General features: G+C 57.9%; 35 protein-coding genes, 1 tRNA gene and 1 pseudogene (2 of these 37 cut by a window edge). 10 read left to right on the top strand and 27 right to left on the bottom strand.

All coding sequences use genetic code 11. The features are described 5' to 3' along the window. The 15 genes from ACO5Z0_RS00895 to ACO5Z0_RS00825 all read right to left on the bottom strand — a co-directional run. Positions 1–582 carry the 5' portion of a phosphoribosyltransferase domain-containing protein gene (locus ACO5Z0_RS00895; RefSeq protein ID WP_485648821.1) on the bottom strand. 543 nt of this gene lie to the left of the window's left edge, so the window shows 582 of its 1125 coding nt (coding positions 1–582); the start codon lies at positions 580–582; the stop codon falls past the left edge of the window. An 11-nt stretch (positions 583–593) separates the two neighbouring features. Then, the gene (locus ACO5Z0_RS00890; RefSeq protein ID WP_485648820.1) at positions 594–1610 is read right to left on the bottom strand and encodes an ATP-grasp domain-containing protein; all 1017 of its coding nucleotides are present in this window, start codon (positions 1608–1610) and stop codon (positions 594–596) included. Positions 1611–1622: 12 nt separating this feature from the next. Next, positions 1623–2627 carry an HpcH/HpaI aldolase/citrate lyase family protein gene (locus ACO5Z0_RS00885; RefSeq protein WP_485648819.1) on the bottom strand — a complete coding sequence of 335 codons (1005 nt, stop codon included), beginning with the start codon at positions 2625–2627 and terminating at the stop codon, positions 1623–1625. A gap of 50 nt (positions 2628–2677) precedes the next feature. Further along, the gene (locus ACO5Z0_RS00880) at positions 2678–3553 is read right to left on the bottom strand and encodes a TerD family protein (RefSeq protein WP_485648818.1); all 876 of its coding nucleotides are present in this window, start codon (positions 3551–3553) and stop codon (positions 2678–2680) included. Positions 3554–3685: 132 nt separating this feature from the next. After that, positions 3686–4270: a TerD family protein gene (locus ACO5Z0_RS00875; protein WP_442673227.1), complete on the bottom strand. Its 585-nt coding sequence runs from the start codon at positions 4268–4270 to the stop codon at positions 3686–3688. Positions 4271–4273: 3 nt separating this feature from the next. Continuing rightward, on the bottom strand, positions 4274–4963 hold the full coding sequence (locus ACO5Z0_RS00870) for a TIGR00266 family protein (protein WP_442673232.1): 690 nt from the start codon (positions 4961–4963) through the stop codon (positions 4274–4276). A gap of 214 nt (positions 4964–5177) precedes the next feature. Further along, the gene (locus tag ACO5Z0_RS00865; protein ID WP_485648817.1) at positions 5178–5756 is read right to left on the bottom strand and encodes a TerD family protein; all 579 of its coding nucleotides are present in this window, start codon (positions 5754–5756) and stop codon (positions 5178–5180) included. 136 nt (positions 5757–5892) lie between these two features. Beyond that, on the bottom strand, positions 5893–6501 hold the full coding sequence (locus ACO5Z0_RS00860) for a TerD family protein (RefSeq protein ID WP_442673229.1): 609 nt from the start codon (positions 6499–6501) through the stop codon (positions 5893–5895). A 158-nt stretch (positions 6502–6659) separates the two neighbouring features. Beyond that, positions 6660–8093 (bottom strand): TerD family protein, encoded by a 1434-nt coding sequence (locus tag ACO5Z0_RS00855; RefSeq protein WP_485648816.1) that lies wholly within the window; start codon positions 8091–8093, stop codon positions 6660–6662. 143 nt (positions 8094–8236) lie between these two features. Beyond that, positions 8237–10873: a calcium-translocating P-type ATPase, PMCA-type gene (locus tag ACO5Z0_RS00850; protein WP_485648815.1), complete on the bottom strand. Its 2637-nt coding sequence runs from the start codon at positions 10871–10873 to the stop codon at positions 8237–8239. A 334-nt stretch (positions 10874–11207) separates the two neighbouring features. Further along, positions 11208–12674 carry a protein kinase domain-containing protein gene (locus tag ACO5Z0_RS00845; RefSeq protein ID WP_485648814.1) on the bottom strand — a complete coding sequence of 489 codons (1467 nt, stop codon included), beginning with the start codon at positions 12672–12674 and terminating at the stop codon, positions 11208–11210. After that, complete coding sequence (locus ACO5Z0_RS00840) at positions 12667–14067, bottom strand: protein phosphatase 2C domain-containing protein (protein WP_485648813.1); 1401 nt, start codon at positions 14065–14067, stop codon at positions 12667–12669. The genes ACO5Z0_RS00845 and ACO5Z0_RS00840 overlap by 8 nt, the downstream gene beginning before the upstream one ends. Before the next feature lie 40 nt (positions 14068–14107). Next, positions 14108–14755, bottom strand: coding sequence for a vWA domain-containing protein (locus tag ACO5Z0_RS00835; RefSeq protein ID WP_442673974.1), 648 nt, complete (start codon positions 14753–14755; stop codon positions 14108–14110). A gap of 157 nt (positions 14756–14912) precedes the next feature. After that, on the bottom strand, positions 14913–18548 hold the full coding sequence (locus ACO5Z0_RS00830; RefSeq protein ID WP_485648812.1) for a dynamin family protein: 3636 nt from the start codon (positions 18546–18548) through the stop codon (positions 14913–14915). 165 nt (positions 18549–18713) lie between these two features. Continuing rightward, positions 18714–19691 carry a DUF134 domain-containing protein gene (locus ACO5Z0_RS00825; protein ID WP_485648811.1) on the bottom strand — a complete coding sequence of 326 codons (978 nt, stop codon included), beginning with the start codon at positions 19689–19691 and terminating at the stop codon, positions 18714–18716. A 170-nt stretch (positions 19692–19861) separates the two neighbouring features. Between ACO5Z0_RS00825 and ACO5Z0_RS00820 the strand changes: the two genes are divergently transcribed. From ACO5Z0_RS00820 to murA, 8 genes and pseudogenes are all read left to right on the top strand, one after another. Next, on the top strand, positions 19862–20800 hold the full coding sequence (locus tag ACO5Z0_RS00820) for an NAD(P)/FAD-dependent oxidoreductase (protein WP_485648810.1): 939 nt from the start codon (positions 19862–19864) through the stop codon (positions 20798–20800). Then, the gene (locus tag ACO5Z0_RS00815) at positions 20794–21024 is read left to right on the top strand and encodes a glutaredoxin family protein (RefSeq protein WP_314596603.1); all 231 of its coding nucleotides are present in this window, start codon (positions 20794–20796) and stop codon (positions 21022–21024) included. Before ACO5Z0_RS00820 ends, ACO5Z0_RS00815 begins: the two co-directional genes overlap by 7 nt. A 67-nt stretch (positions 21025–21091) precedes the next feature. Further along, positions 21092–21259, top strand: coding sequence for a hypothetical protein (locus tag ACO5Z0_RS00810; RefSeq protein WP_485648809.1), 168 nt, complete (start codon positions 21092–21094; stop codon positions 21257–21259). Between the two features lie 400 nt (positions 21260–21659). Continuing rightward, positions 21660–23864 carry a PTS sugar transporter subunit IIABC gene (locus ACO5Z0_RS00805; protein ID WP_485648808.1) on the top strand — a complete coding sequence of 735 codons (2205 nt, stop codon included), beginning with the start codon at positions 21660–21662 and terminating at the stop codon, positions 23862–23864. Positions 23865–24154: 290 nt separating this feature from the next. Continuing rightward, positions 24155–25383 (top strand): annotated as a pseudogene (locus tag ACO5Z0_RS00800) (IS256 family transposase). A gap of 61 nt (positions 25384–25444) precedes the next feature. Then, positions 25445–26113, top strand: coding sequence for a transposase (locus tag ACO5Z0_RS00795; RefSeq protein ID WP_485648807.1), 669 nt, complete (start codon positions 25445–25447; stop codon positions 26111–26113). A 374-nt stretch (positions 26114–26487) separates the two neighbouring features. Then, entirely contained in the window at positions 26488–27753 is a 1266-nt protein-coding gene (locus ACO5Z0_RS00790; RefSeq protein ID WP_485648806.1) for an IS110 family RNA-guided transposase, read from the top strand. A gap of 256 nt (positions 27754–28009) precedes the next feature. Next, the gene (gene murA / locus ACO5Z0_RS00785; protein ID WP_442673572.1) at positions 28010–29275 is read left to right on the top strand and encodes a UDP-N-acetylglucosamine 1-carboxyvinyltransferase; all 1266 of its coding nucleotides are present in this window, start codon (positions 28010–28012) and stop codon (positions 29273–29275) included. A gap of 58 nt (positions 29276–29333) precedes the next feature. Here murA and ACO5Z0_RS00780 read toward each other — a convergent pair whose 3' ends face one another. Together ACO5Z0_RS00780 and ACO5Z0_RS00775 are read right to left on the bottom strand one after the other, a co-directional pair. Further along, positions 29334–30257 (bottom strand): DUF3829 domain-containing protein, encoded by a 924-nt coding sequence (locus tag ACO5Z0_RS00780; protein ID WP_485648805.1) that lies wholly within the window; start codon positions 30255–30257, stop codon positions 29334–29336. Positions 30258–30605: 348 nt separating this feature from the next. Then, positions 30606–31946 carry a replication-associated recombination protein A gene (locus ACO5Z0_RS00775; RefSeq protein ID WP_485648804.1) on the bottom strand — a complete coding sequence of 447 codons (1341 nt, stop codon included), beginning with the start codon at positions 31944–31946 and terminating at the stop codon, positions 30606–30608. Positions 31947–32041: 95 nt separating this feature from the next. Between ACO5Z0_RS00775 and ACO5Z0_RS00770 the strand changes: the two genes are divergently transcribed. Further along, positions 32042–33364: a bacteriohemerythrin gene (locus ACO5Z0_RS00770; protein ID WP_485648803.1), complete on the top strand. Its 1323-nt coding sequence runs from the start codon at positions 32042–32044 to the stop codon at positions 33362–33364. Between the two features lie 247 nt (positions 33365–33611). On the opposite strand, the gene ACO5Z0_RS00765 is transcribed toward ACO5Z0_RS00770, so the two are convergent. The 3 genes from ACO5Z0_RS00765 to hcp form a co-directional block, all read right to left on the bottom strand. Further along, entirely contained in the window at positions 33612–34145 is a 534-nt protein-coding gene (locus ACO5Z0_RS00765) for a hypothetical protein (RefSeq protein ID WP_485648802.1), read from the bottom strand. Positions 34146–34412: 267 nt separating this feature from the next. Continuing rightward, positions 34413–35126 carry a hypothetical protein gene (locus ACO5Z0_RS00760; protein ID WP_485648980.1) on the bottom strand — a complete coding sequence of 238 codons (714 nt, stop codon included), beginning with the start codon at positions 35124–35126 and terminating at the stop codon, positions 34413–34415. A 181-nt stretch (positions 35127–35307) separates the two neighbouring features. Beyond that, positions 35308–36945, bottom strand: a complete 1638-nt coding sequence (gene hcp / locus ACO5Z0_RS00755) for a hydroxylamine reductase (RefSeq protein ID WP_485648801.1) — start codon at positions 36943–36945, stop codon at positions 35308–35310. A gap of 307 nt (positions 36946–37252) precedes the next feature. On the opposite strand from hcp, the gene ACO5Z0_RS00750 reads away from it, so the two are divergent. Beyond that, positions 37253–37329 (top strand) — tRNA-Pro (locus ACO5Z0_RS00750). 878 nt (positions 37330–38207) lie between these two features. Here ACO5Z0_RS00750 and ACO5Z0_RS00745 read toward each other — a convergent pair. The 7 genes from ACO5Z0_RS00745 to ACO5Z0_RS00715 form a co-directional block, all read right to left on the bottom strand. Continuing rightward, positions 38208–39506 carry an S-layer homology domain-containing protein gene (locus ACO5Z0_RS00745; RefSeq protein WP_485648800.1) on the bottom strand — a complete coding sequence of 433 codons (1299 nt, stop codon included), beginning with the start codon at positions 39504–39506 and terminating at the stop codon, positions 38208–38210. Positions 39507–39722: 216 nt separating this feature from the next. Further along, a complete protein-coding gene (locus ACO5Z0_RS00740) occupies positions 39723–40124 on the bottom strand; it encodes a putative toxin-antitoxin system toxin component, PIN family (RefSeq protein WP_485648799.1) in 402 nt (133 codons plus the stop codon). Further along, positions 40121–40381: an AbrB/MazE/SpoVT family DNA-binding domain-containing protein gene (locus tag ACO5Z0_RS00735; RefSeq protein WP_485648798.1), complete on the bottom strand. Its 261-nt coding sequence runs from the start codon at positions 40379–40381 to the stop codon at positions 40121–40123. The genes ACO5Z0_RS00740 and ACO5Z0_RS00735 overlap by 4 nt, the downstream gene beginning before the upstream one ends. Positions 40382–40508: 127 nt before the next feature. Continuing rightward, positions 40509–51986, bottom strand: a complete 11478-nt coding sequence (locus tag ACO5Z0_RS00730) for an MBG domain-containing protein (protein ID WP_485648797.1) — start codon at positions 51984–51986, stop codon at positions 40509–40511. A 90-nt stretch (positions 51987–52076) separates the two neighbouring features. Further along, positions 52077–53858 (bottom strand): ShlB/FhaC/HecB family hemolysin secretion/activation protein, encoded by a 1782-nt coding sequence (locus ACO5Z0_RS00725; RefSeq protein WP_485648796.1) that lies wholly within the window; start codon positions 53856–53858, stop codon positions 52077–52079. A 598-nt stretch (positions 53859–54456) separates the two neighbouring features. Beyond that, positions 54457–55794 carry a tetratricopeptide repeat protein gene (locus tag ACO5Z0_RS00720; protein ID WP_485648795.1) on the bottom strand — a complete coding sequence of 446 codons (1338 nt, stop codon included), beginning with the start codon at positions 55792–55794 and terminating at the stop codon, positions 54457–54459. Beyond that, on the bottom strand, positions 55776–57671 hold the 3' portion of the coding sequence (locus ACO5Z0_RS00715; protein ID WP_485648794.1) for a transporter substrate-binding domain-containing diguanylate cyclase. The gene runs 324 nt beyond the window's last position; the window shows 1896 of its 2220 coding nt (coding positions 325–2220); its start codon lies beyond the right edge, outside the window; it ends in the stop codon at positions 55776–55778. Before ACO5Z0_RS00715 ends, ACO5Z0_RS00720 begins: the two co-directional genes overlap by 19 nt.

The raw sequence follows: 57671 nt of genomic DNA, 5'->3' as shown, positions 1-57671 counted from the left end.
GCCGGGCGCAAGCTCTACGAGCGCGACGCACTCGACGCCGCACGCCAAGAGCCGCTCGCGATCCGCCGCCGTCAAGCGGTTCAGGATGGACGCCGCGACGAGCTTTTTTTCACGAAGCGCAGGCAGCTTCTCCTTCATCTGCGCAATGATATTAGAGAGCGTCCTGCCCGTCGAGATCTCATCGTCGACGAAGACGACCGTATCCGTCTCAGCGAGCTGCGCTTCGAGCGCATCGACGGCGAGGCGCTGCTCGGGCGCATGACTGTGCTCTTCCAAAAACTCGATCGTGCGCACGCCGGACGGCAATTCCTCGCGCGTCGTCTGCACGTAGAGGCACGCGTCCGCGAGCGACTTCGCAACGACGGCGCCGATGGCAGTCGCCGTCTCGGCGAAGCCGATGACGAGCCTTGCCGAAGGACAGCTTGCTGCGACCTTCTCGCCGAGCGCTTTCATCATGGCGAGAGCGCGGCTCGGAGCGGCAGGTATATGCTTTCCCTGCAGGGGATTGACGAGGAGATAGCCGCGCTTTGCGTTCCTATGCCGCTTTGCCACGCGCAGCACCTCATCTGCCGTATAGTTCATCGCGTCCCTCCTCACGCCCCGAGCTGCTTCGGCGTCTCAAGATTCGCCACGCGGTAAACCCGACTGCGGTCGGGGTACTGCCACGGCTTTTCCTTGCCGAGAAGCTGACTGAGGGCGATGTCCGGCACGTTGACGCCCGTTGCGAGACACGAGAGCTGCAGCCCGCCCGACATGCGCGGATTGATTTCCAACAGGAAGTATTTTTCTCCATCGCCCTTGAACTGGATGTTGATCGGCACATCCATCTGCAGAAGGTTCATCATCGTGCGGCATTTCTCGACGATCTCCTCATCGAAGCGGACTTCCGAATAGCGGTGGTTCGTCTTGAAGCGCGGAATGATGATCTCCCCGCCGGGCGTCCTCAGGCAGTCGACGCTGATCTCCTGCCCTTCGAGGTACGGCATAAGCATAAACGGCACGGAAAAGTCGTAGCCCCGGACAATCGTGCGCATCATATCCCATGTGAGCTTCATGCCGGGCTTTCGCCGCACGTCGCCCGACCGCAGAAGCGTATCGTCGATGACGCGGAACGTCTCGGCTCCCTCGTCCTTCGTCAGCTTGCAGCAGACGCGCCGGCAATGGGGACGCAAGGTCTCGTAGGCGGCGCAGAACTCCTCGTAAGTGCCTGCAACGAGGTGCGCAGGCACGAGGGATGCGTCGCGCGCCTCGAAGAAAGCGTACGTCGCCGCCTTATCATCCAAAAGCCGCATGATCTTATAATCGCTGCCCGCCGCAAGAATCGTGCCTGCGGCGCGAAACTCCTCCATGTGGCGCGAAAGCAGCGTCAAGCCGCGTCGCGGAAAAAAGACGTCGATCTTGTTCCTCTTGCAAAACTCTAAACAATACTCCACATATTCATCGGAAACGGGAAGCGTCGGTTCCGTATGCCATTCGTCGGAAACGAGACGATAGAGCGCATTTGGATTGGCGCTTGAGCCGACGAAGGTGATCTTTCCGGGCGAACCCGACCGCATCAGCTCGATCAGATGGTATGCCGTGCTGAACCATTGGTTGAACCATACTCGCATAAAAACTTCCCCTTACCTTTTGCTTTCGGCGGCACATGCCGCTCCATCTTCCTTGACACCGTAAATTTTCGCGAGCGTCAGCACGCGCTTCGCCCACTTGGCATGTGTCTTGACTTCGTTCATGCGCGTGCCGTCCCAGCTCTTCTTCACGCCCGCCTTCTCATCTTGCCAGTCGGCGATCATTTTCGCATCTTCGAAGTCGGCGCGCTCCGCCCTCAGACTGTCGAATACGAACGGAAGCTGCGCGGGATGGATGACCGTCTTGCCGATGAAGCCGTTCAGGCGATCAAGCTCCAGCTCCCTCTTGAGCCCTCGCGCCCACGCGCCCGCAGGATCATCGCCGAAGTAGTTCCAGACCGGACCGGAGACGACGTAGTCACGCGCGAAGATGTTCAGAATGTCGATGAGGATATCGCGCACGACGCCGACGGCATAGATGGAATGCGCAATCGAGCGGCGCACGCCGTAAAGGTTGCTGAAATCATTGCCGCCGACACGAATGTTCAAGACATATTCACGGTGCGCGTCGAAGATCGCCTTGAGTTCACCCAAGACGGCGGCGCGGCTCTTGACATCGGCGATGGACGGACTTTCAAGAACCGGCATGAGGTAACGCTTCTTTGCCGACCCATCATTCAACATGCGCATAAGTTCCATATACGATTCGACGTTGCCAAGATTCACCTTCGGAAGAACGTAGCCTGTCAAGACGTCGCCCGCTGCGCCCACAAAGTCGAGGAAGTGCTCCATGTGATCCGCCGTACGCACGCGCACGAAGAGCAGCGGCTTTTCGCGCCGATCCTCCTCGTAGACTTCCTTGAGCGCCGCGAGATTCGTGCGCAGGACCCGCTCGGCGTCTACGACCGCCGTATCGCCGATCGCATCCTCAAGGCAGAAACAGATGGCAGTCAAATGCGCATGTTCGCGCCGACGAATCTTCTCTACGATATTTTCCTGGTAAGCAGGCATGTAGAGAAGCCCGCCCACCTTGTACTGCAAGATTTCCCTATCTTCCATTCATGGTAAACCTCCATCTTCAGGAATCACGGCTAATCCGCGTCCCTTCTTTATTCCACGCTGAGTCCGTAGTCCTCGCAGAGTCTCGCCAGTCCCGCCTCGTAGCCCGCACCGACGATCTTGAGTTTCCATGCGCCGCGATGGCGGTAAATCTCCGCCGCGTTCACGGTCTTCTCGCGATGCAGCGCGTCGAGCGCGAAGCCGTACTTCGGCTCACCGTCCTCTGCAAGCGTCACACGCGGCGCACGCACATGGGAAAAATCCCTGCCCGTGCCGTCGTCGTAAACGGCGAAGCAGAGGACGATGCGCTCGACAGCCGCGCCGATCTTCGCGACGTCGATGCTCGCACCGATGCGATCGCCCGCCTTTTCCACCTCGATGCTGCCGTCGCCTGCACGCACGTTGCCGAAAAAGATCAAATCCTCATCGCCCTGCACGCGCCCGCCCTCATAGAGACGAAACACGTATGCATCGACATCGACGCCCGCCTCGCTTCCTTCGTCCTCATAAAAAAAGGCCAGCTTCTCGTCCCCTTCGAGCTTCAGCCGCTCGCCGCGCACAAGCTGCGGCAAAGGCGGGCGCGGCGCCGACGCCCGCCTTTGCGGTGCGCCTGCGGCAGCCTCGCCCGCGACGAATATGCGCCGCTCCTCATGCGAAGACTGCAGGCGCAGCGCGCCATAGACGACCGTCCCTTCACGCATTGCGGGAAGCGTCAAGACGAAACCGCCGTCGCCCGCCCGCAAAAGCTCCGGCGTAAGCCGTGCGCCCGAAATTTCCCCTGTCACGCGCGTCTCCTCTGCAAACGCAGCGGCGATGGCGAAGGAATTCTCACGCTCGGGCGCAAACACGCCGCAGTCGATGAACTTCGGCAGCGCCGCCGAAGAGCCGCCGGTACGGGCAGCATTCCTTGCCTGCTCTCTTTCCATCGCATCCATCTCCGTCGTCGATTTTCAGCAGCCCCGGGAGCGGGACTCTGAAATCCGCTACGCCGCAGCCGCATCAGGACCTTACCTCAAAAACGGGAGGCGCAAGGCCTCCCGTTTTTTTCCAGTGCTTTGTCAAACATTCACGCCGTAAGCGCGGCAAAGGGCTTCGAGCCCCCCTTGATAGCCCGCGCCGACCGCATTGAACTTCCACTCGCCGTTGTGCCGATAGATCTCGCAGACGACGAGCGCCGTTTCAATCGAGAACTCTTCCATCAAATCGAAGCGCAAAACCTCCGTGCCCTGCATATCCTGCGCGTTCGCCATGCGTGCGACGCGCACATAGGCGTTAGACACCTGCCCGAAGTTCTGCTTGCGCACCTCAGCCTCATAGATCGTCACAGTGATGGCGATCTTATCGACGTCGGGCGGTACCTTCGAGAAGTCGATGGTCAGGACCTCGTCGTCGCCGTCTCCTTCGCCCGTCAAGTTGTCGCCCGTATGATGCACCGAGCCGTCGGAGCTGTCGAGATTGCCGTAGAAGATAAAATCCTCGTCCTTTCGCACCTTGCCGTTCGCGCCCAAGAGGAACGCCGAGGCATCGAGGTCGAAGTCCGTGCCGCCGTCGTACCGGTTGACGTCCCAGCCGAGACCGACGAGCGCCATCGTCATGCCCTTGTCGAGGCTCACGCGCTGGCCTTTGGAAAGATTCACCGCCATGTATCATTTACCTCCCTTTTTCGCAATTTCCTGTATCCATGTTTCAAAGCCCTCGGGATTCCTCGTCTGGATAAGTACGGGCCCGGGACCTCGGAAGCGGCACACGAGGCATTCGCCCGACATGACGCTTGAGATCCAGCCGTTCGACGCCTTCTCGATTTTATAGTTCATGTAGTCGGGCCACGCGACGAGGTGACCATTGTCCACAATGACCTCCTCGCCCTCTGCGAGATTCAGCACATGGATGACGCCATAGCTGCTCAGAAAAGCGATGCCCTTGCCCGTGAGTTTCAGCAGGAAGAAGCCTTCCTTCGAGAAAAAGCCCTGCATAAGCCCCTGCATCTTCGAATCGACGTTGATCGTCTCCTCTGCCGCAAGGAAGCCGCCCTTCTGTACGATCATGCCATAGGAGCCGTCCAAGGCGACATCCATGATGCCGCCGGGCAGCGGATGCCCGAAGAGCACCTTGCCTGCGCCGCGCGACGCCACGAGACGCTGCATGAAGAAGCTCTCGCCCGTAAAGACGCGGCGCATGATGCCGCCGAGCACGCCGCCCTCCATCTTGCCCTCGACGTCAACGGTCGCATCCATAGCGATCATCGCATCCGACTCCGCCTTGATCGCCTCGCCGTGACGCAGCGAGCATTCGACTACAGGAAAAGCCTCAGGATATAAGATCTTATATTCCATCATCGCACCCCTTTCGATGATAAGCTGCACGCACAAACGCCCACTTTGCGGACATTGTACGCCGCCCTTACAGAAGCCTGCCCAATCGGTCTGCATCTTCGGCTCGACCTCTTGGAGCTTCATGGTAAGAGGCTGTGCACGAGTCTGAGCGACTTATGCACAGCCCCCTTCTCTCGCCTCCCCCGATGAGGGAGACTCCTCCAACAAAAGAATGTGCTTAGATGTTGACGCCGTAAGCCTTGCCGAGTGCGCCGAGACCGCCGCTGTATCCCGCGCCGACGGCGTTGAACTTCCACTCCGTCCCCTGACGATAGAGCCTGCCGACGACGACCGCCGTCTCAATCGAGAAGTCTTCACCGAGATCAAAGCGCACAAGCTCCTCACCCGAAGCCTCGTTGACGACGCGGATGAAAGCGTTCGACACCTGTCCGAAGTTCTGCTTGCGCTCATCAGCTTCGTAGATCGTGACCGTGAAGTCGATCTTATCGATCGAAGCCGGCACCTTCGAGAGGTCGACCTTGATCTGCTCATCGTCGCCTTCGCCCTCGCCCGTCAGATTGTCGCCCGTATGCTCTACGCCGCCCGAAGCGTGCTTGAGATTTCCGTAGAAAACGAAGTCCGCGTCACTCGTGACCTTTTCATCCGGTCCGAGAAGGAATACCGAAGCGTCGAGATCGAAGTCGGAGCCGCCGTCGTACTTGTTCGTGTCCCAGCCGAGACCGATCAAGAGCTTTGAAAGTCCCGGATTGCTCTTCGTCAAATCAACCTTCTGTCCTTTTTTCAAACTGATTGCCATGAAGATTCCTCCTTATCGTAGAACGCGGAAAACGCTGCATAGCCGCGCTTCCTCAACCCAAGGCACATGCGTGCCGCCTCATGGGAAAGCCGAAGCCGCCCCTATATCAAGCCGCTAGGCATGATGACCTGTTTCCTTACTGGTAGCGCTTCGCCAGCGCGTTAAGCCCCGTATCCGTCGTGCCCTGCCCGATGGCGTTGAACTTCCATTCGCCGTTGTGGCGGTAGATCTCGCCAAAGATCATCGCCGTCATGCCTGCGTAGCTCTCCGAAAGGTTGTAGCGGCAGAACTCCTCGCCCGTCCGCTCGTCGCATATACGGATGAAAGCGTTCGCGATCATGCCGAAGTCCTGCTTCCTCGACTCGCAGTCATAGATGTTGACGACAAATACGAGCTTGTCGTAGTCTGCGGGCACAGCCGTAAGATCGACGAGAATCTGCTCATCGTCGCCCTCGCCGTCACCCGTGAGGTTGTCGCCCGTATGGACGATCGCCCCCGACGAATGCTTGAGGTTGCCGAAATAGACGATGTCGTTCTTCCCTGAGAGACGGCCGCCCTTGCAGACGATCACGCTCGCATCGCAGTCGATGTCGGGCGCAGAGCCGCCGAAGATGGAGCCGAAAAGCCCGCCCTTTTTCTCTTGCTTGACAGGATCCCAACCAAGCCCGATGCGAATGCGCGATAGCGCCTGTCCGTCCGACTTCTTCAAGTTTACCTTTTGTCCCTTTTGCAGATTCACGCCCATATTCCTGCCTCCTCGATTTCTCTTTTAGAAATAGTCTTATGTAAAATAATTCGCCCTGCCGTCGCCTTTTCCCTTCATGGCTTTGATGAAAATTTCTTTCATACACCCATCGCCTTCCGTCGAAGCAAAGCGGCTGCTCGCGGCGAAATCCTACACGCTCAATCCTTGCTGCCCGCCTCCCAGCGAAGCCCCCAGTGATACGTCGCGTCCATCATCTTATGTCCGCCGAAGAACTGCACGAGCTTCTCGACGCTGAAGGTGTCGTTGATGTTTTCGAGCATGGCAATCGCGCACATGCGCAGGGACGAGCCGTACTCATCCATGCGCACGATGATGTCGGGGCTGCCCGGGCACTTGACAGTCACGACGCCGTCCGCCTGCTGCCAGTTGGCGACGCCCTCGTAAATGAACGTGTAGACGAGGATGCGCTTGATCTTCGATGCCATCTTGCCGTTGACGCGAAGCGTCTCGCCGGCCGCGTTGCTGCCCGTGCGGTCGTCGCCGTCGAGCGCGATCCAGGGGCGGTGCGAAAGGCTGCCGAAGTCATTGCCGAGCGCCTGCACGCAGCCGATCTCGCCGTCTTGAAGCTCGTAGAGGCAGCCGAGATCGAGGTCGATGCCGCCCGCGCCTCCCCCGCCGCCGAAGATGGATGCGAGAAGCCCCTGCTTCTTCGTCTGCGGCTGCTGATGCCAGTTGAGGTTGATGGCGATCTCGCCAAGTCCGCCGCCGCCCTTGACGAGGCTGACCTTCTGGCCCTTTTTCAGCTCGACCTTCTTCGGCGCAGTCGGCGGCTGCGCGGGCGGCGCAGCGGGCGATACAGGCGGCACGGGCGGTGCAGGCACCGCTCCCGGTCTGCCGAGGTTCAGCGGCTGATGCGGCGCAGGGGCGGTTTCTGCACCCGGTCTGCCGAGATTCAGCGGCGAACGCGGTGCGGGCGGCACGGCGGGCGCGGGCGATACAGGCGGCGCAGGCGGCGCGGCGGGACGCGGCGGTGGCGTCGGCGGCGCAGGCGGTGCGGCGGGTGCGTCTCCCTGCCCCTCGCCGACCTCGACGCCGAAGTTTTTGCAAAGCGCCTCAAGGCCGCCGCTGAAGCCCGCGCCGACGGCGCTGAACTTCCACTCGCCCTTGTAGCGGTACAGCTCGCCGACGACGATCGCCGTCTCCACGGAGAAGCCCTGCCCGAGATCGTAGCGCAGAAGCTCCGCGCCGCTCGCCGCGTCCATGATGCGGATGTACGCGCCCGCGACTTGGGAGAAATTCTGCCGCCTGGCATCCGCATCGTAGATCGTCGCCGTCACGGCGATTTTTTCGACCGAAGCGGGAACGGCGGCGAAGTCGACGCGCACCTGCTGCATATCGCCGCCCGCAGGCGCAGCGATATGCTCGACCGCACCCGACGCATGACGCGCGTTGCCATAGAATACGAAGTCTGCGTCGCCCGCGACTTTCCCCCCCGCGCCGAGCAAAAACGCCGCCGTGTCAAGGTCGATCTTGGCATCTGCCTGCCAGCCCATGCCGACGAACACGCTTCGAAGCCCCGCATTGGTCTTCGTCAGATCGGCTTTCTGTCCCTTGCTGATGTTCATACCCATGCTTTTCCCTCCCGTAGAGTATAGGAATCACGGATAAATTCAGCCACCCATCTTCACACATCTGGGCGACCTCATTTTATCAGCGCTTCCTACAGATCGGCGGCGTCGATGCTCTCCACCGACGCCGCCTTGCAAATATTGAATTACGCCTTGCCTGCGACCATCTTGCGCAGCAGATCGATCGGCACGATCGTCACCGCCATGCCGAGCACGAACGCCCACTCCGTGAGCGTCAGCCCGTAGCAATGCAGGATCTCGCCGCCGAGATACGTCATGGCGACCTGGATGACGACGATCAGACCCATGACGCGCAGGAAGTCCGGATTGCGCGAAATATTGTCAAAGAGATTCTTCGAGTCGGTGCGTGCGTTGAACGCATTGAACACCGCCATGAAGATGAAGAACGCAAAGTAGCCCGTCAACAGATAGTGATTCGCCTCATCGGGGCGGAAATAGGCGTGCGCCGCGCCGCTCATGAGGAAATAGAGGCTCAGGGCGAAGCACCAAAGAGAGCCGACGCCGATGGATGACACCATGTACTTACTGATGATGCTCTCATCGCGCTGCTTGGGCTTTTCGTCCATGAAACGGCGCAGAGCCGGCTCGCCGCCAAAGGCGAGCGCCGCGAGCGTATCCATGACGAGGTTGATCCAGAGGAACTGCGTGATGGAAAGCGGCGTCTCCATGCCGAGAAGGGGCGCGGCAAAGGAGATCATGACAGCGGCGACGTTGATCGTCAGCTGGAAGATGATGAACTTCCTTATGCTGTTGTAGATCGTGCGTCCGTAGAGGATCGCACGCGCGAGCGACTTGAAGTTGTCGTCGAGGATGACGATGTCGCTCGCCTCCTTTGCGACTTCCGTGCCGCTGCCCATAGCGAAGCCGACGTCCGCCTGCTTCAAGGCAGGCGAGTCGTTGACGCCGTCGCCCGTCATGCCGACGACGAGGTTCATCTCCTGCGCGAGGCGCACGAGACGGCTCTTGTCGGTCGGAAGCGCACGCGCCACGACGCGAAGGCGCGGCAGAAGCTCCTTGACCGCCGCATCGTCGAGCGCGGCAAGCTCGTCACTCGTCATCGCGACATCGTCATCGCGCGAGAGAAGTCCCGCCTCCCTCGCAATGGCGCTCGCCGTGTCCTGGCGGTCGCCCGTGATCATGACGACCTGCACGCCCGCGCTGTGCACGCGACGGATCGCCTCGACGGACTCGGGACGCACCTCGTCGCGGATGCCGACTGCGCCGACGAAGACGAGGCCGCTCGCAGGAAGCGCGCCGCCCGCAGGAATCGCGCCCTCGTAGACGGCGAGCGCCAGCACGCGGATGGCACGCGCTGCAAGAGCGTCGATACAGTCCGTGATCGCCGCCCTATTCGTCAGCGGCTTCTTCTCGCCGTTCGCATCGTAATACGAGTCGCAGAGCGCGAGGATCTTCTCGGGTGCGCCCTTCGCTAAGGTCACGCTGTACTCGCCCGCGACCTCGGACAAGGAATACTTGTTCTTGCTGCTAAACGGTACGGCGTTCTTGACCTTCTCGTTCATCTCCGCGCTGTCTGCCGCGACGAAGCCGAAGATCGCGTGCTCCGTCGCATTGCCGCCGACAGCCTCCTTGCCGTTGATGACGGCGCTCGTATTGTAGCGCACGCTGAGGTTCACGAGCTTTTGAAGTCCCGCGCCCAGCTCGCTGTAAGCGGCATACTGCGTGCCCGCGCCGTCGACGAAAGCGACGGCTTCGAGCTGTCCCTTCGTGATCGTGCCCGTCTTATCGCTGAAAAGGAGGTTCAAGCTGCCCGCCGTCTCGATGCCCGAGATCTTTCGGACGAGCACGTTGTCTTTGAGCATCTTGCCCATGTTCTGCGCCGAGACGATGGCGATCATCAAAGGCAGACCCTCGGGCACGGCGACGACGATGATGATGACGGCGAGCATGACGGCGTCGACGAGGTCATGCGCGACGACGAGCCAGTTCGAACAGTACGCCATGATACGCGCCATATCGAAGCCGTTGTGAATGACGAGGCGCTGAAACATGAAGGCGATGGCGATCGCCACGCCGCCGATGTAGCCGAAGTTGCTGATCTGATGCGCGAGGTTCGAGAGCTTCACCTTCAAGGGCGTGTCGCGATCCTCGTCCGCCTGCAGCTCGCCCGCGATCTTGCCGTAGAACGTCTTGTCGCCGAGCGTCGTCGTACGCATCACAGCGTTGCCGCCGCAGACGACGGAGCCGCGGAACACCTTGTGCGGATGGAGGAAGTCCGAGCTTTTCTCCGCTTCCTCATCGCCCTCTGCCGCCGACGTCTTTGTCGCTTCTTTCGCCTCGCCGTTCAATACCGACTGATCGACCTGAATCGAGCCGTCGCAAACGACGCCGTCCGCCGGGATCTTGTCGCCCGTCTGCAGCAACACGAAATCGCCCATGACGATCTCGTCGATGGGAATCTCCGTCAGCGTGCCGTTGCGGTAGACCTTACACTTAATCAGCGACGCTTCCTCCTGCAGCTTCTGGAACGCATTCTCGTTCTGGTACTCCGAATACGTCGCGACCGTCGTCGCGAGGATCACGGCGAGCGCAATGCCCGCGGACTCATACCATGCGACCTGCCCGAGGATCGCAAAGACGACGTTGATGACGAGCGCCACGCAGAGAATCTTGATGATCGGATCGTCAAAACTCCCCTTGAGCTTCTCCCAGAAGCCCTCGCCTTTCTGCTCCGTGATACCGTTCGTACCGTGCCGCTCACGCGACGCGCGCACCTCTTCATCTGTCAAACCTTGAATCTTCATAAACGATCTCCTTAACTATACCTACCCGAAAAGCCGCCCTGCAGAAACAAAGATGGCTGATACTATTGTACAATGAAAGTCCAAGAAGTCAAGTCCGCAGGACGCAGACTGATTGGCTCTTTCATGTAAGGGCGTGCGCACCATGTCCACAAAGTGGACGTTTGTGCGTTAAGCTTACAATGAAAGTCCAAGAAGTCAAGCCCGTAGGGCGCAGACTGATTGGCACCTTTCATGTAAGGGCGTGCGCACTATGTCCACGAAGTGGACGTTTGTGCGTTAAGCTTACAATGAAAGTCCAAGAAGTCAAGTCCGCAGGACGCAGGCTGATTGGCGTCTACCGCTTCCCCACCCACAGGACGCCGTCGGGGCTGTCCCATACGCCGAAAGGCGCACCCGGACGAAGAAGCATCGCCTGCCCCTTCGCGAGCAAATCTCCTTCGGGCGTCCGCAAATCGTCCATAGCATCGTTCACGAGATGCCATGCGCCGTTTTGCCTTGATATGTACGCCTTGACGGTACGATCCCGCGCTTTTTCATCGGGAAATACGTTTTCCATGAAGTGCCACAAAAAGAGCGGCAGACCGTCGTAGATGTTCAAAAGTCCGGACTGCAGCCATTGCCCTTCCTTGCCGCGCACGCGGCGCAGACGCTTTACATGCAGTACGCGGCGCTCGGGCACAGCGGCGCCGCAGAAGGGGCAGCGCGGCGCTTTCGTATCGTGCAGGACAAAAAATTTCTCCGGACAATGCGGATTTACGCACGGCTGCAGAAGATCCCACGTCTTGACGAGCGCTTTCTCCCACTCAAACGCCGACGGGCGCGCTTCCGGCTCGTGCAGACCATCGACGAAAGCGCGCAGGAAGAGTTTTTCAAGGTACGGTCCTAAATCGTGGATCGTGACCTTCAGCCCTTCGGGGCGATTGGAGCGGTCGGTCGGATGCTCGGCGAAGAGCGCCTTTTCTCCGTAGATCAGAAAGTCAGCCTCTTCGGCGGGCAGGTCGTAGTTCTTCGGCCCTTCGAGCGGATGACGCTTGAGCAGGTATTGATAGAGAAGCACGGGCAGCGCGAAGAGATCCGTCAACAGGCTCGGGGCGACGCGGCGCACATCACTGGCAGAAAGCTCCATTGAGGCGAGCACTTCAGGCGCGATGTAGCCCTTTGTCCCTGCGACCTCGGGCGGATACAGACCGGGCACGACAAGAGAGTCGATGTCGATGACGACGCAGCTGCCGCTCTTGGGATCGACGAGGACGTTGTTGCACGAAAGATCGGAATGCGCCAGCCCCGCTTGATGCATACGGCGCACGGCGCGTGCGAGCGCGATGGATAGCCGCAGCATGGTTTGAAAGCTGCCAAGTTCGTCCTTTTTCAGATACTTGCGCACGCGGCTCGTGAACCAATTTCCTTTCTTGTCCCTGCCGGCGAGATCAATCTGACCGGAAGCTTCGCGCCCGAAAAAGAAATTCTTCGGATAGGCGGGGCAGACGATGCCGAACTCCGGCTTGACGACGAGCGCCGTCGGCCAGCAAAAAAGATCAGCGAAGTATGTCGCCGCTTCCACCGTATTGCCGCGCGCGCCGCCCTTCGTTTCCGCAATCGTCGGATTGTAGCGTCCGATGATCGCCGTCAGCCGATCGACGAGCGCTTCGTCAACGATGTCCGGATTTAGAAAGAACTGCACGACGTAAGATTTGTCGGGGGCAAAGTATGTGTATTTCATGCCGCCCTGCGGCGGATTTTCCGTAACGACGTAAGGAATCCTTCTGCCGTCGGCGAGGATGGCTTCTCTGATCCTAGACATGACCTGCATCTCCCCACGAGAGCAGCGCAAGCGTACGGTCATCGAAGGAACCGCGCGTCAAATAGTTGTCCAGCCAGATCTTCAGCCGCTCCGCACGCGAAGCGACATCCTTTAGGCTCGTATCCGCAGCAGCCAGAGACAGCACATGCGCACGCTGCCACAAGGCTTCTTGCGTCGTTCCCAACGCGCGGCAAAGATGCTCGGCGGAATGCAGCGCAACGCGCGTTTCCTTGTCATTGACCCACGGGACGGCTTCGGGCTGCGGCAGGCTGCGCAAAAATTCGATGTCGTCGCGCGTAAACATTTCATTGTCCTGCACATTCGGCAAAACGCCGTTGAGCATAAGATCGAGATAGAGACGGTGCAGCTCCTGCGCATTGAAGTAGTCGTCTGCAACGCCGTCCGTCATCGTGAGGACGAGATCGTAAGCGCCGCGCGTGACGAGCGTCCGACGCTGCAGATTCGAGACGTCCGTCATGGCTTCGCTCGTCAGAAAGTCCGTCTCGCCCGAGAAGTCGCCGCTGTCGGGCTTGCCCATGAGCTTCACGGCGCTGCCGCAGGGCGCGTGCGTATTGACGGCACAGGTCATGCCGTCGCCAACTTGGCACGAGAGTATGAGAAGCTCCGCGCACTCGGGGACAGGCACGACGATGGTAACAAGGAGCGTCGCGGCAAAGTCGGAGAGGGCGATGTCGCGGCCGAGGAGCTTCGTGTACGCCGCCCTGCCGCATCGCTCGTAAAACGCCGCCAAAACGGCACGCCGCGCGGCGAGAACGCCTTCGTGCAGCACCGCGCTGAGCTTCGCGCACGCCTCAACGAACGCCGCATCATCTGTGGGAAGCGCGAAAGCGGTGCGCTGTTCGGCGCCTGCTGCATCCAAGGCGCGAAGCTGCTCGTAGATCGCGCCTGCGGCAGCCTCGCTCGCCGCGCGCGCACCGACGCGCGAGAAGCGCTTCGAGCCTGCCCCGTCGGAAACAGCGACGATGGCGATGCCGCCGGTCTCCGCTGCCGCGAACCAGTCATCGCAGTTCGTGCCGTCGTGCTTGTGCTTCTTGCCGCGCACACGCGCCGCGATGAAGTCCGCCGTACCGAGCCTGCGTTCTTCTTTCATATACTCCGGCGCAGCGTCCGGCTCATCCGTCGGTACAGGGTGATACTGCCAGAGCGATGCCGTATGCGCCAGCACCGCCGCATCGCTCAGAGCCGCAGGCTCCTCGTCGGCGGCAGGCGGCGCATCGCCCGCTTCGCTCGTCCCAGCGGCTGCGCCTTTTTCAAAAGGCGCATTTTCCGCAGTTTCCCCGCTTTTTTCCTCTTCTGACGCCGTACCCATGAGCGCCTGTTTTTGCACATCTGCCGCCTGCGCCAGAGCGGCGGTTTCCTCTTTTCCCGTCAAAGCGTCTGCACCCCTTCCACACGCCAGCCATCCATCCCGCTCAGGGAACGACCGTAAAGCCTTTCGGCGGCGGCGGCAGCTCAATCGCCGCACCGGGCTTTGCGTCGAGACTCTTCGACGACATCTTGATCGAGCCGGAGACCCATGCGAAGAACTTCGCCATATCGCCTGCCGAAAGACTATTCATCATCAGCACGTTGTCCGTGATCTGCTTCAAATAGCTTGTATCAGCATCCGCACCCGCCGCACACGCGATGATGTTGCCGAGCTTGAGCGATTTAATCTCCGCCGCTGCCTGCCGAAAATCCTCCAAGTCGGTCGGATTGCCGTCCGTCAGCAGGAAAACGAGCGGCCGCCAATCGCCCTTCTGCGTCTCCGTATTCTTCCGCACCTCCGTGCGCACGCATTCCGCGAGGAGCTTCAAGGCGCCGCCCATCAGCGTGCAGCCCTCCGCCTCAAGGCGAGGCTCCTTGAAGAGCATGAGTTCCGTGAGCTTCGTCGTCTGCTTCACCTGACTTGCAAAAGTGATGACCGAAAGATACGCCGTCTCAAGCGCCTGCGGGTCGCCGCGAAGCTCCGACAAAAGCGCCTTGATCCCCTGCCGAACCGCCTCAATCGGCTCGCCCATCATCGATCCCGAGCAATCCAAAAGCAAATACACCGGCAGTCTGCGTCCATAATCCGCCATGAATGGCACCTCCCATGATCTTAAAGCAAATCCTTTTTATTTTTAAGAAAGCACGAATACATGCAGCCGCGCATCTGTGCAAATCTGAGCGACTTCATTGGATCCATACTTCCTCAAGTATAGCACTGAAAATTTCTTTCAGGCAACCTTTTCTATTTCAAAGCGCCGCGCGTATCTCGCGCAGCTTCGTCGGCGAGAGTCCGCCCGCCAAGGCGGCGCGATGACCTTCGTAGTAGCTTTCCGCCTCTTTTCGCACATGGGCGAGCGCCGCATCGAATACGGTGCGGCTGCCGGCGAACACGCGCATCTTCAGGCGTGCGCCCTCTTTTTCTATGTGCGCGTAGACGAGGGGACGCAGCTTCTCCTTGATCGCTTCCGCCATAATCTTACTGCCGCCCTTCTCAAAGAACTGTGCCGGATTCTTAAAGAGCGCAAGCTCCTTGGCAAAAACCTGCGGCTCGACATCGGCGAATGCCGCAGCAAACGAAAGCCCGATCTCAAACTCCGTCGCTTCCATGCCGAAGGAAAAATCACGCTCGCCCTCGGCAAGCCGCTTTGCCAATGTCTCCTGCATCTCCTTGCCGCATCTTGCCAGAAAGCGCTCAAGCCGCACGGCGGTCGCACGCATCTCCTGCGCGAGATCGAAGCCAAGGCTCGCAAGAAGTTCCTTCATCGCTTTTTGTAAGCTCGCCTTGCCGTGCTCTTTGCCGAGCGTCGCGGCGTTGAAGCTCAGGCGGAACCTGTCCTCATAGCGCAGAAATACGCGCTCTGCGACGTAGTACAGAAGCTCCGCCTGCTCCTGCTCGATACGCTTTTCGATGCCTTCACTCTTCTCTCGTGCGAGAATATCACGCGCTCTTGCCGCACTTTTTTCGAGCGACTCGCGGCGCTGCGCTTTCTTTTCCGCACTTTCCTCGCTCTCTTCGATAAGACGGTCGAGCAGCGTCTTCGTCCGTACATAGTCGCCTTCGGCGGCACGGACGGCAAGACCTGCAAGATCGTGAAAGATGAAGTGATGAAACGCGCTCTCGAACTCCGTGCCGCGATACGCGCCCGCGAGCTTTTCCTTGAGGATCGCAAGGCTCGACACGGCATGAAGGCGCGGTTTTGCTATGCCGAAGCTCGACAGGTTCCGCCGCACATAGGCGAGCACATCGCTCGCGTCCTCCTCGCTCTCGGCGAGGTCAATGGCGTTGACGATAAAAAACATCTTGTCCATCTCAAAGGCGTCCTTAACGCGTCCGAGCTGTACGAGAAATTCACTGTCGGCATGGGAGAACGCGTGGTTATAATAGGTGACAAAAAGGATCGCATCGGACTGGCGAATGAAGCGGAAGGAAAGATCGGTGTGACGCGCGTTGATGGAGTCCGCGCCGGGCGTATCGACGAGTGTAATGCCCTTTTGCGTCAGCTCGCAGTCGGAGTAAATCTCGATCTCTTCCACGAAGCACGCCTTGTCCTCTTCGACGGCGTAAGCGGCGAAATCCGCCAGCGTGCAGTCAATCACAGCGCCCGCTTTTCCTGCAAATGCCGCACGCCCCTTGTCATAAGCGCGCAAAAACGCCTGCTGCTGGCGCAGATCGCTCGCCAGCAGCAAGACTTCATCGACGAGCGCAGGCGCATCGGCAAGGCTCTTCGCCTCACGCGCAAACGGCTGCAAGGCGCGGTTCAAATCGGCGAGCAGCATGACTTCATCTTTGAGGTGTACGCGCACCGTACCATGCGGGCGCTCTTTCGTCACAGGCAGGATCTTCTGAATGACCGCGGTCGTCGGGTTCGGCGATACGGGCAAAAGGCTCTCGCCCAAAAGCGCGTTCGCAAACGACGACTTGCCCGCGCTGAACGCGCCGAAGAGCGTCACGAGATAGCCCCGCCCTTCGAGCCGATCGGCGCGCGCCATGAGATCTGCGGCAAGCCGCGCAAGCCCCGGCACGTCCGCGACAAGCGCGCCCGCGCGGCGAAGGCGCGGCGCCCAAGCCGCAAGGTCAGAGCCTGCGGCTTGGGCAGCATCCGGCGGCACAGATGCCGTCGGATCTTCGACAGCCGCGCCGTCCTGCATCGCCGTCTCGCGCCCCGCCGCCGCATCTGCCTGCACATCCTGCGCCGCCTTTTCACTCGCCGTGCCGTCGCCCTGCACGATCTCGACATCCTGCGAAGGAATCGCAAAGAGCGACGCGCCATCCACAGGCACACGCGCCTCGCTTGCCAGAAGCTCCGACAGCATCTTTTCCTTCGCCTGAACGCGCTTCTTTGCCTGCCGCACGGCGAAGAGCGCCGCGACTTCCTCAGCCATGCCCGAAAGCTCCGCCTCGATGGCGGCGAGACGCGCGCCATTGCGCTCATGAAGGCGCCGCAAAAGATCATCGCCGACGGCGGCAAGGCGCGACCGTGCACACTCCTTGACCGCCTTTTCGAGCGCGGCGGTATAGTTCAGCACATAGCTGCCGTCGTAGCTCGTGCTTGCGCCCTCCTTTTGACTTTTTTCCAACACATCGTCTTCGGGCAGCGCCGTGAATCCCTCGGCAAAGGCGGCGACCGCCTCAGCTTCGATGCGATGATCGCGCGCGAAGTCCTTCAGATACGTCGCGACATGCCAATCGACCTGCAGCCGCACCTTCTCCACAAGCGCCTGCCACAGACGTTCACGCCGCGCCGCACGCTCCGCCGCCGTTTTCTTGCCGCGCCCGAAGAAGCCCACTTTGAAATCAGGCGCGGACGCTTCAAGATAAAGACGCGCCAGCTCGCGCACCTCGTAGGGCATCATGTAGGCGTTGGCAAGAATCTTCTTGATTCCGGCATAAAAAGCGGCGCGGCCGTCCGCCTTGAGACTCTCCGCCTCCTGCTCCAAAGCGCGGCTGCCCGCCCAGATCGCGTCACGCTCCGCCATCGACAGCGGCTCAAGCACCGCGCGGGCGGCTGCCATGCTCTTCTCCTCCGCCTTTTCCTCTCGGCTTACAGCGTCGGCGCAGATCTTTTCGAGTGACCGCGCGATGGACTCGGCAAGCGCTGCTGCGCGATTTTCCAATATCTCCCGCAAAAATTTCTGCATCTTCGGAAAATCGTTGTGCGCGTGCGCCTCGTCCTTCATCGAGGTGAAAAAGATCGCTTCCGGCTGCACACCCCATGCCGCAAACGCATCCTTGACGCTTGCGGCGAACGCCTCGAAGGAAAGCTCTTCCCCGCGATGCTTGTCGATCTGGTTGATGACGAGCGCGACGCGCTTTTTCGCTTCCGTCAAAGATTTCGTAAAGAGAAAGCTCTCCTCCGACTGCACATGGTTGTAATCCATGACATAGAAAATGAGATCGGCAAGATGAATCGCCTCTTCCGTCGCCAAGCGATGCGCCGCATCCGTCGAGTCGATGCCCGGCGTGTCCATGAGCACAACGCCCTCGGGCAGAGCCGCCGCTGCCGTCGATATCTCAATGCTCTCGATCGCTGTGCCGTCACGGCAGAACGACTTCACGAGGTCATAGTCGTAGGGCGCGAGATAGCGGCGCGGCCTGCCCGCGCGAAAACGCGCCTCGGCGTACTCCTCGCCGCGCCGCACATAGACGAGATTCGCACTCGTCGGTATGGGGCTGGACGGCAGGAGCATCGCGCCCAAAAGGCGGTTGATCATGCGCGACTTGCCCGCCGAAAAATGACCGCAGAAAGCGACGCCGAATTCACCGCGCACAAGCTTTTCGGCGAGCTGGCGCACCTTGTGCGCACTCGCCGCATCCGCATCGCCCGAAAAGTAATCGTAAAGCCGAAGCAGTCGGTTCTTCAGCATGACGGTATCTTCTTGCATACGTCCTCCCATTGAGAAAAGCCCTTCCGACACAAACAGCCGCCCTTCTTCGCGCTGCTTGTTTCCTTTTCCTATCATACCATGAACCGCCGTTCCTTGCCACGGCAAGAAAATACCTCGCCGGCGAATTTTTCATTCACCGACGAGGCGCCGTCTTGCTCTATTTTATTTCTGATGTCCGCCGTGCCCGTGAGGACCGCCCTTGCCGCGATGCGAACAGCGACCTTCGCCCATGCCTGCGCCGCCTTGCCCATGACGATGTGCGTGAGCGTGACCCTCGCCATGATGACGTCCGCAGTGTCCGCTGCCGCCGCTCGCGCCATGAGGATGTCCTTCGCCGTGGTGATGACCACCGTGACCTTCACCGTGACCATGTCCCTCGCCTCCGTGCGCATGGGAACAGCGATGCTCACCCTCTGCATGGTGATGATGCGAACAGTTCGCCTCCGTCGTATATGTGAGCGTGCCCGCCAAGTGCTGCGCGACAGCCTCATCCGCTGCACCCTTGACGCCTGCACAGATGCGAATGCCCGCCTCGCCGAGCGCCTCGATCGCGCCCGCGCCGATGCCGCCGCAGATCAGCACATCGACCTCATGCGCCTGCAAAAGTTCCGAAAGCGCACCGTGACCGCTGCCCTCTGTGCCGACGACCTCCGACCTCTCGACCGCATTGTCCTTGACATCGTAGAGCTTGAATGCCTGCGAATGACCGAAGTGCTGAAACACCGTGTCCTTTTCATTTTCATAGGGGACTGCAATTCTCATTGTATCTTCTCCTTTCCTGCGGGGGGATGAAAAACCATCCTCGCGCTGCATCGCTTTACGCGGGCAACACCTGCCGCACGGCGCGGACATATCGCAGAGCCGATACGAACCGCCCTCGATGACGAGAGGTCTTCCATGCACGAGACTCTCGGCGATCTTCCTGCGTGCCGCGGCATAGATCTCGGCGACCGTCGTGCGTGAGATCGCCATGCGCTCGGCGCACGCATCCTGCTTTAGCCCGTCGTGGTCAATGCTGCGAATACACTCGTATTCTTCAAGCAGCAGCACGACTGCCTCGCCGCCGGGACATCCCGCAGGCGTGAAGCGCTCATAGGCGGGGCGCACACAGATTCGCCGCCCCCGCGTCGGTCTTGGCACGCGCCTCGTCTCCTTCCAAAGTTTTCTCGAAAGCCATTATCGACATATGTCGATAACTATGTTATTATCGTAACATGAAAGGTTCATCATGTCAATCTCGTTTTAGCAGGATTTATCTCTTTCACGACGAAAGTACCCATATCATCCATCAACCAAAGAGGGGGAGTCTCATGGCAAAAGAAACGATACAAAAGGACATCATCATCATCGGCGCAGGTATGGCAGGGCTGACGGCAGCGCTCTATGCGGGGCGCATGAACTTCTCGACGCTCGTGCTCGAAAATGCCATCGTCGGCGGTCAGATCGCGAATGCCACCGGCATTGAGAACTATCCGGGCTTCTTGAGCGTCGCAGGCGCCGACCTCATCAAGACGGTGCAGCAGCAGGCGGAAAACTTCGGCGCCGTCGTCGATGAATTCGACGCGATCGAGAAAGTCGATCTGAGCGGTGCGGTCAAGCGCATCGAAACGGACGGCGCCGTCTATGAAACGCCCGTCGTCATCATCGCCTCAGGAATGAGCCGCAAGAAGCTGCCGCTCGCAGAAGAAGCGAAGTACGCAGGGCGCGGCGTTCATTACTGCGAGCTATGCGACGGTCACATGTACCAAGACAAGATCATCGCCGTCATGGGCGGCGGCAACGCAGCGCTCGACGCAGCGAACTTCCTTTCGCGCTACGCGAAGAAACTCTACCTCATACACCGCTCGAAGATGCGCGCCGACGACGTGTCACAAAAACGGCTCATGGAAAATCCCAAAGCGGAAATCCTGCTCGAAACGGAGATTCGCACCCTCAAGGGCGAGGGCAAACTGCGCTCTGTCGAGATTTTCGACAAAAAGACGAACGAGACACGGGACCTTCCCGTTGACGCCATCTTCGTCAACATCGGCGTGCAGCCGAATACAGCGCTCTTCACCGGTCAGGTCGAGATCAATGCGAAGGGGCATATCGTCGCAGGCGAAGACTGCCGCACAAAGATCGCCGGCGTTTTCGCCGCCGGCGACATCCGCGAAAAGGAAATCCATCAGCTCACGACCGCCGCCGCCGACGGCACGACGGCGGCGCTTCTCGCCGAAAAATACATCACAGGAGGAAAAACATCATGGTAAAAGTCTATTCCATCACACAGTGCCCTTGGTGCGACAAGGTCAAGAAGTATCTGAAATCGAAAAACATTGCTTACGAAGAGCATAACATCGAAGAAGATGAAACGGCGCGCAAAGAGTGCGAAGCCATCTCAGGCGACCTCATCGTGCCGGTGACGACGGTCAACGGCAAGGATTTCGTCGTGAGCTTCGACAAAGCGAAGCTCGACGCAATCCTCGGCATATAGAACTCCCAAACGCCCGCATGGCAAAAGCCGCCTGCGGGCGTTTCCTTTTGCCAATCCGTCTGCGCCTTTGCAGAAGCAGCTGATCCTGCAAGTCGTGGATCATATCGATGACATGACGAAACGCATCGGCCAGATGGATGACCTCGTCAAGCGATACACAGATGAATATGGGGATGCGATCGAAATGACAGGCTCGTTGTACGGCGGGGAGCGAAGCGGGCAATCGTCGCTGTAGCGCACACCATGCTGATAGCCATCTACCACATATTGAAGAGAGGCGTTTCCTTTGTCGATCTGGGAGCCGATTATTACAACCAATTCAACCGAGAACGAAAGATCAGCAGTGACCTGGCGAAGCTTAAAAAAGTGGGTTGGCAATCAGAGACAGCCACACTCGCGATAGCGCCCACATAAAAATTCAGTCTGTCAGACCGATAGGGGATTTTTGCGCTTTTTCTAGCCTTAGCACAAAGGTTCTCATGGTAATCAGCCAAGAATTTGAACAATATTCTCATTTATGCCAATCTCGCCTTTACAATGCTTGCTGTTCTACGATATAATCAAAATGTAATATTTTTCTGCTAGGGAAGCGCTGCTGCATTCAGTGGTTTCCTAGAAAGGAGGTTTTCGCTGTAATGAAAGACGAAATTTTCGGTGTACTCCAGCGCGTCGGGCGCAGTTTCATGTTGCCCGTCGCCATCCTGCCGATCGCCGGCATACTCTTGGGACTCGGCGCGTCGTTCACGAACGCCACGACCATCGAGACGTATGGCCTCTCCGCCGTACTCGGTGCGGGAACGCCGCTTCACGCGCTTCTCTCCATCATGGCGAGCGCGGGCAGCACGATCTTCGGCAACCTGCCGATCATCTTCGCCGTCGGCGTCGCCATCGGCATGGCAAAGGCGGAGAAGGAAGTCGCGGCGCTCTCTGCCATGATTGCCTTCTTCGTCATGCACACGGCGTGCAACGCCATGCTGAAGATCGGCGGGCAGATCCTCGCCGACGGCACGATCGCGCCTACGGTGCTCGAAGGCACGATTGCGCCGAGCTGCGGCATCTTGTCGTTCCAGATGGGCGTCTTCGGCGGCATCATCGTCGGCATCGGCGTCGCGTGGCTGCACAACAAGTACCACAAGATCGTGCTGCCGAACGCGCTGTCGTTCTTCGGCGGCTCGCGCTTCGTGCCGATCGTCTCGACGATCGTCTTCCTCTTCGTCGGCATCGCCATGTACTTTGTCTGGCCGCTCGCACAGCAGGGCATCTTCGCGCTCGGCGGCCTCGTGACGGGCACTGGCTACATCGGCACGCTGATCTTCGGCCTCATCAAGCGCGCTCTGATCCCCTTCGGCCTGCACCACGTCTTCTATCTGCCGTTCTGGCAGACGGGCGTCGGCGGCTCGATGATGATCGACGGCCAGCTCGTCCAAGGCGGTCAGAACATCTTCTTCGCCCAGCTCGCCTCGCCCGACGTCACGCATTTCAGCGCGGATGCGACGCGCTACTTCTCGGGCGAGTTCATCTTCATGATCTTCGGGCTGCCGGGCGCGGCGCTCGCCATGTACCACTGTGCGCGTCCCGAGAAGAAGAAGGTCGCGGGCGGCCTCCTGCTCTCGGCGGCTCTTACCTCGATGCTCACGGGCATCACCGAGCCGATCGAGTTCTCCTTCCTCTTCGTCGCCCCCGCGCTCTTCGCCGTGCAGGTCGCGCTCGCAGGCGCCGCCTACATGATCGCGCACATCCTCAACATCGCCGTCGGTCTGACATTCTCGGGCGGCCTCCTCGACCTCTTCATCTTCGGTATTCTGCAGGGAGAGGCGAAGACGGGCTGGATGTACATCATCCCTGTCGGCGTCGTCTACTTCTTTCTCTACTACTTCATCTTCTCGTGGATGATCCGCCGCTTCGACTTCAAGACACCGGGCCGCGAGGACGACGACGAGGAGACGAAGCTCTACTCGAAGGCCGACTACCAGGCGCAGCAAGGGGCGGCGGGAGCAGCGTCCGGCGCGGGAGCATCCGATGCCAAGAGCGCGGCGATCGCGCGCGGACTCGGCAGCAAGAGGAACATCACTTCCGTCGACTGCTGCGCGACGCGCCTTCGCTGCTCGGTCGCGGATTCCTCGCTCGTCAACGAGAAGCTCCTGAAGGCGACGGGCGCCGTCGGCGTCATCGTCAAGGGCACGGGCGTGCAGGTCATCTACGGCCCGCAGGTCGCCGTCATCAAGTCGAACCTTGAGACGTACCTCGAAACCGCGCCTGACGTCGAGCCGGAAGCGACGGCTGCTGCAGAGCTGGCGGAAAAAACGGCAGAAAAGACTTCGCCGGACGCAGGCGAAAAGACGGATTCGGCAGAAAAAGCGTCTGCACAGGAAGCGTCCACCGGTGAAACTGCCGCACACGCGCTCTTCACGCCCGTCGCAGGCGAGGTGCATCCGATCGAGGAAGCACCCGACGAGGCGTTCGCCGGCAAGATGATGGGCGACGGCTACTTCGTCTACCCGACGGAAGAGACAGTCTACGCGCCCGAGGACGGCGAGGTCGTCTTCGTCTTCGACACAAAGCACGCGATCGGCATGAAGGCCGCCGACGGTACGGAGTATCTGCTGCACATCGGCGTCGACACCGTCGCGCTCGGTGGGCAGGGCTTCGAGGTCTTCGTCGAAGGCGGCCAGAAGGTAAAGAAAGGCGACCGCCTCATGACCTTCGACGACGCCTACATCAAGGAACATGCGAAGTCCGACGCCTGCCTCGTCATCTTCACGGGACTCGGCGAAGGAAGAGCCGTAAGCCTCACGAAGACGGGGGCGGCCAAGGCGCTCGACGAGGTCGGCAGCTGCTGAGCCAAATCGGAAAGATTCGCTGAAAGAAAATGGATGCCGAGCGCACCCTTCCACTGGCGCGCTTGACATCCATGCACGAAAAATCTATAATGACAAAAGAAAGAGTGACTGGCGTTTTGGGTGCGTCGGTCTCTCCTAAGAAGATTATACGTCTTGAAAGAGGAGCCGCCGCAACCGCGTAGCGGTTCTTTTTTTACATTGTAAACCCCCACGCCTCACGGCACCACGATGAACGAGAACGCCCCTGCTATGGTATAATAAAGACAGACGTTGCAAGGTCGAATCGCAAAATGATTCCTACTGCCGCAGACAACATCGCTAAGCAGATTATGGAAACCTACCATCCTCAGGACGCACAGGAACTCCAAGATGTTGTCAAACGCATCTTTGCTCCCATTTTCGAGGCTGCTCTCAAAGGGGAGATGCAGAACCATCTCGGCTATGCCACTCATGAACGTACGGATTCCAGCAACAATGTCCGCAATGGCTATTCCGAGAAAACGCTCAAGACGACCTTGGGAGAAGTACCGATCCATGTGCCTCGTGATCGTCAAGGCTCCTTCGAGCCGCAGATTGTCAAGAAGCGCCAGCGCGATGTCTCTTCCATCGAAGGCAAGGTTCTGGCCCTGTACGGACGCGGCATGAGTCAGCGCGATATCGCTGCCACCGTCGAGGACATCTATGGGTTCAAGATGTCGCACGAACAGATCTCCCATATCACGGACTGCATCATGGAGCAAGTGCAGGAGTGGCGAAACCGTCCGTTGAAGCCCTTCTATCCGTTCGTGTTCGTCGATTGCCTGTACGTCTCGCTGCGCACGGAGCGCGGCATCCAACAAACGGCGGTGCACGTCGTCCTGGCTTACGATACGGATGGCTGCAAGGACGTGCTCGGGCTTTGGATCAACGAAGTCGAAAGCAAGCATGCATGGATGCAGGTTTTTGATGAACTCAAGTCGCGTGGCTTGGAAGCCATCGGTTTTCTCTCCATGAACGGCGTAACGGGGCTGGAAGACGGTGCGCGAGCGATCTTCCCACAGGTGGTCGTGCAGCGATGCATCGTACATTTGATTCGCAACTCCATCCGGTACATTCCGCGCAAGGACTGGAGTCGTTTCACGAAGGAGCTCAAAGCCATCTACGGTGCGGTGAACGCCCGGCAGGCACGCGAGAAATTCGAGCAGTTCCAGAAAGACTGGGCAGGCTATCCCGGGGCTGTCGCCGTCTGGCAGAACAACTTCACGCATGTCGAGCAACCGTTCTCTTACGGCAGCGCCGTGCGCAAGGTCATGTATACGACAAACGCGATCGAGAGCGTGAACGCCAGCTTCCGCAAAGTCACGAAGAAGGGTTCTTTCCCCAACGAAGATGCAGTATACAAGCTGCTGTATCTGCGGGTACAAGAACTCTACCAAAATGGGGCGGGCGCAAGATACCAAACTGGGCGCTTGTTCGCAACCAACTGTTGATGGATGAGCGTATGGCGAAACTAATGGAGCGCTATGATACGGCATACTGAAAAATCGTTTACACAAAACTCTTGACACACCCGCAAGAGGGGCAACATCAAACTTTCCAGCGTGGTTTCCGACATCAACGGCAAAAGTTCGCGCAGCCTCTTGCAAAAGCTGCTCAAAAAAGATACGCCTTTGCAGAAGCAGCTGATCCTGCAAGTCGTGGATCATATCGATGACATGACGAAACGCATCGGCCAGATGGATGACCTCGTCAAGCGATACACAGATGGATATGAGGATACGATCGAAAAGCTGGACGATATCCCGAGCATCGGGAGACAGAGCGCGGAAACCATCCTAGCGGAAACGGGCATCGATATGAGCCGCTTTGCAACAGAGAAGCATCTGTCCAGCTGGGCGGGTCTGTCCCCGGGGAACAACGAAAGCGCTGGAAAACGGCACAGCGGCAAGACTTACAAGGGGAACGCCACGTTGAAGACCACATTGATCCAATGCGCCAGAGCAGCTATCAAGAAGAAGGAATCCTTCCTGTCCGCGCAATATGACAGGCTCGTTGTACGGCGGGGAGCGAAGCGGGCAATTGTCGCTGTAGCGCACACCATGTTGATAGCCATCTACCACATATTGAAGAGAGACGTTTCCTTTGTCGATCTGGGAGCCGATTATTACAACCAATTCAACCGAGAACGAAAGATCAGCAGTGACCTGGCGAAGCTTAAAAAAGTGGGTTGGCAATCAGAGACAGCCACACTCGCGATAGCGCCCACATAAAAATTCAGTCTGTCAGACCGATAGGGGATTTTTGCGCTTTTTCTGGCCTTAGCACAAAGGTTCTCATGGTATGGTAAATTCCATTCCGCCGCTGTCGCAGACGGCACAAATAGAGATGAAACCAAAGGTGCGACACGCCGTTGTTTGGTATAATCTTCTTGAGAGGAGAGATACCCTACAAAGCACGTGGAAGCGAGTTGAGGATTGTCAACTCTTTCGATTCAAGTCAGTATGGTAAACAGTGCAAGTCCTGCCGCTCAAGCACAAATAAGTGGATCTTTTAGACCGTACGCTAATCATTGGCATAGACTTATCCTTTTGCTTGGCATGGACAGGCAATGTCTCTCCTCAACCATGAGAGGAGGATTGTCAACATGAAAGTCGTTTACCCCGTCTGCTGTGGCATCGATGTTCACAAAAGATTTCTCGTTGCCACGATCGTATCCGTAACCAAGATGCAGACACTCTCTTACAAGAGGGAACGCTTCTCCACGTTCAACAAAAATCTTCAAAGGCTCAAACATTGGCTCATCGAAAATGGCTGTTATGACGTTTGTATGGAATCCACCGGCAAATACTGGGTTCCCGTCCTCAATGTACTGGAACCGGAAATGCACGTTGTGATTGTCAACCCGAAATGGGTGCGTGCGGTGCAAGGACACAAAGATGACGCAAAAGATTCCAAGTGGATCGCCGAGCTGTTCTGCTTCGGTCTTGTCAAAGGCAGCTTCATCCCCAGCAAGGATATACGCATACTGCGTGAATTTATGCGCTACCGCGCTAAGCTCACCAACATGCGCAGCAGCGAGAAGAATCGCTTCCAAAACGGCTTCACCGTATGTAACATCGCCTTGGATGCCGTCGTTTCCGATATGTTCGGGACATCTGCGCAGCAGATCACCAAATATTTGTTGACCGACAAAGACCCAACGGCGCAGCATTGTTCGACGCTACTCCATCGCTCTCTCAAAAAGAAAGCTGTTGCTGTCGTTGAATCCATCGAAGGGTTTCAACTCACAGAGGAGCAGAAGTTTCGGATGCTGCAAATACGTCAGCATATGGAATACTTGAATGCTACAATACAGGCTCTCGACGAAAAGCTTGATCAGATGGCCGCACCCTACGCCGCGGCCATTCGGCTCTTTTGCACAATCCCGGGCATGGGTCGTGAATCCGCCTTAACGATTCTTTCTGAAATTGGCACGGATATGACGCAGTTCGGTTCTTCCAAGAGGCTTTGCAGTTGGGCCGGCCTGACCCCCGGTAACAATCAATCCGCCGGCAAGAAGAAGTCGGTTCGGATTACCCGTGCAGGGGTCTACATCAAACCGCTGCTTGTGCAGGTAGCTCATGCCGCCGTGAAATGCACCAGCCAGCCCTACTACAAAGTCAAGTATGAAAATATCGCACGTCGCCGTGGCAAGAAAAGAGCCATCATCGCCATTGCACGCATGATATTGACAGCGATCTACCATATGTTCAAAACGGGAGAAGTGTTCTGTCCTACCGATCTTCGGCAGATCGACATGCCCGAAGAATTAAAGGAAAAGCGTCGGTCACGCAAGATACAGAACGCCATTCATCTCTTGAAGCAACAGGGGATTCTGAGCGAAACTTTTGTTGCTCCAACATGTGCATAATTCAAAAAGCAAGCTCTAATAGGTGTGTTAAGGTCGGTCTTTTTTGATATTATCCAGCTTTTGATATTTTCACGCTAAGCTACACGCACAAACGTCCACTTTGTGGACATTGTGCGCCCGCCCTTACAGAAACCTTGCCAATCAGTCTGCGCCTTCGGCTTGACTTCTTGGGGTTTCATGGTAAACTAGGAATTGCTATATGGAGCACATGCGCTGGAAGGAACTCGCCATGTGCGGGGGAGGAAACAAATCTTTCATGGAAAAGTTGATTATACAGGGCGGCTGTCGGCTCGCAGGGCGCGTCAAGATCAGCGGTGCGAAGAACGCCGTACTGCCCATCATCGCCGCGACGCTCTTGGGGCAGGACGCCCCAAGCCGTCTGGATGAGGTTCCGTCGCTCGACGACGTGCATACGATCACGGAAGTCCTGCAGGCGCTCGGCGTCCATGCAGAATTTGATGCGGCGGCGAATGCGCTGACGGTAGACAGCCGCGAGATCAAGAGCACAGAAGCGCCCTACGAGCTTGTGCGCAAGATGCGCGCCTCATTCCTCATCATGGGGCCCCTGCTCGCGCGTCTCGGTCATGCGAAGATCTCGCTGCCGGGCGGCTGCGCCATCGGCACGCGCCCCATCGACCTGCATCTCAAGGGCTTCGAAGCCTTGGGCGCGAAGATCGAGATTGGGCATGGCTACATCGAAGCGCGCGCTGCCGAAGGGCTCAAGGGCGCACGCATCTACCTTGACTTCCCGAGCGTCGGCGCGACGGAAAACATCCTTATGGCGGCCTCGATGGCAGAAGGTCAGACCGTGCTCGAGAACCCCGCGCAGGAGCCGGAGATTGTCGATCTCGCCAACTTCCTCAACGTCATGGGCGCAAAAGTGCGCGGTGCAGGCACGAACGTCATCAAGATCGAGGGCGTCAAAAAACTCACAGGGCACAACTACACGATCATCCCCGACCGCATCGAGGCGGGTACCTACATGGTCGCCGCCGCCATGACGCAGGGTGACGTCTATATCGAAAACGCCATCTCCGAACATCTGAAACCCGTCATCGCCAAGCTTAAGGAAGCCGGCGTCACTATCGAAGAGGATATCGACGGCATTCGCGTCGCCTGCGACCATCGCCCGAAAGCCGTCGACATCAAGACCATGCCGTACCCGGGCTTCCCCACGGACATGCAGGCGCAGTTTATGGCGCTGCTCGCCGTCGCCGACGGTGCGGGCCTCGTGACGGAAACGGTCTTCGAGAACCGCTTTATGCACGTCGATGAGCTCAAACGCATGGGAGCCGCCATCAAAATCGACGGACGCACCTCCGTCGTCGAGGGTGTGGATCATCTGACGGGCTGCCAGGTCAAGGCGACCGACCTTCGCGCCGGCGCCGCTATGGTGCTCGCCGCGCTCGTCTCCGAAGGCGAGACGCAAGTCGGCTACATCCACCACATCGACCGTGGCTACGACAAGCTTGTCGAAAAGCTCGTGGGACTCGGCGCCGACATTCGCCGCGCAGACAGCTGAATATAAAAAAGGATTGTGCGCTGAGAAAACTCATGCACAATCCTTTTTTATGCTTTATTTACTTTTTATCCAACGCCTCGGGATCGATGCGGTTGGCTGTGTCAATCAAATCGTTGTACTCCTCGACCATATCGTTGTATTTATCATTCGTACGATTTGCAAGGAAGGTTCGCACAGCGCCGATATAGCGATTGATATCACTCTTATAACGATTCACTTCCGAGCCGTTGAGTTTTTCGCTCATCGCAGTTATATCCTTGATCTGCGTCTCGACCGCTTGTGTGTCAAAATTCGAATCTTCCAGAGCATCGGCAAGCTCCCTCAGCTTGATGTTCAACTCAGAGAATGTCGCCGCATTCTCTTTGCCCGCCTTTTTCAGCTCTTCAAACTGTGCGCGATGCACCTCTTTGTTATGCGCAGAGACGATGGCGTCCATTTTTTTATAGGCTTCCGTAAATTGATCGTGAAGAGGAAGGAACTGCTGTGCAAGCTCTGTTCCCTGTGCATAATTGTCAGCAAGATAACCTTTGGAAGAGTAATAGTTGTCCAATTTCTCCGCCACCGGCACAAGATCTTTGAGTATGGCAAGCGTCGCGTCAGCAGCCTCGTCAATATCCGAATAGACGCCGCTCGTCGCCTTATCTGCACGCGCTTTTTCGAGGTTCTCCTTCAAAGCGCCGTATCCCGGCAACATGCAGCTCACCATCGGCGTTCCTGAGCGCAGGTCTGCCAGTGTTGGCGAAATGGCATAGTCAAACGTAACAAGTTTGCCGTTGAAAGCATTCGTCGCCTCGATGTACGGAGCAAGCGCCGCCTGCTTCTTCTGCAGCCCCTGCACGCCGTCCTCTGAAAACATCCGTGAAAGTGAAGAGCCGCCGTCCCCATCGCCGCCGATGCAGCCGGTGAAGAGCATGGACGGCGCGAGCAAAAGACCGCCGACAAGAAATACGGACAACGCACGGCGCAGCTGATTGTTTTGCATAAAAATCCTCCTTGTGTAAACTACACGCACAAACGTCCACTTTGTGGACATTGTGCGCCGCCCTTACCAGAAACTGACCAATCGGTCTGCGCCTACGGCTTGACCTCTTGGAGTTTCATGGTAAAAAACCTTATGAATCGAGCGATCCCTTAACGATTCATATATAAAAGATCAGCCTTAGTATAATACGGCAGAATATCATGCGTCAAATTTCTTCCAATTTCTTAATGCAAATGGAATTCATACGGGTTGCTCTTGTTTGGATGAAATTTCTCTCGAATGTTTAAGGTACCGCGAGGAAAAAGCGATGCGTCCAGCCAGCTGTGCTGTCTTTATCAGCGCTTCCTTTTAAGATGCGCCATGCTCTTTTTTCCATCGCTTGATGTCCATGAGACGCGCCTTGAAGCGCCCTTCCAGCCCCTCCTCCGTCGGCTCGTAATAGACGCTTCCTAAGAGATCGTCGGGCAGACACTGCATATTCGTGAGCTTATCCTTCGCATTGTGCGCATACTGGTAGCCCTTGCCGTAGCCCTCGTCCTTCATGAGCCGCGTCACAGCGTTTCGTATGACGAGCGGCACCGGCTCGGCGAGACGTGACGTTGCGTCCGCTTTCGCTTTCAAATAGGCGACTTCCATCGCATTCGACTTCGGCGCAAGCGACATATAGACAACGATCTCCGTCAAATGCACCGAGCACTCCGGCATCCCGATGAAATGACACGCTTGATACGCCGCCACGGCAAGTTCCAAAGCGCGCGGATCGGCAAGCCCCACGTCCTCGCTCGCAAAGCGCACGATGCGCCGCGCGATATAGAGAGGATCCTCCCCCGCCTCTAACATGCGAGCGAGCCAGTAAATCGCCGCATCCGCATCGGAATTGCGCATCGACTTGTGGAGCGCCGAAATCAGATTGTAATGCTCCTCACCCTTCTTATCATAAAGCAGCGATTTCTTCTCCATGCACTGCTCCACCGTCTCGCGCGTAACCTTGATCGCGCCTTCTTCCATATCGCCGTTCAGCACGACAATCTCCAACGTCGAAAGCGCCGTACGCGCGTCGCCGTTCGAGAACACGGCGAGCGCTTCCAAAAGATCATCCGCGATCTCCACCTTTTGCCCGCCGAAGCCCTCGGGCGCAGCGAGCGCACGGTGCAAAAGCTCCAAGATATCCTCCTTTTGCAGCGCCTTGAGTACAAAGACGCGGCAGCGCGAAAGGAGGGCGCTGTTAATCTCAAACGACGGATTCTCCGTCGTCGCGCCGATGAGGATGATGCTGCCCTTTTCCACAAACGGCAGAAAGGCGTCCTGCTGCGCCTTGTTGAAACGATGAATCTCATCGACGAAGAGAATCGTACGTTCGCCGTACGCAGTGTTCTTCTCCGCCTCCTGCATGACCGTGCGGATCTCCTTGATACCGCTCGTCACAGCGGAAAAGTCGATGAATCGCGCTTTCGTCTCCCCCGCAATGATGCGTGCAAGCGTCGTCTTGCCGACGCCCGGCGGTCCCCAAAAAATCATCGAAAAAATCTTGTCCTCAGCAATGAGTTTTGAAAGCATCTTTCCCTTGCCCACAAGATGCTGCTGCCCCACATAGTCCGCGAGTCCCTTCGGCCGCATACGCGCCGCCAGCGGCAGATCGGCTTCGCGTCGAAAAAGCGAATCCTGCTCCAAATCCGTCCCTCCATCCATCATTTCTTTCTATTATAACAGAAGAAGAACATGAGTCAAAAGACAGGTTTAAGACAAACCGCCTAATTCACGATATAGTTTAGAAGAGAATTTTTATGCAAAAAAATGGAGTGAGCAGCATGTACCGCTTCTTGGAAAATTTTGAAACGGGAATCCCTTTTATCGACAATGGACACCGCCGACTTCTGGAAGATATGGAAGAAGCACGCGAGGCGCTCGCTGCAGGTCACGAAGACGAATACCACCGACTGCGTGGGCAGCTTTTAGAGACGATGCAGGATCACATCGTCAAACAGCATGTATACGAAGAGGAAATCATGGTCATGTCGCATGATGCCGAGCTAGATGGGCAAAAAGCAGATCATGTGCGCTTTCGCGATATCATCGACCGCCACAAATCCTCGATGAACTTCCAAAGCGACCACGAGGATCTGACGGCTCTCATGAACTTCCTCAACGAGTGGTTCCTGCAGCACATCCTCTCAAGCGACATGCTCATCGGCAGCGCCCTGCGAAAAGCAAAGGCAGCCGCGGTAAAGGCAAAGGCGCAGGCGGCAAAAGAAGCGCGCAAAGCAGAAACGGCGCAGACCATCCGGAAAGAACCAGCCGTCGAAGAGCCAAAAACATCGGCGGCGCAGCCGACAGAAGCGGCAGACAAACCCGCTGCTCCCGCAAAAAAAACGACGAAAAAACGCACCGCCGCCAAGAAGCAGCCAACCGCTGCCGAAGATTCCGACAAAAATGCCAAGGACAGCGCTTCCCCCACAGAAGCTGCAAAACCAGCGAAAAAGCCGCGGAAAACCGCTGTCAAAAAGCAGCCCGCCGAAAAGACAGCCGCCGCTGCCGAGCAGTCCGCGCCCGTCGCCGAAGCCGCCGCAAAGCCTGCCGCGCCTGTTGCCGAAACCGCCGAAAAGCCTGCCGCGCCCAAGGCGAGCAAGCCGAGCAAGCCGAGCAAGCCGACGACGACCGTCATCAAGTCGAAGAAGGCTCCTGCCGATCCCTTTGCTTTCACCGATGAATTTCGCACGCAAATCCCGCTCGTCGACAAGGAACATGAAACGCTCTTCAAGCTGGTGCGCCAGACGTATGACCTCGTGCACGACGAATTCTGTGTCGACAAGTTCGACAACATCGTTGCAATCCTCGAAGAGCTGCGCAACTACACCATCAAACACTTTGCCGATGAAGAACGCTATATGAAGAGCATCAACTACGACGGTCTTGCCGAGCAGGTCGCCGCTCATACAGCATTCGTCGAGCAGCTCAACAACCTCGACCTCGACGAAATCGACCACGACCAGGAAGGCGCGCTTGACGATCTCATCAAGTTCCTCCTCAACTGGCTCGTGCAGCACATCCTGAAAGTCGATAAAAAAATGCCCTACATCGAAGAAGCGGCATTGAATCTGACGGAATGACGACAGAATCATCAAGGCAGCACGCTGTACATATAGCCTCACGCCTTACAGAAGCCTAGCCAATCGCTCTGCGCCTTCGGACTTGACCTCTTAGGGCTTCATGGTAAATAAGGCGGCGCATAAGTCCATCCCGACTTATGCGCCGCCTTTTCGATGCGCCAAATACGTGAAAGCCGTTACTTTCATGCCCGTACCTTTTCGCCTTGATGCTGCAGGAAGCGCCCTGCATATACATATCCTCCGCCCCTCAATCGCCTTGTCTCCCAAGCATCTTCTTCTCCTCCCCTGCAAAATCTGCACCTTGCTGCACCAGAAAGATATGATGCTCGATGACGCGCCCCAAAAAGTGAGCGAGCCTTGTCGCGGCGATCTGCAGGAAGCCCAAGATCATGAAGAGACAGTCAAAGCCCCAGACGGAGAAGATCGCCGCTCCCGCAAAAGCAACGTAAAGCACCGTCAGAAACTTTGCCAAGATTATGCCCAAGACCATGCGCACGGCGCCGCGCCGCACCATGCGGCGGTTGCGGAAGTGACGGCGCACGAAGTCCCGCACGCGCTTCCCCAGTTTGCGCGGCTCCCGCAGCATACGGCAAAAGGAAAGGACAGCCTCGCGCTTCCATTGCAGCCACGCATAGAGACGCGTATTCAGATGCCGCAGCGCTTCGGGCAGAGAGGCAAAATTGCCCAATCCCTGCAGCCAGCTCCGCACTTCCAGACACTTCCCCAGAGCACTTTTGAACCAACTCCCGATATTGAAGTCGATCTTGCGTATATACTGCACGATCTCCCTCGTCGAGATGACGACAGAATCATCAAGGCAGCACGCTGTACATATAGCCTCACGCCTTACAGAAGCCTAGCCAATCGCTCTGCGCCTTCGGACTTGACCTCTTAGGGCTTCATGGTAAATAAGGCGGCGCATAAGTCCATCCCGACTTATGCGCCGCCTTTTCGATGCGCCAAATACGTGAAAGCCGTTACTTTCATGCCCGTACCTTTTCGCCTTGATGCTGCAGGAAGCGCCCTGCATATACATATCCTCCGCCCCTCAATCGCCTTGTCTCCCAAGCATCTTCTTCTCCTCCCCTGCAAAATCTGCACCTTGCTGCACCAGAAAGATATGATGCTCGATGACGCGCCCCAAAAAGTGAGCGAGCCTTGTCGCGGCGATCTGCAGGAAGCCCAAGATCATGAAGAGACAGTCAAAGCCCCAGACGGAGAAGATCGCCGCTCCCGCAAAAGCAACGTAAAGCACCGTCAGAAACTTTGCCAAGATTATGCCCAAGACCATGCGCACGGCGCCGCGCCGCACCATGCGGCGGTTGCGGAAGTGACGGCGCACGAAGTCCCGCACGCGCTTCCCCAGTTTGCGCGGCTCCCGCAGCATACGGCAAAAGGAAAGGACAGCCTCGCGCTTCCATTGCAGCCACGCATAGAGACGCGTATTCAGATGCCGCAGCGCTTCGGGCAGAGAGGCAAAATTGCCCAATCCCTGCAGCCAGCTCCGCACTTCCAGACACTTCCCCAGAGCACTTTTGAACCAACTCCCGATATTGAAGTCGATCTTGCGTATATACTGCACGATCTCCCTCGTCGAGAGATCGGCAAAGCGCAGCGGTACATAGAAGAGGCGCAGCAGGACGACTTCCAGAAAGAGGAGCGTTCCGCGCAGAACGAACGCCAGTGCATAGTGGCGCACATAGATTTCAGGACGTTTCCGAATCGCCCGCATCTTGCCGCGCAGCTGCTTCAAAAGCTTCATTGCCAAAATCCCTCCCCGCATCCCGCTCTTATACCTAAAAGAATTTTAACATAAAGCATTTCCCGCTGCAATATGCAAAAATTCTGCATCATGCCCTGAAAACTTTAATAAAAAAAGTTCCCCTTGCTCTTTACAAGAGGAACCCTTTTCTTTCACTATGCCGTTGCTCTGCGCACAACGCTCAGCCAATCATGCTCTTGATGTCGCTCTCGACATCCGTAATGCCGCCGATGCCGAAGGTCTCGACGAGCACGTTCGCAACATTCGGCGAAAGGAACGCCGGCAGCGTCGGTCCGAGGTGGATGTTCTTCACACCGAGATGAAGGAGCGCGAGGAGAACGATGACCGCCTTCTGCTCATACCATGCGATGTTGTAAACGATCGGCAGTTCGTTCACGTCGGCAAGCCCAAAGACTTCTTTAAGCTTCAGTGCGATGAGAGCCAAGGAGTACGAATCGTTGCACTGGCCCGCATCGAGGACGCGCGGAATGCCGCCAATGTCGCCGAGATTGAGCTTAATGTACTTATACTTCGCGCAGCCTGCCGTCAGAATGACCGTATCCTTCGGCAAAGCCTCAGCGAAGTCACGATAATAGCTGCGCGTCTTGTGACGACCGTCGCAGCCGCCCATGACGATAAACTTCTTGATCGCGCCCGACTTCACGGCTTCAACCACCTTGTCAGCAAGCGCAAACACCTGCTCATGCGCAAAACCGCCGACGATCTCGCCCTGCTCCAACTCCGTCGGAGGCGCACACTTCTTCGCCAATGCAATGACAGCGGAGAAGTCCTTCCTGCCATTCTTCTCCTCGATGTGCGGACATCCGGGGAAGCCAACGGCAGCCGTCGTGAAAATGCGGTCCTGATAGCTCGCCTTCGGCGGCACGATGCAGTTCGTCGTCATAAGGATCGGACCGTTGAAGGACTCGAACTCCTCTTTCTGCTGCCACCAGGCGTTGCCATAGTTGCCCGCGAAGTGCGCGTACTTCTTGAACGCCGGATAGTAGTGCGCGGGCAGCATCTCGCCGTGCGTGTAGACATCAACGCCCGTGCCCTCCGTCTGATCGAGCAGCTCCTTCAAATCCTTGAGATCATGACCCGAAATCAAGATACCCGGATTCTTGCGCACGCCGAGATCGACCTTCGTGATCTCCGGATTGCCATAAGTCTCCGTATTCGCCTTGTCCAAGAGCGCCATGACATCGACGCCATACTTGCCTGTCTCCAACACGAGAGCCGTCAGATCATCGCCCGAAAGACTGTCGTCTAAGAGCATCGCCAGCGCCCTCTGCATGAAGGCATCGACCGCCTCGTCACGGTAATCGACGACATTCGCATGATGATTGTACGCCGCCATACCCTTGAGACCATACGTCGCAAGCTCTCTGAGGCTGCGAACATCCTCATTCTCCGTCGCGAGAACACCGACATCCGCCGAGGCCGCTTTCGCATGGAACTCGCTTCTTGCGCCATTCCAAAGAGCCGCCGCCGGAAGCTTCGATGCATCTGCTACATCCTTCATCATCTCTTCCTTCATGCGCAGCGTCTGTTCAATCGCATCGGCAATCGCCGTCTCATCGAAATTCGCATTCGTGATCGTAATGAAAAGATTCAGCGTGACGCGATCATTGACCGCCTGTGAAACCGACTTGCCCGCTTCGCGCAACGCCGTCGAAACGGCGGAAATCCCCTTCGTCACATAAATCAAAAGATCCTGAAGCCCTGCAACCTCCGGCTTCTTACCGCAAACGCCCACCTGCGTACATCCCTTGCAGCCCGCCGTCTCCTGACACTGAAAGCAAAACATCTTGTTCTCCATGTATACCATCCTCTCTCTTTGCAATCTAACGAGAACCGCGCACAGCAGATCCTCTTGACAGCTCTATCATAGCAAAGAGAGTTTCCCTCTTCGGTAACGCTTGTTACAAAAACGAAAAAAGTCCTTGATTTTCCTTAGTTGATAATCTTTCTTCCTATATTTTCTGCCTTTACACGCCTCGAACACTTTTCCATCACAATTCCCCCGACAAACCTCGCCAAGTGAAAATACTGCCGCTGCAAAGTTTTCTGCAAAAAAGGAAATTCCCCCTAGCTTTTTCAAAAGAAGTCTGCTATACTAGAGCAGTCGGGGCGTGGCTCAGCTTGGTAGAGCGCTTCCTTGGGGTGGAAGAGGTCGTGGGTTCAAATCCCGTCGCTCCGACCAGCTTAGTATTTTCAAGGCTTTAGGGGTTATTCGAGCGCCTGTCGAATAGCTCCATTTTTTTACCATGAAGCCCCAAGAGGTCAAGCCGTAGGCGCAGACCGATTGGCTAGGCTTCTGTAAGGGCGGCGCACAATGTCCACAAAGTGGACGTTTGTGCGTGTAGCTTATGCCTAAATACCCGCTTATCTTTTTCTAATAGCATTGCCATCATCTCGGAAAACACGCGAACTGCAAAAGACTTGCAAACGCTTCGCCTATTTGCTATGATATAGACAAGAAGAGAACCACCGTAAACGGCTACCTCTTCCGATAAGTTAGTTAAAGAATTAACCGTCTATCTTGGTCGAGGGGCGGTTATTTCTTTTTTAACACGATGATGTACCCTGTCGCGAAGATCAGAATCACGATCAACTCGAAAGAAGTCATACGCGCCACCCCCTTTCTTTTTCGGAATGGGAGCGGAAGAAGAAGCCGCTTAGCCTTTGGTGGTTCTCTGCCGTTATTATACAGTATTTTCGTATCGTACACAAGGGAACGGCACAGCGCTTTCTAAGATTATCACTTGCAAACGCTTCGCCTATTTGCTATGATATAAACAAGAAGAGAACCACCGTAAACGGCTACCTCTTCCAAGAATATGGGTTAAAGAACTAACCGCTAACCTTTGTCCGAGGGGCGGTTATTTCTTTTTTAACACGATGATATATCCTGTTGCTCCGACCAGCTTAGATATTTTAAGGGGCTGCCGCACATAAATCATGTGCGGCAGCTTTTTTCATGCACAAAAAGTGGAGCTGCCGCACAAGTCAAATCTGACTTATGCGGCAGCTCCTTTCAGCACCGCGTCAAAACGCGGATTTTACTTTGCAGTTCCGGTATTAGAAGAGGTACTCGAGACGTGCCCAGCCCTTCTTGACCTTGTTGTCCGTATCGCTTTCGATCTTACGACCGTCGAAGTAGAGGAGCGAGCCGACGATGTTCTTGGCGAACGTGTACTGACCGCCGACTTCCCAGCCCTTTTCGCCCCAATCAGCGCCATCAAAGGTCGGTTTAATGGATGCGCCGTGACCGAGGTAACGATAGGCGGCATAGAGACCGAAGCTGTGCATGTTCTCCGGCTCTGCACCCTTGTAGTCGAGCTGGACGTTCCATGCATGATCGGAGCGATTCGTATTAGCCTTTGCGTACGCCGAATCGTTGAAATCCTGATTCTTCCAATAGCCTGCGCTCATGGCAACATTCTCGTCAAAGCTATAGTCCGCACCGATGCCCCAGATGTTCTGAATTGCATTGTCGTCGGTCGCTGCTGCTCTGTAGGCTCCATGTCCATTCAAGCGATAGTACTCACCGGCGATGGTCGCCTTCTCACTCGGCTTCCATGTGAGGTTCAAGCCGAGAAGATCCGTCGACTGGGCATCAATATCATCCTTAACACTTGTTTCCCCAAGGTTGATGCGACCAGCTGTCAGCGTGCCGGCAAACGTCGAATCTGCGCCCGCCGTGATGCTTACGCCCGTGATCTCATCATCAAGTACGACGCCCTGCTCCGTGGTTACAGGCAGAAGACCGGCATTGATGTCCGTGATGCCGTAGTGACCGGCAGCCCATGCGCGCTTGAGAGAAAGCGCACTGTTTTTACCGCTCGCATTATCCTCACTTGCATTCCACGTTGCCTCAACACGAGCCATGACCTTCCAGTGGTCGTTGACCGTAGCCTCCGGCTCCAGGCGGAACATCAGCTCATTGTCCGTCTCTGGCGTCCCCATCATGGCTTCGCCGCCCTTTTTCGAATAGGTGTACTGCAACTCGCCTGTCCACTTGACGTTGTCGATGCGGCTCTCCAGGTTCGAGACGCGGACGCCGAGGTTGTTGAGCTCATCGCTGAACTCGGCAGCGAGACGGTCGATCATCGCCTTCTGCTGGGCATTGACCTGATCTTCCTTCGCCATCGCCTTTGCGACCATCTGCGCCATTTCATAACGCGTGATCTCGTTCTCACCGCGATATGTGCCGTCGCCGTAGCCTTCGACGATGCCGTCGTCGGCAAGCTGTGCTACTGCGTCGTATGCCCAATGATCCATCGGGACATCGCTGAAGGGGTTCGCTGCTGCGAACGTCGTCGATGCTGCACCGACGACAAGCGCCGTCGTGAGCGCTGCTGTGAGAGTCTTTTTCATAAGAAACTCCTCCTTAAAAATAAATAGAACTTCGGCAGAACCAAAGATCCAAGGAGGCTTCCTCTGAGTGTCCATGTTTCCTCAAGCTCCGCCACACTTGCATCTTCGATTCCTTTCAAGAATAACACACCTCGAAATAAAAGGCAAATAAAAAATAATGAAAGAAATGCAAAAGGGGATTTTCTACCCAAAAAGCAGGTAAAAGGCTCGCGATACCTATAAAAAATAACGATTGCAAAACGCAGCTGCATTCAAAATTTGAACCGATTGGTACACTCCAACATCCAACAAATCTTTATCTCCGCTGATAATGCAAAATGCGTTCGCATCTACTGCACAAGAGATAAACTTATCATCATCCGGATCTCTGCTGACTTCCACCTTGGTGATCGGCTCAATCAATTTCAGCTCGGCAATAAAAGGCAGCAAAATATCTCGTCGAATATTTCCCTGTTTCCGCTCAATCATCTCATGTATGACATCCTCATACTCTTCCACAATTTCGGTGGTCGCACAAGCACAGATTCCGTTTCCGGCGACAGCTTCTATAATTTTTCTCGGGTATCCGCCGAAGAACGTACCGGATATAACCACATTTGTATCAATAACAATCCTCATGCACGCTTTTTCCTTCTGACTTCTTTAATGATGTCCAAGACATCGGATTCTTGGTAACCTGCGGACTCAGCCCATTTCTTCGCTTCATCGAGTCTCTCTGCAAAATCTCGCTCTGCAGGATTTAAGATAGGCTTCAGCATGATCCCGTTGCCGGCGGCATATACTGCGAGTTTGGCGCCGCTTTCTATCGAGAGTTTTCTGCACATCTCGCTTGGGAGACTCACCTGCCCGTTCGGTGATACCGTCAATACTGTCATAGTCATATTTTCACCTCCGCAAAATCTACCATCTCTTATTTTTACTATAGCATTGCCGCAGGCGAAAAGCAATATGAATGGATATGGAAAAAGCCCCTGCGCGGGGCTTTTTCTATCGAGGTTTCTCTTATTTTGCGCTTTCGTCCATCGTTTTGAATACATAGACGGCGCGGATTTCTACGGGTGTCACACCGAGATCCTCGACGGCGGTCAAAAGACCGGAGGCAAGGACGGCTCGCTCGGCTTTTTTGTCATCGCCCGTGATGATGGCGAGTGCGGCGTCGTCCTGCGGATAGAGCGTGACGATGCCGTTGCCGAAGGTGACTTCGTAAGAGCCGTTCTGCGTCTGGTAGAGGAAGCGCAACGTCTGCTCTGCGGTCTTTCGGATCTCCTTGGGATCGGGGATCTCGACCTTCTTCGAGGCGGGCTTGATCGCAAGCTTGCCGGAGCCATAGTTGACGGAATAGATACCGTCGAGGTCACGCGAGACCCCGTCCGTGAAGAGGACGGGGATAGCTTCTGCCGTGCCGCCCGGAATTTCGTCGTGGATGCCGTAGTTGCCGCGCGTCCTGGCGAGGTCGAAGCCGAAGGAGCCGTCCGCGCCTTCGACGTAGTCGTGCGCTTCGGATGCGCCGCCTGCCGTGACGACGACGCGGCTCTGCCAGCTTGTCGCTGCCATATCCTGCGGCATGGTGACGTTCACGCCGTCGGCGAATGTCGTATCGCGCGGCTGCTCGGATGTCGGAACGCCTACGCGACTTGCAGATCCTGCACCCGATGTACTGCCTGTACTCTTGCCGCCGCTTATCGTGCCGCCCCTCGTGCTTGTACCGCTGATGCCAGGCGCGCTGCCGCTGCCTGTGCTCGTGCCGCCGAAGCTTGATGTGCCGCCTGCGCTCGTGCCAATGCTGTCGATGCCGCCTGTCGCAGAGCTATGGCTGCCGATGTGGCTGCCGCCCAAGCCTGCAACGATCTGCGAGGCGGCTGTGCTGCCTGTCGTCACGGCTCTTCCCTCGGGCGTACTCATATCGAAGCCGCGCACTTTGATCGTCAGCGCACCGGGCGCATAGCGGAAGCGATAGTTGGAAAGCGTGGTCGCGCCCGTATAGCCCGCAGCAACGGATGCGGGGTCGATGTGAATGACGCCCGCATACGTCCCGCCCGCCGTCTGCGGCGTAATGGCGGCGTCGTAGTAGGTCGCGACGCCCGTGAGGTCATCGCCCGCCAAGAGTCCGCGCTCTGACGTATGGTCGCCGCGCTCGACGGTGTATTCCGTGACGACGGGATTCGGCGCACCGTAGTCACGCACGGCATTGCCCGCTGTGACAAGAACTTCGCGCGGCACGATGGCAAAGCTGCCGTCCGCATAGTGAATTGCATAGTTCGAGGCAAGCCCCGAGCCAAACTGCGCGTCAGAGACGCGCGTCCGGAGGTTCGGCGTGCCCGCGTCCGTCGTGATCGTCGCCAGCGGATCGATCGTCTCCGTGACAGAGGAAATCGTATCGCCGTTCACCAGTCCCGTCGTCGCATCGGCATGGCGCACATTGAGACGGCTCGTGCCGTTCACATAGTGCGCCGTTCCATTCGCCGCGCCGTAAGCGCGGCTCTTGTCGCCGCCCTTGATATAGAGGTCGCGCTTCGTGATGGCGAAGCCGCCGTCCACATAGTGGATGTTGTAGTTCGATGCCTTGCCCGCGCGGAACGTCGCATTTGTAATCTGCGTTTTCAACCCGCCCGCACCGACATTTGTCCTGACGGTCGCATTCGTCGATTCATCGACGTCGGCGATCGTATCGCCGTTCGCAAGTCCCGTCGTCGCCGTCGCAGCGTCGGCGCGGAACTTCGATGTGCCGCCCGTGTAGACGGCGGTCGCGTTCTCCGTGCCGTAGATGCGCGTCTTGTCGCCTGCGCGAAGCGTGAGGTCGCGCGGCGTGATGGCAAAGCTGCCGTCCTCGTAGGAGATGTCGTAGTTCGCGGCATTGCCCGTGCCGAATACGGCATTTGCGATCTTCGTCTTGAGCCCTGCCGTTCCTGCATCCGTCGTGACGGTCGCACGCGAATCGATCGTCTCCGTGACGGTCGAGATCGCATCGCCGTTGACGAGGCTTCCCGCCTTGACGCGGAAGAGATTCGTGCCGCCCACATAGCCCGCCGTCGCGTTCGCTGTGCCGTAGATGCGGCTCTTATCGCCTGCGGCGAGCGTCAGCGCACGCTTCGTGATATGGAAGGCGCCGTCTGTGTAGTGGATGTTGTAGTTGGCATCCGTACCATGCGAGAACTGCGCGGCAGAGGCGCGCGTCCAAAGACCTGCCGTGCCGGCGTTCGTCGTGACGGTCGCCGTCGGATCGATCGTCTCCGTGACGGATGAAATCGCGTCGCCGTTTACAAGTCCCGTCGTCGCGTCTGCCGCACGCACGTTGAGACGGTTCGTGCCGTTGACGTAGTGCGCCGTTTCATTGCCGTCGCCGTAGGTGCGGCTCTTGTCGCCGCCCTTGATATAGAGGTCGCGCTTCGTGATCGCGAAGCCGCCGTCCACATAGGTGATGTTGTAGTTCGACGCCTTACGATTGCCCATGAGACGTGCATTTGTAATCTGCGTCTTGAGTCCCGCCGTGCCGGCGTTCGTCGTAACAAGGGCGTCCGTCGATTCATCGACGTCGGCGATCGTATCGCCGTTCGCAAGTCCCGTGGTCGCCGTCGCAGCGTCGGCGCGGAACTTCGATGTGCCGCCCGTGTAGACGGCGGTCGCGTTCTCCGTGCCGTAGATGCGCGTCTTGTTTCCTGCGCGAAGCGTCAAGTCGCGCGGCGTGATGGCAAAGTTGCCGTCCTCGTAGGAGATGTCGTAGTTCGCGGCATTTCCCGTGCCGAATACGGCATCTGCGATCTTCGTCTTGAGCCCTTCCGTGCCTGCATCCGTCGTGACGGTCGCACGCGAATCAATCGTCTCCGTGACCGAAGAGATCGCATCGCCGTTGACGAGGTTGCCCGTCTTGACGCGGAAAAGATTCGTGCCGCCCACATAGCCCGCTGTGCTGTTCGCTGTACCGTAGATACGGCTCTTGTCGCCTGCGGCGAGCGTCAGCGCACGCTTCGTGATGTTGAAGTGTCCGTTGACGTAAGTGATGTCATAGTTCGCATCCGTGCCCTGCGAGAAGTGCGCGGCGCTTGCCTTTGTCCAAAGACCTGCCGTGCCCGCATTCGTCGTGACCGTTGCCGACGGGTCAATCGTCTCCGTCACATCGTCGATGGCATCGCCGTTGACAAGTCCCGCCGTCGCGGTTGTCGCGCCGACGTTGACTTTGCCCGTATTGTTGACATAGCCCGCCGTCGTGTTGGCATCGCCGTAGACGCGGCTCTTGTCGCCCGCCGTAATGGTCAGCGGACGCTTCTTGATCGTCAGCGTGCCGGGGGTAGAGGTGATGTTATAATCCGTCGCAAGACTGCGGCTGCCCGCAGTAAGAGCAACGCCCTGGAGCGACATCGTGTACGATCCGACACCCGTGCGCTCGGTGACAGCGTTACCGCCGCCATCAACCGCTGTGACGGTATACTTGGCGAAGCTGTCGCCGGAGACAAGCGATCCCATATACGACGGTGTGGGAATCGTCACGCTGTCGTTTGACGTGCCGTAAATGCGCTCGCCGCTCGGTGCGGTGAAGTGAATATCACGCGGTTTGATCGTCAGCTTGCCCTGCACATATTTGAATTTGTAGTTATTTGCAGAGAGATTGCTGTTTTTAAGATCAACTGCATACTCGCCCGCATGGACGGCGCCCTGTGCGTAGCCCGTCGTCTTCGACGCGTCTGCAATCGGGGTATAGGAAACAGAACCCGAGAGCAGTCCCGGCGTCGCCGCCGTCTGGCCGTTCGCGAAGTTCTCGAACGTGACGCCCGCGTTGCCCGTGTAGCTGTGCGCCGTGCCGTCGTAGTTCACCGTCTCCGTCTTGCCCTTGACCGTGACGACGCGCGGCACGATGCGGTAGTCAACCGTGATCTTGTAGTTAAGATCGTTGTGTCCCTTGTAGGTGATCTTCTCATTGGCAATGGTCGAATCCGAGCCGTAGGTATGCGCACCCGAACGCATATTGACATCCGTCTTCGCATTCGTCACTGTGCCATCCGCCGTATTGACGTCGGCATTGACGTTCGTATGCTTCGTCGTGCCGAAATTGTGCGTGCCCGAATCCTGCACATGGTCGCGGATATAGTCGACCTCTGTCTTGTCGAGCGCACGACGCTTTTCATTGCCGTCGTCTTGAATATAGAAGCCCGACGTCGAGTTGAAGAATGTACTGTTGTCATCGCCGTAAGCACGCGTCGAGTAGAATTTCAGTTCCGGCTGGTGCTTGTAGAACATCGCGTTCTTTCCCGCCGGAATCGTGATGCTGTCTCTCTGCGTGTAGTCCGTGCCGTAGCGGCGGAACTCGAATACAAGCCCGTCGATTTCGTTCTCGACCGAGTCCTCCGTATGCACGACGTAGCGATGACCGGGCGCGGTCTGGATGGCGTTCGCGCCGCCCTTGTTCTTGAACGCGCCGCCCTTCGCCTCGATGACGACATCGGACGTACCCGTGCCGACGATCTTCCCGCCGGGTGCGATCGTGACGTTGCCGCCGTCCTTGTTCTTGATATTGATCGGCGCGTTATTGCCCGTGATCTTGCCCGTGACATTCGTGCCGCCCTTTGTCTCGACGGTCACACCTGTAGCGGACGTGATATTGCCGAGATTCTTGATCTCGTTCTGACCCGTGAGATTGACGGAGTTCGCTTCGACTTCGAGCGTCGGCACGGACTTCAGGACGCCCGTCGAGGTGACGGCGCCGTTCGTCTTGATGGATACGGCATCGGCAAGCCCTTCGGGCAGATCGACGTTGCCGACCTTGACATTCCCTGCGTTTTGACCGCCGATGCGGATGCGCTTGAAGCCCGTCCCGTCAGCATTCTTTCGCAGAAGCCCCGTGCCGCTGAAGATATCGGACGGCAGCGTGGGATCGGATGCGGAGCCGCCCGCGCCGGGCGTGCCGAAGTTGATTGTCTTGCCCGGCGTATAGGTATCGAAGGAGACGTCGCCGTGACCCGTGATCGTGCTGCCGTTCGCCGTGTTGAGCTTGTCCGCATGGATGGCGACGTTGCCGTCATGATCGCGGTCGGCGCCGTCCGCATTGATATGCGCATCGTCGAGATTGACTTCACGGCTGGCGACGGTATAGTTCTGACCGTGCGTCTTGATCGAACCGGAGAGGTTGACGCCGCCCGTACCGCTCGTGATCGCCTGCTGTATGTTGAGGGTGAACGGCATGTCGATCGTACCGCTCTGATAGAGACGTCCGCCGCCTCCGCGGTCGCCGATGTTGATGATCTCATACTCCCAGAACTGACGGTTGTTTCCATTGAAATACTTATCGAGCAGCGAGAGCTTCGCGGGATCGTTCACTTCGCCGCCGAGCTTGATGTCACGATCGTGCGAGATCGGCAGGATATTGAGCGCCTTCTTGCCCTTCATCTTGCCATTGAGGTCAATCGCATCGGTCTTGAGCGTGAGCGCGCCCGTGCCCGTATCGACATTGCTTCCCGCATCGGTCGTCAAATTCTTCGATTCGAGTGCAAAGTCGTTGCCGTTCGTCTGAATGTTCGCCGAACCGTCGACCGTCATCGAACCTGCGGTTTTCCCTGAGCGGATTGTCGTCGGATCGACGAAGTTCAGATTGCCGCCGACCTTCGTCGCGCCCGTCGCGTCTTCTCTGCCGAGGTAGACGTGCTTGAAGCCGTCCTTGATCTTATTGCCGCCGAAGAGATTCTCCGGCAGATTCAGCCCCGTACCCGTCGCGCCGACGCTCAAATTCGTCGCGGCATTCGCCTGCTGTACGGTCAAGTTGCCCTTGCCCTCGACCGCCTTATCAAAGGTCATGGCGTCTGCAGAGAGTACGACGTCGCCCGCCGTGCCGCCGGATTCGCCCGCCTTGACGCCCGTGATCGTGCGCGAGGGAACGGGAGCGCCCGCAGGTGTCGTGATCTCGCCGATGGTCAAGGCGTTCGACTTGACCTTGACGGAGAGCGCGTCGGCGGCGAGCGTGCCGATTTCGTTGTCCTTTTCAAGCGCGATATTGCCGCCGACGGCGGCGAGCTTCGTCGCCTTGATCTTGCCCGCCGTCTGATTTGCCGCCGTCTTGGCATTGACAACGAGCGTCTTGTCCGCCGCAAGCGTCATATCTCCTACGAAGTTGATGTTATCCGCCTGGAGTGTCACGTCCTTCCCGAGGGAAGAATTTTTCACATTGATCGTGCCCTGCGTGCTGTTGCCTATGGCGTAATGCGAGAAGTTCGGACCGAATACTTGTGTGAACTTATTGTTCGTCAGCTGCAGGTCGCCCGTCGCACCGTCTCCAAGCCCGATGGTCTTCGAGCCGTTGTACGTTCCGATGCCGAGCGTGCCCGTGCCCGTGACGGACGGACTGCTGCCGTGCGCCGCGAGGTTCGTGATGCTGTTCGTATAGAGATTCAGCGTGCTGCCCTCACCGATGTTCATGACACCCGCACCGCCTGAGTTCTCAATCGCACCCGTCGTCAGCGTCACTTTGTAGTCCTTGCCGGAGCCGTCCGTGCCGACCTTGAGTCCGCCCGCGCCGATGACCGTCTTGCCCGTCTCCGCTGTCTTGACGACGACGCGGTTGTTCGCTTCAAGTCCGTCGATCGTGACCGTCTGGCTGCGATTGTCGCCGAGAACCAATTCGCTGAAATCTTTTCCAAAGAGCTTGCCGTTGAGCTGGTCGCTCGTGACATGAAGCCCTGCGCCCGCCGAAACGTTGTTGAGCGTCAGATCGCCATTTGTCTTTCGCGTGATGACGAGTCCGCTCTTGCCGACGATGTTCGTCGTATTGTCGTCCGCCGTCGGCGTGACGATCTCATCCGTATGCACACGGAGCGCACCGACGGTATCGGTGCCCGAGTCGAGCTGAGCGCGTGCGTCGAGCTGCAGCTTGTTGCCCGTGACATCGACCCAGACGGGTGTGGAGCCGGGAGCGACCTGCACCTTGGCATCCTCGTTCAGTACGACATCGCCGCTTCGTGCATTGAGCGTCGCCTGTGCATAGTTGCCCTCGACCTTCAGTGTAGCTCCCTGTTCGAGATGGATGTTGCCGCCCGTCTGGATATTGATTTCCGCGCCGTTTTCCTTGCTCGTCCCGCCGACGCCTTTCACATGGACAGTCTTGCCCTGCTTGACGGTGAAGCCTCCCGTGATGACCGAGGCGGGATCGTGCCCTGCCTGCGTCGGATCTGCACCGATCTTGAGCTTCGTACCCTTGCCCTCGATGGTGAGATTGTCACGCACCTCGACGCCGAGCTTGCCCGCCGCATTGATGGACTTCTTGACCGAACCGCCGTAGAAGTAGACATGCTTCTCACCTGCGACATCGAAGCCCTTAAAGCCTTCGAGTGTGTCGTTAATTGTGCGGTAGGCGATGCGGTACTCTCCGCCCGATGCGTGGGAAGGATCATCGCTGATAACGATGTCCTGTGACGCCGATGCTCCCTTGATCGTGATCTTGCCGTCTGCCGCGCCCTTGACCTTGCCGTGTCCAAGGTCAAGTCCGCCCGAGAGGTTGAGGTCAAGGTTCTTGACGGCGAGCGTATCCGCTGCCGTCGGCAGTTCCGCCGTTTGCGCCGTGATCTTCATGTCGGAGCCGCCGTTTGCGCCCGCCTTCGTCGCGCCCGTCAGCACAACCTTTTTCTTCGTCTCGATATCCGACGGGTTCTTGAACGTCGCGCCCTTGATATTGATGTCGGCATCTTGATCGCTGTTGCCGATCTTGATCTTGCCGTAAGCGGCATTGTTGATGTTCCAGTCGCCCGCATTCGTGCCGACGTTGATCGCCTGCGTCTTCGTCGCTTTTTCGAGCGTGAGTTGATTGCCGACGTTGACCTTGCCCGTGCCGAGGTCGAGGTCGTCGGCTTCGATCTTCGTATCGCCCGTTGAATTCAGCTTGCCTTCGACCGTGAGCTTCTGTCCGGCATCCAGCTTGATGTCCGTTGTCTTCGTCTTGAGCCCATCGACATCCGCTTCCGGCGTGACGGTACGATTCTTAACGACAGCGACTTTCATGTGCGTCCGATTCTTGAGCTTGAGATCGCCGTCCGCCATATCGGCGGCGATATTTTCAATCTTGTTCGCCTGCGTGCTGAGATCCATCGAGCCTTTGCCGAGAAGCAGCAAGTTACCGACTTCGAGGGGCGCACTCTGGGAAAGCCCGTCGCCGAGCGTCGTGCCCGGCGCATCGGCATGGAGCGCGAGCGTATCGCCGGATGTTCCATGAACCGTGCCCGTGATGTCGATCTTACCCTTTGTCAAGATGCTCGTATACTTGGGCATATTGCCCGCAGAAATGCCCGCGAGCGTCGCCGTACCGACATTGTCCTTCGAACCAATGCTCACATTATAGAAATTGCCCGCTTTGAGCTTTCCAAAGCCTGCATCCGAGACGAGCGTGCTCGACCCCGTGCCGCCGACGGTGAAGTTTCCTGCCGTCTTGGGCTTCAGGACGAATGTGCCCGCGCCGTTCGTATCATCAAACGCGGCATCGTTCCAGTTCGTGACGCTGTCCGTCGTCATCGTCATCGTGCCCGTGCCCGCCGCGAGGTTTGCGCCCGCAGCAAAGTCCACGGTGTTCGCCTTGAACGTCGTGTTCTTATTGCCCGTATTCGAGAGCGCTCCCGAGAACTTGAGCGTTGCGCCCGACTCGACAGAGAGCGGCGCTTTGACATCGGCTGCGCCGATCTCGACATCGCCCGTATTCGCGCTGCCGATCTGGATTTCGCCCGTGCCCGAGTTGATGAAATCGAGGTTTGGCAGCACGAGGTCGGAGGGCGTCGAAGAGCCGACGGCGATCTTTTTGCCCGCCGTTTTCGTATCAACCGTAACTTTCCCGTTTGCACTCGAAAGAGTGCCCTGCGCTCCCGAAGGAAGCGTCAGCGCATCCGTCTTGACATCGAGTGTGCCGCCTGCCGTCGATACCTTGCTCGCCGAAGCAAATTCAACGGTATTTGCTTCGAGCGATGTCGCCGCCGCGCCCGTCGATTTGACCTCGGCATTCGCATCGAGCTTGAGCGTACCGCTCGCCTTGAGCTTCATCGCGCCCGCGCCGTTCGTGATGCCGTGCGCGCCGACCGTGAGATCGCCCGCCGTCACTTCGACGTCCGCACCGTTCGTCGTCACAAGCCCCGTATCTTCGCCGACCTTGAGATCGCCGCCGTTCTTGAGTGTCAGCGCCTTCGCCTTGCCGTCGAGCTTATTGACGGCGTTCGTGCCCGTGAGGTTCACGGTCGCATCCGCCGCATCGAGCTTGAGTGCGTCCGTCGTAAGGACGCCGGCGCCCGTGATGGCGTTCTTCGAGCCGAGCGTCAGCGCGTGCGTCGAAGCGACGCTCACCGTGCCACTGATCGTCAGCGTGCCTGCGCCCGTATACATTTCCAGTTCTTCGTCCGCCGTCACGCCGTTTGCGACGATATTCGCCTTTTTCGCGGCATCGCCGACCGTATTCTTCTTGAAGTTCCGAATCTTTCCCGCAGACGTGAACGTATCACCCGCGAGATCAAGTCCGCCCGTGCCTCCCCCAAAGTTGATGGTCTTGCCATCCGAAAGCGTCCAGACTTTCGCCGAGCCTGTGGTGTCGCCGTCGCCCGTGATCGTGCCCGAGAGGTCGAGGGAATCCGTGCGCAGTTCGACGTTTCGCGTCGTGATGCTCGATGTGCCGTCGATGGAGATTCCCTTGGCAAACGTCGCATTGCTTCCCGTGGACTTGCCAATGAGCGTGACCTTGCCCGTGCCCGCCGTGATCGTCGTGCCGGAGAGAGATACGCCTGCCGCGTCTGCTGTCGTGCTGCCTGCGAGTTCGACATTGCCGCCCGCCGTACCAGCCGCCGTGGTATTGATCACGGCATGATCGAGCATGATGCCCGCTTCGCCCGCGCTCTGCGAGTTGGCAAATCCAACGCCGCTGTCCATGAGACCGCCACCGATCTTGACATTGCCGCCGAGCGTCTTGATCTGCTTGCCGTTCGCGACAGTGACACGACCGCCCGCACGGTGGTTCGTATCGGATGTAATGTCCACATTGAGCTTGCCCGCCGTCGAGCTGATATCGGCGTTGATGTTGACGCTTCCCGTCGCCTTCAAGGAGAGGGTCGCATCACCGCCCGCCGTCTTGTTGATGGCGTCCGTCACGGTGATGGAGTGATCGTCATTTCCCGTGAGGTTCGCCGTCTGGATGGTTACAGACGTACCGCCGTTCAGCGAATTGGTGACGGTCTGCACGTCTGCCTGAGAGCCGGCTTCAGGATCGCCCGCCGCCCGCGCCTTGACCTCGATGTCGCCGGGGTCGATCAGCCATTCGCCCGCTTTGCCCGCTTCGGACGAGGCGTTGACGCTTCCTGTAATCTGCACCTTCGCACCCGACGTCTCGACCGCGCCGCCCGCGCCTGTGCCCTTGCCGCGTGCCGTGATCTCGCCCGCGAAGCGCGTCATACCGTCCGACCATACGGCGACCGTGCCGCCCGCGGCATCCGCTGCCGTCGCATCGGCACGCACAGATGCGCCGCGCTCGATCGTGACATTCTTCGCGTGCGCAAGATCGCCCGCGCCCTGCCAGCCGCCGCCGATCTCGACCGTGCCAGCCGCAGCGCCGCTCACGTCCGTCACGCTTCCTGCAGCGAGACGCACGTCGTTTGCCGTCATGCGGACGGCGCCCGCCTTGCCGTCAAGGCTCGCGGCGCGCACGACGCCCTCCTGATTGACGGCGGAAGAAACAAGCGCGTCTCCCGTCGCCGCCGTCATGAATACAAGCCCGCCGTCTGCTTCGACGATGCCTTTATTCGTGACCGTCTGACGGAGCGCTGCCTTTGACGGCACAACTGTGACCTTGCCGTCGCCCGTGAAATCGAGCGTGACGTCCTCTGCCGCTGCGAGGATCGCCGCGCCCTTCTTGGCGACGACGACGCCTTCATTGACGACGTCCCTGCCGAGGAGCGCGACCGCGCCCGCATCCGCTGCGCGAAGCGTGCCGCGATTGATGACCTTGCCGCTCTCAGCTGCGCCAACGAAGGCATACTTGCCCGCCATGAAGTCGGCGTTCGTAATGTTCATCGCCGCAGCCGTGATCGCGCCCGCATCGACTTGTGCGCCGGGCGCAAAGAGGACGCCCGCGGGATTGACGAGGAAGACGCGCCCGTTCGCCGTGAGCGTGCCGAAGATTTCCGAAGGATTCCCGCCGAGCACGCGGTTCAAAAGCGCCGCCTGCGCATTCGGCTGGAAGATATTCACGCGCTCGTTTGCCGCGATGTTGAAGCTCTGCCAGTCGATGACAGCGTTCTCGGTTGTCTGATGAATCGCCATCTCCGCCTGGCTCTTAGCAATCTCAGCCGCGCCCGCAGCGACTTCGCCGCCCTGCGGCAATGCGTAGGCGGGTGCGCTCGTGCCGACGAGAGTCGCGCCCGCAGCCATGACGCCGACGCCGCTCAAAAGCGCACGGCGCACATTTTCCTGCAAACGCAGCATGAAGGGATCGAAGCCGCACACATTCTTCGCGCGGCGGTGTTTTTTCGTGAAGCCCATGATGTTTCTCCTTTTTCATCTGAAATCCTATATTTGAACGTCCAAGAGGTCCGGATAAGGCATATAGACCGCTTGGCTCTCCATTTGATTTTAGAAGAATTTATAAATCTGGAACCAGAATCTGCCGCTGCGATCCGTGTCGGAGACCGCCTTTTCATGACCGATCTTCCAAGCGTAGTGCAGATGCGCGACCCAGTTCGCCTGATTGCTCCAATTGACGCCGACGCCCGCGCCGTAGAGACTGCGGCTCTGCGGCCCCGTATAGCCCGACCAGCCGTTGTGATAGAGCTGTACATGACCGCCGTCGGCGAAGGCGATGAGCTGCCATATATTCTCGTCGCCCTCGCGCGTCGGCAAATTCCAGCGAAGCTCCGCCGTCCAGCGCCAGCCGTCGTCGCCCGACGCCTCGCCGACCGGATACGCGCGTACGCCGTAAGGTCCGCCGAGTGAGAACTTCTCCGAGGAATCGAGGTTCTTGTTCGCCCACTGGCGGCTATACGAAAGGTAGAGCGAGAGCCGGTCGTCTATGTGCTGCAGGCGCGTCAGGTTCAGGTTCCACTTGCCGAAATGCCCTGCCGTCCGTGCAGTCACAGCGTCGTACTGCCGCTGGCGCTCCTCGTCGATCGAAAGATCGCCCAGCGTATAGTTCAGTGAAAAGGTATTGCGCCCGCCCGTCCATATATGATCGAGGTTGTCGCCGTTGATGCCGACGACCCAGTTGTGCGCATGTTTAGGGTTCTTGTACGACATGCCCTTCGCTTCGTCCTCAAGATCCTTCCAGTCGAAGCGCAGCGTGCCATAGAGGTTGAAGTCGCGGCCGCGTCGGAAGTTGTGCTGCCACCAGAGGCTCACGGTCTCCGAGGCGCCTGTGTAGTCGAGTGCGGAGAAGTCGCCGCCCAGCACATAGTGCGAGCGTGCGTAGCTGACGCCGACGCGCTCGCCCTGCTTGGCGAGCGGCGTCGAGTAGGAAGCCGATCCCGACCACATGCCGCCGTTCGACACGATGCCGCCGACGGAGAAGAGGTCGCCCTCGCGAAACGGGCTTGCGTAGTTCAGAAAGGCGCTGTACTGGTAGCGTCCCGTGTAGCGATAGCCGCCATTGTCAAGACCGACGTAGCCCCACATGCGATTGCCCTTGTTCTTGACGTCAATGACGATGTCCGACGTGCCTTGACGGCTGCCCGCCTTGATCTGCGTGCGCGCTTCAACGCGCGAGAGATCGTTCGTCAGCCAGACGCCGCGATTGAGCGGCGCTTTCTTCACAAGTTCGCCCGTGGAAATACCCATCTCGCGGCGAATGGCATTCTCTGTCAGATAAGAATGGTTATTGATGATGATCTTGTCGTAACGTCCGGGGATGATCGTGAAGTCTACGATGCCGTCCTCGAACGTCTGCGGCGCAAGATAGGCGAAAGCGACGAACGAGCCGTGCGCACGCAGATACTTCGTGACTTCATCCGCCTGCGCTTCGAGGTCCGCAAGCGTCGCGTACTTGCGTTTGTGCGGCTGCAGGAGCGCACGAAGCTCCTCGTCCGTCACAGGGTTCTCGCCCGAAAAGGTATAGCGGCGCACAAAAATCGCGCTCTCTTCCGCATTCTGCCGCTTTGAAGGCGGTGCGGCGGCAGCGGCAGCCGCACCTTCCGGCGACGGCACATCGGCGGCGCTCGTGCCCATCATCGGCGCTTCACCCGCCGCCGCACGCATCATCGCCGCCTGCTCATCACGCGCCGCATCTGGAACCGTTCCCGCTTCGACGCAAAAAGGAGCGAGCAGCGCGTTCAGCAAAGCAAAGCTGACGGCAAAAGGCAGCGTCTTACGCCGTCTCGCAACCAAAGACCCATGTCGCATTATTCTCGCATCCTGCATCTTCATCCGCGTTCTTCCTCTCAAATCTATACCATTCTTTTCCATGCGCTCACAACAGTTTCAAGAATCAACAGTCGCACGTATCACTCTACAATTATTATGTCAGCCCAAAAAGTCAAGCCCAAAGGGCGCAGACTGCTCGGGCAGCTTTCATTCAGGGCGGCACATCATGTCCACAAAGTGACCGTTTATGTGTGTAGTTTACCATAAATCGGGCTTTTTTCCTAGTAGATATTATATATTTCTATGCGATCTTTCTAAAATTAGGCTTTTCACCCCATGTAAGGATGAGGCTTCTCGTACAAAAAAAGCAGGCGGCAGCTGTCCTTATATGCTATAATATACTCGGTGCTACCAAGACGGTAGGCGGTCGATTCTTAGCCCCTGAAAGGGGGCGCTGCTTATGGAACTGTACGATTTTTTATCGTTGATGTTCATGGTGACGATTTGCGTCGTTGCTATCAAAGCAAAATAAGAATCCCCGCCTTCGGCATCCAATCGTAGGCGGGGGTTCTTACCTGTATTACATTGGGGCTGACCGTCTACCGGTAGCACCCTTTTCATATTCATTATACGACGCGGCACGGTGTACGTCAAGCACAGCCTATTCTTTCAGGCACGCGGCGAAGATGATCTGATTCATCAGCACCGTCGGATTCGCCGTGTTGATTTCAGCGGCACGGGCAAAGGCTCGCCATGCTTCCTCATAGCGCTTTTCACGCACGAGGGCGACGCCAATGTTGCTCTGGGCGTTCGCCGACTGCGGCACGAGAGCGAGCACGCGCTCGAAATCGCGCATGGCGATGGCATTCTTGCCGGCTCTTAGGTTCATGACGCCGAGATTGTACCACGCGTAGGCAAAGTCCGCATGATACTTGACAAGCGTCTCCAAGTCGTCCTTCGCACGCTTCTCATCCCCTGCCGCCGCGAAGAGAAGCGCACGATTATAGCGTGCGGCGGCGTTTTTCGGCGAGAGTGAGAGCGCCTTTTCCAAGTCGGCTATCGCCTTTTCATGCGCACCGCGCTTTTCCTGAACGATGGCTCGATAGACGTAGGCGGCGGCATCTTTTTTCTCCTGCACCTTCTTCTCGGCAAATGCGAGCGAAGCGTCCGATGCATCGGGAGCCGTCGCCTCGCGGTGCAGCAGCAGAATGTCCTGCCCATAGGACGTCCCGGGTACAGCCCAGACGCCGTTAAGCCCCGTCCAGTTCTTGATATTGCCGTAGATGTCGGGGCGATAGATGCGCACGAGATCATAGCGCGGGTCGGCGAGCGGCAGACTTGGGCGGCGCGTCGTCGCATACGCCATGAGATGCTGGATGTGCGCGCGCACGCCCTCTCGCGGCAGAGCGAAATATGCGCCCTTGACCTTGTTTCCCGTCGCACCTAAGCCACAGTAGTTGTTCTGCTCGGGCAGAACGTCGCCGCCGTAAGCAAAGAAGCCCGTTTCCTTCAATGCCTGACAAAGCGCGATATCGGCGCGTACGCCCTCTTGTCCGGCTTCTTCATAATAAAGATGCACGATCTCCTCGACGGAGCAGGCGAGCTTCGGCTGCGGATTGCGCCGCCGGATGAACGCCGCCATCTGCGCCTCAGTCGCTTCCGCCGCGCCTAAGATGGAGACGCTTTCGGGCGATGCTTCCTCCGCAAGAAGCGGCTCCGTCAAAGGCTCGGCGATAGAAAAGCGCACCTCAGCAGCCGCCTTCTCGTTGATCGCCGCAGGAAGCTCGGCGCTGAAGGTCGGTCGCGCGATAAGCACGGGCTCTTTGCTTACCGTGCGGGCGGCTTGCGTCCTTTGCACATCCTGCACGCTTCCCTCAGCCGCTCCTTTGACCGTCGCCTGCGCCGCAGACGGCAAGAATACGAGCGCGGCGCAAGCGACAAAAAGAGCGGCATGAGCCAAGAGCCGACGCACCTTGTGCATCATTCTCCTTCCGGACATAACATCCCCCCATCCGCTTTCACGTCATAGATCTTCCAACCGTTGCGTCCCGCACGCTTCACATCGTAAAGCGCGGCGTCGGCTGCGAGGAAAAGTTCATCGTACGTTGTCCCATGCATCGGCGCCAGCGCAATGCCGATACTCACGGACAAAAGCGAGCGATCGTCGCGCACCTCAAGCTCCTGCGCCGCCGTCATGAGCTGCCGCGCATGACGCTCGACAGCGACGGGCGTCGTCACATTTGGCATGAGCACGGTGAACTCATCGCCGCCAAAGCGCCCGATATGATCCGACTGGCGGAAGATCGCGCGTACATCCTGTGCAAAGCGGCGCAGGACGGCGTCGCCCGCCTGATGACCATAAGTGTCGTTCATCTCCTTGAAATGGTCGAGATCCATGATGAAAAACGCATGGAATGCCCCCTCTTTCAAAGGACCGTCAAGCATCGCCTCACAGGCGGACTGAATCGCCTTCTTATTCAAAAGCCCCGTCAAGGGATCCAGTTCCGCTTCCTGCTTATAGATGTCACGCGCACGCATCAGCTTCTGCTGCTCCTCGATCGCCTTCTCCAGCTCCTCGTTCTTCGCGAGGAGCACATCCGCCTGATGTCTTTGCGTACGCGAACGCTCGATGAGGAACATCGCAATGAATATGGAAAGCAGAAGAATGACAGCGAGCGCCACCGTCTGCATGGGGTAACGCGCCGTGATGGCGGTCAGCGTCAAGCGCCCCATCATGTGCTCATTGACGATCTCCTGCACGCGCCGCGCATCGAGCTTCAAGATGCCCTTCGTCAAAACCGACTGAAGAACACGCGGCTGATGATCGGAAATCGCAATGCTCACAGGCAGCTCCGTCGAATAACTGGTAATGACGACGAGACTCGGATGCAGCGACAAAAGGCTGCTCTGCTGCAAAAAGAGCGACGGCAAGAGCGCGAAATCACAGCCGCCGTCGTCAAGCAGGCGCAGGCAGTCGGCAGGCTCGTCAAGCGGTACGATCTGCCAGTTCGGATGCTGTATATTCAGATAGGTACGCGCACCGTAAAACCAACGCGGCAGCGCAACGCGCGCCGACCCCATCGGGATCTCTCCCGTACCGCGCCGCACGACATAGGAAAAATCCTCTGAGGCAAACGTCGCCGTGAAGAAAAAGTCGCGCATCGACGGCAGATTGTTGTAAATGCAGAAGAAGAGATCTGCTTCGCCCTCGCGCAGCATTTTCAGTGCATGGTCGTTGTCCTCAGCACGCACGAAGCGAAAGTGCAGGTCGAGTTTTTCACCGATCGCCTGCAGGATGCTCGGATAAATGCCGTCGGGAACGCCATCTTCGAGACGTTCGCCGAAGAACGGCGAGTGCCCGCCGACATACGCGACGCGCAAGACAGGCGCGTTCGCCAAATACGCCGTCTCCTTGGCAGTAAAGCGCACGATCTGGCTCTGTGCACGATCGAGGAACACCTGCGTCAGATACGTTTCAAAACTGGGATTGACGGTCTCCGTATAGTAGACAAAATCGCTGAGGTTTTTGATCAGCCCCTCACGATGCTTCGCCGCGAGGAAGCAGGCGGGCAAGAGCGCTGTGCGCATCAGGAGCGTCTCGCCATCGCGCTGCTGCGTCGCGCGATTCGCGATGGCGTCGACTGCGCCGTTGGCAAGGGCTTGGTGCAGCTCGTCGGACGTCGCGTACTTCAAGATCTCCACCGTGATTCCTTCGTCGCGCAGGAGAGAAACGACAGCATAGTCATGAACCCCATCGGCTAAAACACCGATTCGCTTGCCGGATAATACAGAAGGATCCTGCACGTCCATCGTTGATCCTTCCTTCACATAGAGAGAAAGCACAGCAAATGCCGCATTGTTTATGCTGTAGGAGAA

This window comes from Selenomonas sp., from assembly GCF_057272215.1.
This window is presented reverse-complemented; position numbering and strand designations above follow the sequence as displayed.

What these genes read in the sequence shown, in the direction of transcription:
- ACO5Z0_RS00860 (WP_442673229.1), bottom strand. Translation starts at nt 6,501, where the DNA reads ATGGGCGTGAATCTGCAAAAGGGACAAAAGGTAAACTTGAAGAAGTCG.
- ACO5Z0_RS00835 (WP_442673974.1), bottom strand. Translation starts at nt 14,755, where the DNA reads ATGGCGGATTATGGACGCAGACTGCCGGTGTATTTGCTTTTGGATTGC.
- ACO5Z0_RS00780 (WP_485648805.1), bottom strand. Translation starts at nt 30,257, where the DNA reads ATGCAAAACAATCAGCTGCGCCGTGCGTTGTCCGTATTTCTTGTCGGC.
- ACO5Z0_RS00845 (WP_485648814.1), bottom strand. Translation starts at nt 12,674, where the DNA reads ATGTCTAGGATCAGAGAAGCCATCCTCGCCGACGGCAGAAGGATTCCT.
- ACO5Z0_RS00745 (WP_485648800.1), bottom strand. Translation starts at nt 39,506, where the DNA reads ATGAAAAAGACTCTCACAGCAGCGCTCACGACGGCGCTTGTCGTCGGT.
- ACO5Z0_RS00870 (WP_442673232.1), bottom strand. Translation starts at nt 4,963, where the DNA reads ATGATGGAATATAAGATCTTATATCCTGAGGCTTTTCCTGTAGTCGAA.
- murA (WP_442673572.1), top strand. Translation starts at nt 28,010, where the DNA reads ATGGAAAAGTTGATTATACAGGGCGGCTGTCGGCTCGCAGGGCGCGTC.
- ACO5Z0_RS00735 (WP_485648798.1), bottom strand. Translation starts at nt 40,381, where the DNA reads ATGACAGTATTGACGGTATCACCGAACGGGCAGGTGAGTCTCCCAAGC.
- ACO5Z0_RS00815 (WP_314596603.1), top strand. Translation starts at nt 20,794, where the DNA reads ATGGTAAAAGTCTATTCCATCACACAGTGCCCTTGGTGCGACAAGGTC.
- ACO5Z0_RS00890 (WP_485648820.1), bottom strand. Translation starts at nt 1,610, where the DNA reads ATGCGAGTATGGTTCAACCAATGGTTCAGCACGGCATACCATCTGATC.
- ACO5Z0_RS00880 (WP_485648818.1), bottom strand. Translation starts at nt 3,553, where the DNA reads ATGGAAAGAGAGCAGGCAAGGAATGCTGCCCGTACCGGCGGCTCTTCG.
- ACO5Z0_RS00790 (WP_485648806.1), top strand. Translation starts at nt 26,488, where the DNA reads ATGAAAGTCGTTTACCCCGTCTGCTGTGGCATCGATGTTCACAAAAGA.
- ACO5Z0_RS00740 (WP_485648799.1), bottom strand. Translation starts at nt 40,124, where the DNA reads ATGAGGATTGTTATTGATACAAATGTGGTTATATCCGGTACGTTCTTC.
- ACO5Z0_RS00775 (WP_485648804.1), bottom strand. Translation starts at nt 31,946, where the DNA reads ATGGATGGAGGGACGGATTTGGAGCAGGATTCGCTTTTTCGACGCGAA.
- ACO5Z0_RS00855 (WP_485648816.1), bottom strand. Translation starts at nt 8,093, where the DNA reads ATGGGTATGAACATCAGCAAGGGACAGAAAGCCGATCTGACGAAGACC.
- ACO5Z0_RS00770 (WP_485648803.1), top strand. Translation starts at nt 32,042, where the DNA reads ATGCAAAAAAATGGAGTGAGCAGCATGTACCGCTTCTTGGAAAATTTT.
- ACO5Z0_RS00760 (WP_485648980.1), bottom strand. Translation starts at nt 35,126, where the DNA reads ATGAAGCTTTTGAAGCAGCTGCGCGGCAAGATGCGGGCGATTCGGAAA.
- ACO5Z0_RS00865 (WP_485648817.1), bottom strand. Translation starts at nt 5,756, where the DNA reads ATGGCAATCAGTTTGAAAAAAGGACAGAAGGTTGATTTGACGAAGAGC.
- ACO5Z0_RS00830 (WP_485648812.1), bottom strand. Translation starts at nt 18,548, where the DNA reads ATGCAAGAAGATACCGTCATGCTGAAGAACCGACTGCTTCGGCTTTAC.
- hcp (WP_485648801.1), bottom strand. Translation starts at nt 36,945, where the DNA reads ATGGAGAACAAGATGTTTTGCTTTCAGTGTCAGGAGACGGCGGGCTGC.
- ACO5Z0_RS00820 (WP_485648810.1), top strand. Translation starts at nt 19,862, where the DNA reads ATGGCAAAAGAAACGATACAAAAGGACATCATCATCATCGGCGCAGGT.
- ACO5Z0_RS00720 (WP_485648795.1), bottom strand. Translation starts at nt 55,794, where the DNA reads ATGTCCGGAAGGAGAATGATGCACAAGGTGCGTCGGCTCTTGGCTCAT.
- ACO5Z0_RS00850 (WP_485648815.1), bottom strand. Translation starts at nt 10,873, where the DNA reads ATGAAGATTCAAGGTTTGACAGATGAAGAGGTGCGCGCGTCGCGTGAG.
- ACO5Z0_RS00725 (WP_485648796.1), bottom strand. Translation starts at nt 53,858, where the DNA reads ATGAAGATGCAGGATGCGAGAATAATGCGACATGGGTCTTTGGTTGCG.
- ACO5Z0_RS00875 (WP_442673227.1), bottom strand. Translation starts at nt 4,270, where the DNA reads ATGGCGGTGAATCTTTCCAAAGGCCAGCGCGTGAGCCTCGACAAGGGC.
- ACO5Z0_RS00805 (WP_485648808.1), top strand. Translation starts at nt 21,660, where the DNA reads ATGAAAGACGAAATTTTCGGTGTACTCCAGCGCGTCGGGCGCAGTTTC.
- ACO5Z0_RS00730 (WP_485648797.1), bottom strand. Translation starts at nt 51,986, where the DNA reads ATGGGCTTCACGAAAAAACACCGCCGCGCGAAGAATGTGTGCGGCTTC.
- ACO5Z0_RS00885 (WP_485648819.1), bottom strand. Translation starts at nt 2,627, where the DNA reads ATGGAAGATAGGGAAATCTTGCAGTACAAGGTGGGCGGGCTTCTCTAC.